The 57,671-nt window shown below is 62.9% G+C and carries 46 protein-coding genes and 1 tRNA gene (1 of these 47 running past the window's edge); 31 read left to right on the forward strand and 16 right to left on the reverse strand.

The genetic code is table 11. The features are described 5' to 3' along the window. The first annotated feature begins 467 nt into the window (after positions 1 to 467). From ATE62_RS04245 to ATE62_RS04250, 3 genes are all read left to right on the forward strand, one after another. A tRNA-Leu gene (locus ATE62_RS04245) sits at positions 468 to 554 on the forward strand. A 193-nt stretch (positions 555 to 747) separates the two neighbouring features. Beyond that, positions 748 to 915, forward strand: a complete 168-nt coding sequence (locus ATE62_RS23535; protein ID WP_156420458.1) for a hypothetical protein — start codon at positions 748 to 750, stop codon at positions 913 to 915. Positions 916 to 1,037: 122 nt separating this feature from the next. After that, positions 1,038 to 2,714, forward strand: coding sequence for an alpha/beta hydrolase (locus ATE62_RS04250; RefSeq protein ID WP_058807162.1), 1,677 nt, complete (start codon positions 1,038 to 1,040; stop codon positions 2,712 to 2,714). Between the two features lie 2 nt (positions 2,715 to 2,716). Here the strand turns inward: ATE62_RS04250 and ATE62_RS04255 are convergent, their stop codons facing one another. Beyond that, positions 2,717 to 5,956 (reverse strand): CHAT domain-containing protein, encoded by a 3,240-nt coding sequence (locus ATE62_RS04255; RefSeq protein WP_058807160.1) that lies wholly within the window; start codon positions 5,954 to 5,956, stop codon positions 2,717 to 2,719. An 820-nt stretch (positions 5,957 to 6,776) separates the two neighbouring features. On the opposite strand from ATE62_RS04255, the gene ATE62_RS04260 reads away from it, so the two are divergent. From ATE62_RS04260 to ATE62_RS23140, 4 genes are read left to right on the forward strand one after another with little or no spacing between them, the layout of a single operon-like run. Beyond that, positions 6,777 to 8,114 (forward strand): metallophosphoesterase family protein, encoded by a 1,338-nt coding sequence (locus ATE62_RS04260; RefSeq protein ID WP_058818433.1) that lies wholly within the window; start codon positions 6,777 to 6,779, stop codon positions 8,112 to 8,114. Next, positions 8,111 to 10,177 carry an ORC-CDC6 family AAA ATPase gene (locus tag ATE62_RS04265; protein WP_058807156.1) on the forward strand — a complete coding sequence of 689 codons (2,067 nt, stop codon included), beginning with the start codon at positions 8,111 to 8,113 and terminating at the stop codon, positions 10,175 to 10,177. Before ATE62_RS04260 ends, ATE62_RS04265 begins: the two co-directional genes overlap by 4 nt. Beyond that, a complete protein-coding gene (locus ATE62_RS04270; protein WP_058807155.1) occupies positions 10,174 to 11,229 on the forward strand; it encodes a hypothetical protein in 1,056 nt (351 codons plus the stop codon). The genes ATE62_RS04265 and ATE62_RS04270 overlap by 4 nt, the downstream gene beginning before the upstream one ends. Positions 11,230 to 11,279: 50 nt before the next feature. Beyond that, entirely contained in the window at positions 11,280 to 11,681 is a 402-nt protein-coding gene (locus tag ATE62_RS23140; RefSeq protein WP_156420457.1) for a hypothetical protein, read from the forward strand. A gap of 37 nt (positions 11,682 to 11,718) precedes the next feature. Here the strand turns inward: ATE62_RS23140 and ATE62_RS23145 are convergent, their stop codons facing one another. Together ATE62_RS23145 and ATE62_RS04280 are read right to left on the reverse strand one after the other, a co-directional pair. Beyond that, a complete protein-coding gene (locus ATE62_RS23145; RefSeq protein ID WP_156420456.1) occupies positions 11,719 to 12,072 on the reverse strand; it encodes a hypothetical protein in 354 nt (117 codons plus the stop codon). A gap of 10 nt (positions 12,073 to 12,082) precedes the next feature. Next, positions 12,083 to 14,584, reverse strand: a complete 2,502-nt coding sequence (locus ATE62_RS04280; protein ID WP_156420455.1) for a hypothetical protein — start codon at positions 14,582 to 14,584, stop codon at positions 12,083 to 12,085. An 834-nt stretch (positions 14,585 to 15,418) separates the two neighbouring features. On the opposite strand from ATE62_RS04280, the gene ATE62_RS22755 reads away from it, so the two are divergent. From ATE62_RS22755 to ATE62_RS04395, 23 genes are read left to right on the forward strand one after another with little or no spacing between them, the layout of a single operon-like run. After that, positions 15,419 to 16,132, forward strand: a complete 714-nt coding sequence (locus tag ATE62_RS22755; RefSeq protein ID WP_156420454.1) for a flagellar hook basal-body protein — start codon at positions 15,419 to 15,421, stop codon at positions 16,130 to 16,132. Next, positions 16,129 to 16,902: a flagellar hook-basal body protein gene (locus tag ATE62_RS04290; RefSeq protein WP_058807148.1), complete on the forward strand. Its 774-nt coding sequence runs from the start codon at positions 16,129 to 16,131 to the stop codon at positions 16,900 to 16,902. The genes ATE62_RS22755 and ATE62_RS04290 overlap by 4 nt, the downstream gene beginning before the upstream one ends. A gap of 6 nt (positions 16,903 to 16,908) precedes the next feature. Further along, complete coding sequence (locus ATE62_RS04295) at positions 16,909 to 17,583, forward strand: hypothetical protein (RefSeq protein ID WP_058807146.1); 675 nt, start codon at positions 16,909 to 16,911, stop codon at positions 17,581 to 17,583. Further along, positions 17,580 to 18,161: a flagellar basal body L-ring protein FlgH gene (locus ATE62_RS04300; protein WP_082662595.1), complete on the forward strand. Its 582-nt coding sequence runs from the start codon at positions 17,580 to 17,582 to the stop codon at positions 18,159 to 18,161. Before ATE62_RS04295 ends, ATE62_RS04300 begins: the two co-directional genes overlap by 4 nt. Position 18,162: 1 nt before the next feature. Further along, on the forward strand, positions 18,163 to 19,284 hold the full coding sequence (locus ATE62_RS04305) for a flagellar basal body P-ring protein FlgI (protein WP_058807144.1): 1,122 nt from the start codon (positions 18,163 to 18,165) through the stop codon (positions 19,282 to 19,284). Between the two features lie 8 nt (positions 19,285 to 19,292). Further along, complete coding sequence (locus ATE62_RS04310) at positions 19,293 to 19,637, forward strand: flagellar basal body rod protein FlgB (protein ID WP_058818434.1); 345 nt, start codon at positions 19,293 to 19,295, stop codon at positions 19,635 to 19,637. Beyond that, positions 19,637 to 20,065 (forward strand): flagellar basal body rod protein FlgC, encoded by a 429-nt coding sequence (flgC, locus tag ATE62_RS04315; RefSeq protein ID WP_058807142.1) that lies wholly within the window; start codon positions 19,637 to 19,639, stop codon positions 20,063 to 20,065. The genes ATE62_RS04310 and flgC overlap by 1 nt, the downstream gene beginning before the upstream one ends. Next, positions 20,062 to 20,367: a flagellar hook-basal body complex protein FliE gene (locus ATE62_RS04320; protein WP_082662596.1), complete on the forward strand. Its 306-nt coding sequence runs from the start codon at positions 20,062 to 20,064 to the stop codon at positions 20,365 to 20,367. The genes flgC and ATE62_RS04320 overlap by 4 nt, the downstream gene beginning before the upstream one ends. A gap of 8 nt (positions 20,368 to 20,375) precedes the next feature. After that, complete coding sequence (gene fliF, locus ATE62_RS04325; RefSeq protein ID WP_058807140.1) at positions 20,376 to 21,620, forward strand: flagellar basal-body MS-ring/collar protein FliF; 1,245 nt, start codon at positions 20,376 to 20,378, stop codon at positions 21,618 to 21,620. Continuing rightward, positions 21,613 to 21,990 carry a hypothetical protein gene (locus ATE62_RS04330; protein WP_058807139.1) on the forward strand — a complete coding sequence of 126 codons (378 nt, stop codon included), beginning with the start codon at positions 21,613 to 21,615 and terminating at the stop codon, positions 21,988 to 21,990. The genes fliF and ATE62_RS04330 overlap by 8 nt, the downstream gene beginning before the upstream one ends. After that, a complete protein-coding gene (locus ATE62_RS04335) occupies positions 21,987 to 22,667 on the forward strand; it encodes a hypothetical protein (RefSeq protein WP_058807138.1) in 681 nt (226 codons plus the stop codon). The genes ATE62_RS04330 and ATE62_RS04335 overlap by 4 nt, the downstream gene beginning before the upstream one ends. Further along, entirely contained in the window at positions 22,664 to 23,986 is a 1,323-nt protein-coding gene (locus ATE62_RS04340; protein WP_058807137.1) for a FliI/YscN family ATPase, read from the forward strand. Before ATE62_RS04335 ends, ATE62_RS04340 begins: the two co-directional genes overlap by 4 nt. Then, positions 23,979 to 24,428 (forward strand): hypothetical protein, encoded by a 450-nt coding sequence (locus tag ATE62_RS04345; protein WP_058807136.1) that lies wholly within the window; start codon positions 23,979 to 23,981, stop codon positions 24,426 to 24,428. Before ATE62_RS04340 ends, ATE62_RS04345 begins: the two co-directional genes overlap by 8 nt. Then, complete coding sequence (locus ATE62_RS04350; RefSeq protein WP_058807135.1) at positions 24,425 to 25,225, forward strand: hypothetical protein; 801 nt, start codon at positions 24,425 to 24,427, stop codon at positions 25,223 to 25,225. Before ATE62_RS04345 ends, ATE62_RS04350 begins: the two co-directional genes overlap by 4 nt. After that, the gene (locus ATE62_RS04355) at positions 25,222 to 25,671 is read left to right on the forward strand and encodes a flagellar hook assembly protein FlgD (protein ID WP_231736102.1); all 450 of its coding nucleotides are present in this window, start codon (positions 25,222 to 25,224) and stop codon (positions 25,669 to 25,671) included. The genes ATE62_RS04350 and ATE62_RS04355 overlap by 4 nt, the downstream gene beginning before the upstream one ends. A gap of 1 nt (position 25,672) precedes the next feature. Then, positions 25,673 to 26,848 carry a flagellar hook-basal body complex protein gene (locus tag ATE62_RS04360; RefSeq protein WP_058807134.1) on the forward strand — a complete coding sequence of 392 codons (1,176 nt, stop codon included), beginning with the start codon at positions 25,673 to 25,675 and terminating at the stop codon, positions 26,846 to 26,848. Beyond that, positions 26,845 to 27,603 carry a hypothetical protein gene (locus ATE62_RS23150; protein WP_156420452.1) on the forward strand — a complete coding sequence of 253 codons (759 nt, stop codon included), beginning with the start codon at positions 26,845 to 26,847 and terminating at the stop codon, positions 27,601 to 27,603. Before ATE62_RS04360 ends, ATE62_RS23150 begins: the two co-directional genes overlap by 4 nt. A gap of 22 nt (positions 27,604 to 27,625) precedes the next feature. Continuing rightward, on the forward strand, positions 27,626 to 27,892 hold the full coding sequence (locus tag ATE62_RS04370) for a FliM/FliN family flagellar motor switch protein (protein WP_082662597.1): 267 nt from the start codon (positions 27,626 to 27,628) through the stop codon (positions 27,890 to 27,892). Positions 27,893 to 27,914: 22 nt separating this feature from the next. Next, positions 27,915 to 28,292, forward strand: coding sequence for a flagellar biosynthetic protein FliO (locus ATE62_RS04375; RefSeq protein WP_058807131.1), 378 nt, complete (start codon positions 27,915 to 27,917; stop codon positions 28,290 to 28,292). Beyond that, the gene (fliP, locus tag ATE62_RS04380; RefSeq protein ID WP_082662598.1) at positions 28,289 to 29,023 is read left to right on the forward strand and encodes a flagellar type III secretion system pore protein FliP; all 735 of its coding nucleotides are present in this window, start codon (positions 28,289 to 28,291) and stop codon (positions 29,021 to 29,023) included. Before ATE62_RS04375 ends, fliP begins: the two co-directional genes overlap by 4 nt. Then, positions 29,020 to 29,763 (forward strand): sigma-70 family RNA polymerase sigma factor, encoded by a 744-nt coding sequence (locus tag ATE62_RS04385; RefSeq protein ID WP_082662599.1) that lies wholly within the window; start codon positions 29,020 to 29,022, stop codon positions 29,761 to 29,763. Before fliP ends, ATE62_RS04385 begins: the two co-directional genes overlap by 4 nt. Before the next feature lie 16 nt (positions 29,764 to 29,779). Then, positions 29,780 to 30,340, forward strand: a complete 561-nt coding sequence (locus ATE62_RS04390; protein ID WP_058807129.1) for a tetratricopeptide repeat protein — start codon at positions 29,780 to 29,782, stop codon at positions 30,338 to 30,340. A 5-nt stretch (positions 30,341 to 30,345) separates the two neighbouring features. Then, a complete protein-coding gene (locus tag ATE62_RS04395) occupies positions 30,346 to 30,690 on the forward strand; it encodes a hypothetical protein (RefSeq protein WP_058818435.1) in 345 nt (114 codons plus the stop codon). A gap of 27 nt (positions 30,691 to 30,717) precedes the next feature. On the opposite strand, the gene ATE62_RS04400 is transcribed toward ATE62_RS04395, so the two are convergent. The 13 genes from ATE62_RS04400 to ATE62_RS04450 form a co-directional block, all read right to left on the reverse strand. Then, positions 30,718 to 31,833 carry a tetratricopeptide repeat protein gene (locus tag ATE62_RS04400; protein ID WP_058807127.1) on the reverse strand — a complete coding sequence of 372 codons (1,116 nt, stop codon included), beginning with the start codon at positions 31,831 to 31,833 and terminating at the stop codon, positions 30,718 to 30,720. 52 nt (positions 31,834 to 31,885) lie between these two features. Continuing rightward, a complete protein-coding gene (locus ATE62_RS04405; RefSeq protein ID WP_058807126.1) occupies positions 31,886 to 33,919 on the reverse strand; it encodes a flagellar biosynthesis protein FlhA in 2,034 nt (677 codons plus the stop codon). Continuing rightward, a complete protein-coding gene (locus tag ATE62_RS04410) occupies positions 33,916 to 35,004 on the reverse strand; it encodes an EscU/YscU/HrcU family type III secretion system export apparatus switch protein (protein ID WP_058807125.1) in 1,089 nt (362 codons plus the stop codon). Before ATE62_RS04410 ends, ATE62_RS04405 begins: the two co-directional genes overlap by 4 nt. A 3-nt stretch (positions 35,005 to 35,007) precedes the next feature. Continuing rightward, entirely contained in the window at positions 35,008 to 35,769 is a 762-nt protein-coding gene (locus tag ATE62_RS04415; protein WP_058818436.1) for a flagellar biosynthetic protein FliR, read from the reverse strand. Positions 35,770 to 35,786: 17 nt separating this feature from the next. Next, a complete protein-coding gene (gene fliQ / locus ATE62_RS04420) occupies positions 35,787 to 36,056 on the reverse strand; it encodes a flagellar biosynthesis protein FliQ (protein WP_058807123.1) in 270 nt (89 codons plus the stop codon). 601 nt (positions 36,057 to 36,657) lie between these two features. Then, positions 36,658 to 37,071 (reverse strand): Imm70 family immunity protein, encoded by a 414-nt coding sequence (locus tag ATE62_RS04425; protein ID WP_058807122.1) that lies wholly within the window; start codon positions 37,069 to 37,071, stop codon positions 36,658 to 36,660. A gap of 288 nt (positions 37,072 to 37,359) precedes the next feature. Then, a complete protein-coding gene (locus ATE62_RS23155; RefSeq protein ID WP_156420451.1) occupies positions 37,360 to 38,004 on the reverse strand; it encodes a hypothetical protein in 645 nt (214 codons plus the stop codon). 26 nt (positions 38,005 to 38,030) lie between these two features. Next, positions 38,031 to 38,708 (reverse strand): transposase, encoded by a 678-nt coding sequence (locus ATE62_RS04430; RefSeq protein WP_058807121.1) that lies wholly within the window; start codon positions 38,706 to 38,708, stop codon positions 38,031 to 38,033. A 206-nt stretch (positions 38,709 to 38,914) separates the two neighbouring features. Then, the gene (locus tag ATE62_RS04435) at positions 38,915 to 39,313 is read right to left on the reverse strand and encodes a DUF6896 domain-containing protein (RefSeq protein ID WP_156420450.1); all 399 of its coding nucleotides are present in this window, start codon (positions 39,311 to 39,313) and stop codon (positions 38,915 to 38,917) included. Positions 39,314 to 39,321: 8 nt separating this feature from the next. Then, positions 39,322 to 42,366 (reverse strand): LysM peptidoglycan-binding domain-containing protein, encoded by a 3,045-nt coding sequence (locus ATE62_RS04440; RefSeq protein ID WP_156420449.1) that lies wholly within the window; start codon positions 42,364 to 42,366, stop codon positions 39,322 to 39,324. A gap of 680 nt (positions 42,367 to 43,046) precedes the next feature. Next, positions 43,047 to 43,628 carry a hypothetical protein gene (locus ATE62_RS23160; RefSeq protein ID WP_156420448.1) on the reverse strand — a complete coding sequence of 194 codons (582 nt, stop codon included), beginning with the start codon at positions 43,626 to 43,628 and terminating at the stop codon, positions 43,047 to 43,049. 68 nt (positions 43,629 to 43,696) lie between these two features. Further along, positions 43,697 to 44,362 (reverse strand): transposase, encoded by a 666-nt coding sequence (locus tag ATE62_RS04445; RefSeq protein ID WP_058807118.1) that lies wholly within the window; start codon positions 44,360 to 44,362, stop codon positions 43,697 to 43,699. 846 nt (positions 44,363 to 45,208) lie between these two features. Beyond that, a complete protein-coding gene (locus tag ATE62_RS04450; RefSeq protein ID WP_058807117.1) occupies positions 45,209 to 56,446 on the reverse strand; it encodes a DUF6531 domain-containing protein in 11,238 nt (3,745 codons plus the stop codon). A gap of 655 nt (positions 56,447 to 57,101) precedes the next feature. On the opposite strand from ATE62_RS04450, the gene ATE62_RS04455 reads away from it, so the two are divergent. Then, a protein-coding gene (locus ATE62_RS04455; RefSeq protein ID WP_058807116.1) for an NADH:flavin oxidoreductase/NADH oxidase crosses the window boundary here: on the forward strand, positions 57,102 to 57,671 show its 5' portion. It continues 525 nt past the right edge of the window; the window shows 570 of its 1,095 coding nt (coding positions 1-570); it begins with the start codon at positions 57,102 to 57,104; the stop codon falls past the right edge of the window.

Consider the following 57,671-nt stretch of genomic DNA (forward strand, 5'->3'; position numbering starts at 1 on the left):
GTCGGGGTCGGCGTGGGGGTCGGGGTCGGCGCCGGGATCACGATCACGCCTTCGCCGGGCGAGGCGACGCCGTCGGCGCCGCAAGCGGCCAGAATGGAACAGGCCACGCCGCTGAGCATGACCAAACGAACGCGCGCGAAAGCCGCCATGAAATTCTCCGTTATCCGCTGTGCGCGCCCAAAGCCCGGGCGGCGCCCCTGCTGAAAGTCACCGGCCGGAACGGCGAAACTATTCCGCCGCCCCCCGATGGGGCCGCCACTAGGGTGATTCGGTGACGGTCTGACGCCAGAGCGATGACATTTGGGTGACTCTTTGGAGTCGCTTCGATGACAGCCGCGGCTCTGCGCCGCGCGGCTTCTTCGCAGCTGCAAAAATAAATGCGGCGTTGGTCGCTTGCATCGCCCGGAAAGCTTTGCTAGGCGCCCGCTCCTACCTGGTGCCGGACCCGTTCCGGACCATCATGATGTGCGGTCGTGGCGGAACTGGTAGACGCGCAACGTTGAGGTCGTTGTGGCCGAAAGGCCGTGGAAGTTCGAGTCTTCTCGACCGCACCATGAACGCCATATTATGGCACAAACTCAGATAGTTAGAGAACCCCTCTACTTTATTGGACCACCTTTTAGTCCACCTTTGTGCAGGATCAGGCGGACGTATAAACGTCTCTTCCTGACCTAGATCATTTAAATTTCTGGATTTTTCTGCTCGGGAAGAATTGCGGATTACACAGCAATCAGCTGCTACTGGCCGATGTCGGTCGTAACCCCGGCCCGCCAGCTTTCCGGACAGCGGCCGTTTGCTCGGCTCACCGGCTATCGCGCCGAGACGGCCACCCCGGCTGTCATTGAACCTGACGGGCTCATAAACGCTGATGCGTTTGAATCTATTTTCGAGGATGATGGTCGGGGATCCTGCTGAACGCACCGGAAACCATCGGTGCTCTGAGAGATAATCCGCGAGCTCTCGTCGGATGGGCAATGTCCGCGTTGCAATCAACCATTCGACATGAGACAGAGCGGCGTCAGTTCGGAGAAATCCCAATGGAAAACTGGCTGTTGGCCATGGCGAAGGCGGAAACGCCTCGAGTCGTTGCAAGCCTCGCTGGCGCGCCGCGCCCACCCGTCGAGGCCTTTACCGATCTCGACGAATTCGGCTGGCGTCTCGTCGTCAGCCGGGCCGAGGTCCTCCTCGATGCCGATGACTTGCCGAACGCAGAGCGAATTTCCGGCGACCTAGCACCGGTGGCCCTCGGATCTCTTCATCTCAGCACCAGTATGGCCAGCGAAATCCTCGGATTGGCGGCCGAGGTGGCAACACGGGGCGGCGACCTGCCCCGTGCGGCTCGCCTGCTCTTAGAACTTTCAGGTCTGCTCGAAATCCGACTTGGCCCGAGTAGCGGCGAGCAGCAAGGTATCCTCCGTCGCCTCGACGTCATCTCCTCGGCCCTTAACGATGTCAAACTTCGCGAAGAGATTGCAGCGATTAGAGCCCGGCTCGGTGCCGGCGACCGTCAGACGCTAGGCAGTGGCTCCTCACGTTACGCTCAGGAGGATGTCGCGTACGCGACACAAGCGGTTGACGTCTTCTACGCCACGCACCGGAGCCGCACCGGCCGAGAAGATGCGTGCCGCTACTTTGGCGGACGACGTGGGATACTACAGTTTGGCGTGGCCGAGGTCATCGTCACCCCAAATCCCGACCTCCAGAAGTTGCCCGCGGTCCACATCTGGCGCTTGCAGTTTCGGCGCAAGTGGACGGACCGCGCCTACTTGAAGACGGTGGCAGCGCTTGGACACGAAGCCTTTCTCGAGCGGCTTAAAGGCGCACTTAAGGATTTCGGTCGCCGCGAGATCCTGCTGTTTGTCCACGGCTTCAATGTATCGTTCCGAGGTGCAGCTGAGGTGGCCGCCACGTTGGCGGTTGACCTCGATCTTGACGGAGTTCCGGTTCTCTACAGTTGGCCTTCTCAAGGAAACTTCGTGTCTTATTTTGTCGACCGCAACAATGTGATCCGCGAGCATGTCGATGCTCTTGCGGATCTCTTCGTGGCCCTGTCAGCGATCCCCGACGTCGGATCGATCACCGTTGTCGCTCACTCCATGGGCAACCAGTTTCTTTTGTCGGCGCTAGAGCGCGCACAACAAAAAAACGCCGCTGCAACGGCCCAGACGATTGTCTTTGCGTCTCCCGATGTTGACCGCGCTGACTTTACAGCCCGCGCGAGTGAACTCACCGCGCGCGCGGCTCGTTTAACGGTCTACGCCTCTCGCCGAGATCGGGCGTTGTGGTTATCGGCGATGTTGCAGGCCTACGACCGCGCTGGGGATGCGGCGGAACCGGTCATTGTTCCTGGTGTCGAGACCATAGACACCTCACAGGTAAGTTCCGGCGCAATCGGCCACGGCGATTTTGCAGGCCCTGCTCTGGACGATCTGCGCTCGCAGGCATGGTTCGGATTGCCCGCGGAAGCCCGCGACGCGATCCTGGAGGAAGCGACGTTTGGTGGCGGCCGCTATTGGCGAATCGTCGAGACCGAGGACGCCGATGCCTTTGGCATGGCGTTGGTTCTGTGCCGCAGGCTCGGGCGCACCGCGCTTCCCCACATCGATCAACTCATCGCGGCGGCTCCGGGTCGCACAACGCGCCTAAGTACGGCCGGCCAGAAGCTACGCAATTACGTTGAGCGCATCCTCGCCGACCAGAGTGGCGACCCGTAGCGTCAGAACAGCGGCTCTCCGCCATCGCCGAGGAGCACAAATGCCGCCCAAAACCCGGGTTGCGAGAACCGGCCCTGTTCGTCATCGCGCAGGTCTATCATGGCGTTACGCAATGCTTCGGCGCGCGGGACGCCATGGTTTCTTGGATCAAACAGCCGACGCACGAGGGCCTCAGTGGCCGCAGCACTTGCCGACCAATGGGAGACAAGAACGGCTCTCGCCCCCGCTCGGATAAGCGCGGTCGCCAGACCCGAGAATGCTGAGGCACCATACTCGCCGTCGCCTGCGGCGGTATTGCAAGCCGTGAGTAGGGCCAAGTCGGCCTCGATTCTGAGGCCGCTTAGATCCTCCGCGGTGAGCAGCGCTTCACGAGCCCGGTTCCAATTTCCGGCTTGGACGACCTTGGGCCATGTGGCGCACGACAGCAGCAAGGCGGGCTGTCGCACACCCGCCACCTGTAACTCTTGGGCGGTGAGGCCGTGGGTAGAAAAGCAGATGTAGCGATAACGGGCCAACTCGCCGCTTGCATTCAAAGCCAGCAACCGCGCCTTGGTGGCTTCGCTTCTCGACAGGACAAAGCTGTCGCGCCGCCCGAAGGTCGCGGCGAGCCGATCCAGTATCGCGCCGGTTTCTGGGACTTCACGCAATCCCGCCAGCGACGGTTCTCCACCTAACCGTCGGTTAAGGAGCGCCGCGAGGGGATCAGCGTCCAGTGTCTCGCACCGGGTGGCACCCAAGACGGGGTCACCGATGCCAAAGAAGGCTCGCGAAGCCTGGCTCGGCGACCGCCGCTCCCTACCGTCCACGAAGGACGCTACCGACGGCATCATGCTTATCGCAAAGCGGTCCACCACGAAGGGCGCGGCCAGATCGTTTTCGTTCTGATCCACATCTGGCACCCAGCGCAAGAGTGAGAGAGGCATCTCAGCCAGAGGTCCACCCACTACGAATATGACGTGCGAAGCGTTGGCGAGATGCGGGGCTAGGGCCGGGATCATACGGCGCGAGATGCTGCGCATGCTAAACGGGTCAGACTGCTGCAAAGCGTCGTCTGAAAGCCGGTTGGTTATACGGTTACGTAACTGAAGCGACATTTCCGTGAGGGTCAGCGAAACCAACGCGGCATCCGTTTGCGTCACGACCACGGCTGAGACGATTTCGGCCGGCGGGATCACCACCATCACTTCACCAGCGCGAAGCGCGCCTTGTGCCGCTGGGAGAGAAACAGCCGCCGCATTTAACGCATCGTCGGCGTGGCTCCGCGCGGCGAAACCGCTCTCGAACGCACTAGCGGCGGACGACACAAGACAACGCTGGGCGATCCGGAATGCTTCCTCGATATTAGCCGCTTCAGGGGCGGCTTGGTGTGCGACCGAGAGCGCGATGAAGTGGTGGCGGAACGCCGTCGCGAAGGTCCGCGCCTCGTGTCGTTCACGGTCTACAAAGGCGGCCGCGCCCGCGGCCGCAAGCGTAGCCATCCGGGCCTCAATGATCCCCGACGCCCGTCGATATACCTCAAGTGCTGGCGCAAAGCCGCACCCCTCAGCGAGGGATAGCAGATGGTTGATGCGCTCCTTCGAGTGCGATCCGAAGGCCGCTACCACGTCAGCGTCCGAAGGCGATTGGCTTCTAACTTCGTCCGCCTTTTGAGGCAAAGTGTGTTTGCGTTGCATGATTTGATACTCATGCCGCATCGCCATCAGGAGTCGTTCGACCTGCGGATCGCGGGGCAGGGCCTCGACGATTTCGAAGCACCTAGCGAACGCAGAGTCAGCGGCCTCCACCTGCCCAGCCATGCTGAGCCGCACGCCCCGAGAGCCGTAGAAGTGGCCCATCTCAAGGTGACCGGCCGGGAAGGCATCGCGGAAGGCCGCTTCCGTGCGCGCGTCGAGTTCGTTCTCCGTGAAGGAGCCAATCGGTGCGCCATCGTCCGTTGATAGCAACGAGGCTGCCTCAATGTTTCGACGGATGTTGAATAGACCCAGAGCGTTGTCGAGCGTAATTGCCAGATTCCGGCGGGACTCTTCGTCGGATCTGCCCTCCAGCGCGTCGATAACCTGACTGTAGAGCCGGGCCGCTTCCTCTAAACGTCCAGCCTCCTTCAAGATCCTCGCCTCGGACACAATCGCGCCGAGGTCAGTGTCGCGTGCGCCATCGCGGCCTTGGAGCGCGTCGCCAAGCTCGCGCGCCAGTTCGCCAAAACCGATGCGAGTGAGATCTACGCTAAGAGCTTCGGCAAGCCTACCGAGATAAGCGGCTTCCGCGGCGTCGGCCGCCGGTGTTGCCTTTAGGCGCGCGACGAGACTGACCAGGAGCGGCTCGGCTTCCCCCGTTCTACCAGCCAGTACGAGTGCCCGTCCATAGTTGACGTCGAGGGCGAGCTGCTTGGTTGGTTGGCAGGCCCCCGCGACCTGCAGAAGTGCGCGCGCCCGATCGAGACGCCCCAGCGCGGCTCGTGTATCACCACGATCGAGTGCAATGACACCGGCAATCCCGGCCAGCTGCGCTTCCGCTGCAGCGGCGTGGGCGCCGCTGTCGCGCCCAATATCGGCAGCCAGTGCTTGGGCGATGTGTCGCTCTGCAGTGTCAAAATCCTTGATCGTCCAAAGGGCCTCTGCCAGCCCGCAGCGCGCAACCGTGGTGCCGACGTGCCCTTCGCCGAGGCGACGCGCCCGCTCCCGCAAGATCGTTTCTCGGACTAGCACGACGTCGTGCTCGCGTCCTGCTGCGCTCAACTGCGAAGCCATCGATTCAAGACCGATGGTCTGGTCGCCGCGGTAGTCTGACGCCTCGAAAATCTGAAGGAGAAAGCGCAAGCACTCGGTTGCATCCTCGAATGCCCCGTCCTCGACGAGTATTGAGAGCGCGCCGCTCAGTGTCTGCACCATTTCTAGCGTGGCCGGGCTCGCGCGGAGATTGACCTGGATCGCAAATATCAGCGCAGCGGCTGCGCGGCGCGGGGCCGCTTCGAGGGTTCGCTGAAAGCTGTTCTCATCGCGCAGGATCTCTGCGGCTTCTTCGGGCGTGACGATAGTGGCCAAGGCTAGAAGGTCCTGATTGGCACGATCGATCGACGCATCGTCGACAATGGTGCTATCGTCCGAAGTTGTACTGACCGAACTTTGGAATGGCAACCAGCGCTTGATCTTTGGAAATATTCCAATGCGGCTGTCCGGTCCCCCGAACTGAAAGACTAGTTCGGAAAATTCGCTATACAGTTTGGCACTTTTCGCAATGAACACAAAGTTGTGATCACAATAGTCTTCGAGACGGCAGCTCCCAGGCTGATTTCGTGAGGCACCGAACGTCGAGAGCGAGGCGCCTTGCCGATTGTTCGGTTTGGCTAGTGCGGTCGACCGCGTTCAGCGAGATTGGGCGTCGACCAGCGCGAATGGGAACGACTAGCTCCGGGTTTATAGCCTATCGACGGCTTTCGACTATTCGCTGTCGTGAACCGGATAGTCGGCATCCGGCCATTCGCGAGGCCGCTACGAGTGAGCCTATGCCACCCGCCTGAGAGGAGGCGATACAGTATGGCGTCGCCGGATCAGACCCGCGCGGCAACTTGGCGTCGAATCGCTGGCGGGCTGTTGCTCCGGGCAACGCCGACTTGATGCCAAGTTTGAGCTCAAAGAAGCACCACGCCACTGACTAGTTGGCGATGGAGACGCTCCGCTCGCCGCCGCGGCGCATTGGGAGCGCGATAGGGCAACGCAGGCAAGATCGTCATCCGGCGCGGGTCCGGAGCGCCAAAAGCGGTTAGCAACTCGGGATGAATCCGCGTTTGCCGCGCCAAGGATCGAAGCGATGCCGTGAAAAAGAACACAAGACAGCAACCAACCGATCGCCACGATGCGTACGGCGAGCAGGAAAAAACTCCTTCGGCTACCCTTACACGACCAAAAAATTGCATCCGCAATATAGCACCGGTCCTTTGATATCGGTCCAAGCTGTCTGAACAGGCAACCGATTTTGTGCTATTGGCTTCGCGGTACCTTCATGCAGACATCTTGACCAATCCCAGAACTAATCGCAAGCTCGGGGTGTGGGGGATGATTCTGCGTGCCGCTTAGCAAACTGACAATCCTTCAGATCGGAGACGTTCATTTCCCTGAATGGTCGGACGAGGCCGCTGTGGTTGACCTAAAACTCTCGTCCTTCTCCCCAACGATAATCTCCAACCTCCGCACGAGCCCACTTGGTTCAGTGCTTTCGGAGCTGCGGCGCGTTTGCCAGAGGGAGCATATCGATGCGGTGATGACGATGGGGGACTACACTAGCATCGGCGCCACCGACCGGATCGAAGACGCCGTCATGGTGATGGACGGCATTATCAACGATACCATTGGCGGACGCGATATTCCAATCTTCGGTGTTCCCGGAAACCATGACGTCTCCAAGGCCGACGCCGTCGAGTTCGGAGACGTCGGCAAGTTCAAGCATCTGGTCGATGCCTTCGGAAAATATCGTTGGCGGCCCACGCCAACCCAGTCTTTTGTGAGGTATGAGGTCGCTGGCGCGGACGGCGCAAGCTTGACGGCGTATCTACTTAACTCAAGTGTCGGTTCCTGGTCGAAGTCTCTTTATCCAGAAGGCATGCGCTCGAGCATCTTCGAATCCGACGCCTCTTCGGAGCCTCTCAAGCTTGTCGATGAACATCTCTTCGGCGACAGCCTGCCTAAGGCGAATTCGGTCGATACATTGCTGACTCAGGTCTATGAACAACTCGATACCCCTTATTTTCGCGCAGTCGACCTCAATGACATTGCGACACAACTGAGCGAGGCGCGAAAGGCCACCTTGGTAGTGTCGCATCATAATTTGCTCCCTCAATATACTCCGCGGGTCAGCTATTTTGGCGAGGTTCTCAATGCTGGATATGCTCGTCAAGCTTTCCTTCAGTCCGGGGCAGATGTAATCTATCTTCACGGGCACATTCACGACGATCCAATTGAGATCGTTACTTCTCCGGAACCCGGTACCGGGAAGATCTTTATGATCGCTGCCCCGGCGCTTCCGTCGGGATTCAACAAAATCACGACCTTCTTTACGGCCGACAAGCGGCCGTTCCTGATCAAGGTGACATTTTTCCGAGTTGATCGGTCGGGCCGTGTGATTTCCGGCAACACCGCCATGTCGAGACTTATCCCACTTATTGTCCGTCCTGAGGATTTGCTTCGCAAGGACGTTCATCGCCTATGGAAGTACATCACCCAAGAATTGCCAGAGTCTGACCGTGGAATATTCAGCTGGGACGAACTGGTCGAGCACGGACGACACGTAAACGTCAGCGAAGCGGAAGTAGAAGCGGTAGTACTCGCGCTTCACTGTGCGGGTTTCATCGAAATTCACAATTTCTCAGAGTCCTTTGAATCATGGCGGGTGGAGATTCGGAAATGAATGAGCTCCCCCAAAATCCTTTCGAACCAACGAAGATCGAGCATGAACGCGATCCGGTCTTCTGGCTCTCCAGTCGCGCCAAGGAATTGGCCAGCGGCATGAAGCACGCCCACGTCGCCGGATCTCGAGGAAGCGGCAAGACCACTCTGCTCAGATCGCTGCGCACGGCCGACATCAAGTCCAATCCCTCCCTGCGTAATCAGTATCGCCGATCCGTATTCGACTGGTTCGGTACCTATATCCAATTCAATCGGACCCTGCAGACAGTCGTCGACAACACCACTAAAGCTGTGATCGGATATCTCCGCTCGCTCGGGACGGCACATCTGATTGACGAGGATCAGATCGCCTACCGAGTGTTCGATTTCTATCTCGAACTAACGCTGCTTCAGGCATTCGTCGCCGACATCGTCGCGATTTCCGATCGAAGGGAATTGTCAGTTTCGGCGCGCCTTGAGCAGGAGGTCTGTGCCCGCGTTCTGCTAAAGCTCGGTTACGACCAGAAATATGGGCGAGCCGATGTCTATTCTCTCTCGACCGAGTTACAACGCACCCGCGCGCTCTTCACCGCCTTGCCGACCGAAACCACCATGGTGGCTTTGATTGAAGCACTTAATGCTTTCACGCCGAACGATCTGCTCGACGAGGTCGTCGCCCTGATCGGCGGGTTGCGGGGGCAGATGATCCAGAAAAGCCGGCATATCCGTCCGATCGTTCTGATAGACGACTGCGAAAGCCTACTGCCGCAACAGCAGATCATCCTTAACACAATTCTCAAATCTTTCGAAGGGCGGATCAAGTTCATACTCGCCTTCATTGCCGGGCAGTATGATAGTAGCTCGACAACCCTTCCGAATACCGTCCTCAAGGATGATGACTATCTGCCCATCAAGCTCGATGAGGAGCCTAGGGAGAAGTTTGTCGAATTCTGTGAGCACGTCACGCGCACGCGTCTCGAATATTATTACAACAACGGTGGTGGATTACTGAAACGCCCCCTGCCTACCTTCAAGCTGAATCAGGTTTTAGGAAACCCGGCACCGAACACCCTGATCGCAACGATGGTCTCTGCTTCGATGTCACAGCGCGTTAGTTCTTGGGCGGGAGAAGTCAGCGATACTAAGCGCCATCTGCGCACTATCATCGACCGCAAGAACTGGTCAAAGCTGTCAATCGAGGATCCGCAACAGCCTTACATCGAGCATACCTTGCTGCGCTTGCTCAGCACCCCACTCGATTCGTTAAAATCTATTCGGCAGCAGGACACATTCGCAAAGGTTGTGGATCGTAAACAGGTCGCGGCGCTTGTCTATATTGTGAAATCACATTTCCGGGGTCAGCCCGTGCCGTATGCTGGCGCACAAACGGTGATGAACCTCTCGACTGGCTGCATTCGCGACTATCTCGATATTATGGGTGCGATCTATGAAGAAGCAATAGGGGCCATCGACCGCGAATGGAGCGCAAATCGCATCCCAAAGCTGAGCCATCTCATATATTTCGCGGAGCCGAAGAACCCGATCCGATGGGATATACAGCGCTCCGGCATTCTGGCGTCATCTGAGCGGAAATGGAAAACGCTGCGTGACTTCTCGATCAAATCCGCATTCGATATCGTATCCCTAGTACACGGCCTCAGCTCGCTTCTTGTCAACCTTCAGCGGCCTTCCAACCCGAAAAAGGCAGTCTCGGCCCCGGAGCGCGGGATATTCACGTTTGACTCTGTCCAGCTCGACAAAGTGCTTGAGGTGCGCCGCCTTCAGGTGCGCTCTCGCGAAATTATGCGTACGTTGCAGCGAGACGGTTTCATCCGCTTGCTGGGCGTGCCCGACGAATATTCAGCCGCCGCGCGCAGGCCAGCATTAATCGAATTTCAGCTACACAACCGTCTCTACCCAGAACTCGAAATATCGCATCGGGGGCCCTATGGAACGGTACGCCTCGAGGAGGCACATTTTGCTCTGCTGATTGCCGGGGGAGGCGAGATCGATCCCGGTAAATGGGCAGAAGCGGCACTTCCGAAGGGTAAAAGCGGGCTGAAACAAGGGGAGTTCGGCCTTTGACCGCTATCGCCTTGGTCGACCGCGCGACTTATAACGGTCTGCTCCTAGAGGAAGCCTCCGGAAATCTCGCTGCGCCGATCTCGGTTGATCTCGCAATCTTTACCTCGGGCTGGGAATCTCGTTCGAAATCCTTCGTCGGCAGGAAGCTTGTAACCGCCAAGAACTCGCTGATCTTGCGCTATGCGGACGACGAGATCATCGATGACTATTACGACCAGGTCGATCTGTCGTCGTGCGGAAACCATCGCCGAGTAGAACTGCCTTCCCACTTCGACATGCAGGGCTCGGTCGGCCGGCTCGTGGAACTCGTCAAGGAGCAGGCGGTGGCAGACAGGCCACGATCCATTTTTATCGATCTGACCTCGATGCCAAAGGTGATGATGCAGTGGGCAATCCTCGAACTGCTCCGTTCGAAGGTCATGGCCGAGCTGTTCCTAGGCTATATCCCGGGCTTCTACGATCTTGATGGCGGGGCCGGGCCATTCGACCAAGGCGTCCGAAAATACATGAGCATTCCCCATTCGCTGGGCGACGGCGGTTCCTCGGTGCGGCGCGGCTGCATTGCTGCACTGGGCGCTGATGAGAGGTTGATAAGTCATTACTTCGAGAGCGAAGCCGGTTTTGATCGCTATCATCTCTTAGCCTCAGAGGCGGAGTTGGACGGAAAAATGACCGAGAAGGTTGAACGCCAGATTTTCGCGATCCAGGTTCGCTACGGGCTTGACGAGGATAGTGTCGAGCGTTCGCCGCCTTATTCGATACTTCGTAGCCTGCGCGGACTGGAGCGTATCGTTCGTAGCGCGACCCACATCGATTCTTGGGAGTTGTTCTGCACAGGCCCGAAGCCATTCGCGGCCGCTGGTTGTCTGCTTTCCTTACGACATCGCAACGTTCGTTTGATCGGAAGGATTCCAGTAGAATATCGGCGCTCTGACGTGCGCGATGCCGGAATAGCGTCGATAATCCGCATTGTGGACCTGACCAACCCGTCGGTCTCAAGCCTTTGCAATTTAAGGATTCCGCTCGGAACGGAGGCCTATCGGAAATTCTAGGACGCACTCCTCGGCAACTTTTCGTCATTGTACCGGAAGCTTTGTGCGCAGTGGCCGACAAGCCTGCGTCGCTGCCGCCGGTGCCAGGCGCACTCGACCCGATCGTCCAGCATTTTTTGTCCGAACGCCATCGCGGAGGTCACGTGCCGGTCGCGCCGGATCGTGCAGATCGGCGGCGAGGAGGGTGCCATGCGCTTCGCCGTGCAGAACCGGCCGGTATTGCCAACTTCGGCCAGACCCATGCCTTCATGAACGACGAGAAGCGCATCCTCATCTTCTCGAAAGAATCCGGCTGCTGCCGGTTTGTTGTATGCCGTCACCGAAATGGCAATTTCGAGCAATTGGGCATTGACGTGGCATTCGCGGGCGCCGAGCCGCGGCGCGACCCTAGGTACACATGGGCGACAATCATCCGCCGTGTCGCCGAACGAGAAATCCGGTTTGGGTCCTAAGCGCCCAGGCCGTCTTGCATGTCCGGACCGCAATTTCTCAGAATTCGTATCGATCGATGGCGGTACGCAGCCTGCGCAGTCGCTTCTGCCGCTGCTCGCCGGCCTCGTTGCCGGCGACCTGAAGCTCGCGCATCACGGTCTCGAGCAACTGCAATTTGCGATCGTCGGACAACGTTGCTTCGTCGGCAAGGCGCAGTGTGTAGCGCGCCACCATTGCCGCTGGTTGGACGTTCGTGGCGACGCCATTGGTATCAGGGCCGGTGAAGCTCACCCTGGCACCATTCCGTATTCTGGGAAAGAGGCGGTGATCGAAGCGGGCAACCGGGTTGCCCGCGTCGTCTCGGATCGACCACCACGGAGTGCCGAGATCTTTCGCTGTACCTTCGGGCAAGGATCGTCTCCTATTCGCGAGTAATTCTGATCGTCTGGGCAGTGCCGACACTCTTCTTCTTGACAAAGAACTCAAGCTTGACTGTGCCTTGCTCGATCCCTTCGCTAGTGTGGCGGCTAAACTCCACCGTGAGGAGCTTGCCGTCGGCCGACACCTTCGCCGTCGTCGCGCGGCGGCCATCGAGCCTGATTTCGTCGATCTTGCCAAGATTTTTACCCGTTACGTCTATCTCTACGAGAGACGGTACCACGAAGGTTGTGGGTTCGGCCTTGGTAACGGTCACGTCGTCGGCATCCGACGCGGCGGCGGGTTTCGGCTTGCAGTTTTCACCCGACAAGGACGCATCATATTCGAATTTCTTGCTAGCCGGCCCAAGCGGTGTCAGTATGTGAACTTGATCATCGAGCTGATATGCGCGCTCGCCTGGGATCGCCGACACCGCCGGCACCGTGACGATGATCCCCGCCATGTCGGGCGCGATGACGAAGGCGTCGCGCCCTAGCGACAGGCCGAGAAGCATCACTCTCTCGGCGCGCCAAAGGTTGGGACCTTTGAGGAGAAGCGTCGTCGCCGCGCAGCCGGTGACCGGGCCGCCGATTACGTCTTCCAACGCGACGGCGCGCTTGCTGTCCCGGACCAGGAACTGGGTGAACGATTGAAAATCCGCGGCTGATGTAAGCGGCACCGTCAAATCGGTCTCGCTCCCCGGTGCGCCGAGCGTACCGCTTACAAGCTTTTGCGGGGACGGGGCCCAGACGGTCATAGCCTTCAGTTTCAGACTGGTCCACCAGGCCGGAACAGAAAGATCGACCGAAAGGTCGTAGGACTTAGCGACCTGCCGCACTTCGGCCTGCCCCTTTGCATTGGTCGTCGCATGCGGGCCGATGACCCAGCCGAATTTCTTCTTTCCGCCAACCGAATAGCCGACCACCTGGGGTACGCGGTCGAGAGCCGACGCCCGGTTCATGATGTCGCGGCGGAACCCGGCGCCGAGATTGCCGGCGACGCCGGCGCTGGGCGCCGAAGCCGCGAGAGATACCGCCAGCGCGAGGCTGTTCGCCGAGCGCGCCACCGTCGAGACCTGCTGCGCCTGCTCACGCGGGCCAACCTCGTAAATGCGGACCTGTTCGGCGCCGCCAAGATCGGGGCGCTGCAAAACTCGCCAAGTCGTCTTATCGGGTGCGTATCGTGCCACTAGCGCCGCGCAGTCGGGGCGATTTCGGATCAGGCCGAATACCTGCTTCTGATAATCGCCCGCGCGTTGATATTTGGCGCCGGAGGCCATGCCGGGCGATTGCACACCTAGATCGCCCGCGGAGAGATTGGCCGATCTGATCAGGTCATAGGACTTGGTCCGGGCGTCGGCTATGTCGAGCGCGAACGAATGAAGCGAGCCTGGCTGGCAGACCTTGGCGACGGCGGCATCCATCTCGGCCGGGGGCAAGGAGAGTTCCGCGAGCAATGAGCCGAAGAACTTATTGTCCGCTACATCATCCTTCGTCCATTCGGCGCGATCGAAGAGATCTTGCGGCGCGAGTTCGACGCCGCTTTCGTTCACCAGCACCGGCATCACCGTTAGGAACGAGCCGATGCGTGTGCGGGCAAAATCGCCACTGTCCTCAAGCGTGTCGAGGGTATTGTTCGGCTTGAACGTCGCTGTGTCGACCCGCCAGTCGCCGCGCGCGTTCGCTGCGCGCAGCCAGCTGCCAAGATAGGCTGCCGTCCCGCCGCTTGTGGAAGCCGCAATCTCGACCTGGATCGCGCCGAGCGCACGCGCATTGTCTGGATCGGGGACGACCGTTGCCTGCAGGTTGAGCCGGATCAGTCTGTTGTTCCCGGCATCGTGCAATTCGTCGAGCCCCGCGGCGTTGCGCGCGGCCTTCAACATATCCCGATAGGCGAGCCTGTCTCTAAAATCATCCGCCGGATTGCTTTTCGCGTCCGTTTTCGCGATCGGGCTGGCTGCGGCATCGAGCCTTGCGGTCACGCTGGAGATGAGTGCGTTGACCGTCGCTGCGACCTGCGCCGCGTCGGGCGGCGTCATTGCCGCACCCGTGGTCAGGGCGCCACCGGTTCCGAGTGTGCCGAGACCTGTGTTCACGGGCACGGTCTGGGTAGGAAAACCGGCTTCTATGATCTCGATGTCACGGCGCACCTGCGAAAGCGCGACCTTCGCCTTGAGGACATCGATTTCCTGCAATATCTCGCCAGTCTCGTTCGACCGCCGATAGCTTACGCCCGCGGCAGGATCGAACCGCGCGCCGAGCGCGGCCGCAAAGGCAGATATCTGTTCCATCTCCCGGATGAGCGTGGGCTGGAATACGGTCTTGGTAGGATCCTCGCTCGCTGTGATCAGCCTGTCAATCCAAGCGATGTCGGCGGCGCGCTCGTTGATCAGCATCTCGCGCGAATAGACCTTGGTGTCTCCGAGCGTGATCGTGCCTGGCGCATTGCGGACAGACGAGTCGAAGTCGAGCGAACCCGATCCGACGCCCATGCAGCCGGACAGCATGCCCGCGACGCCCAAGGCTGTAACGGTAACGAATGGCCGCCGCCGTGGGACTCGGCCAAAGCGAGCGCCGGCGGCTCCCGTCGGCGCCGTGCCGCCATCGACGTTAGAGCTTTCTGCCGGGTCGCGCGATAAGTCTGGCGGCCAGTTCCGGAAGATGTCCCGTTTTTTCGATTGGCTTTTGCAATCTCTAACGCTCACATGCCCCCGCCCCCCAGCGTAATGCAGACTACCAGATCATTATCTGCATATCCGCCCGTACTTCCAATTCCAAGCGGTTTTCGACCATTATATTGATATAATATTATCCAATGCAGAGCATCGTCGCATATCGTAACAGTGTTTTGTAAAGATCAATTCGGTCCAGTTCGTCGGCGGCGTCGAATGAGGCCGCGCCACCACCTTCGGCGCCTTCAAAAATCTATCTTGCGCTGCGCGCGCCTCCGGTCGGGCTACGACCGCCCGCCGCCGTACGCCGCGCAAGGCCAATCTCAAAAAACCGACGTCACATCCAAAAAAACGGGGTCCCTTTTGAACGCCGTTTGACAACAGGGGCCGTCGAACCCGTTACCGCCCCACTCCAACGGTCGGAGCTCGACCTCGTTTTCTATTGCCCTCAGCACCCCTACGAACGAATTGAGCAACCCGCTCCGTCTTACCCGAGCCATTGAGCGGACCGGCCTCAGGCAGACGACATCCAATAAGGCGCCGTCATGCAGGAGAACAAATCTTTGTCGTGATGGCCGGCCAACTCAACTCATCCCATTGATGCATCCGCACCCTTGACTCAAGGGGTCGGCGGCGGCGATTTGTTAACCATAAATCGGGGGATATGAGTTGGGTGATTTAATTGATGCAGCTTCATCAATATTGATGAACTCGGAAAGAAAAACTGAAAAGTTATCAAACAACATTTCTAATATATCTACGCCGGGCTTCAAGCGTAGCATTGAAATTTCGCATATATCTCAAAAGGCGAATCGCGCAGACTCGTCGCAGATATCGCAGAACTTCATTCAAGATTCGTCACCCGGCACCTTGAAGCAGACCGGAAATCCGCTCGATATAGCGATTGTTGGTTCGGGCCACTTTCTTGTTCGCCAGGATAATCAATTTTTCCTTACCCGTTCTGGCCAGTTTTCCCGGGGCGCAGACGGGACGCTCCGCGATGCAAATGACATGGTGCTCCAACTCGCCGCCGGCGGCGATGCAACTGTCGAAGGCGATGGAATCGAGATACTCGCCGATGGAACGATGCTTGAGCGCGACATTCCCGTCGGCGCGATCGGAGTTTTTGCGGCACCGGAAGGCGCAAACCTGCACTTATCCGGCGGCGGCCTCATACCGGCGACAGGCGGAGCTGCCGCGGTCGGCGATACCGAATTCGAGATCCGGCAAGGCATGCTCGAATCTTCGAACGTCGTGCTGAGCGACGAGATGGTCGCGCTGATGGCCAATGTTCGCCAAGCCGAAGGCGCCGCTCAACTGGTTCGGGCCTATGACCAGCTGATCGGCCAGGCGATCACCACCTTCGCGAGGGCGGGACGATGAACGGAGCCTTCGATATCGGTGCGGTCGCCCTGCGCGCGCAGCAGCGCGCGCTCGACACGATTGCGAACAATGTCGCCAATGTGAACACGCCCACCTACAAACGGGTCGACAGCAATTTCACCGAGGTGATGGCGCGGCAGGCGCAGCCGGTCAGCCAGACGGCATTGCTGGCTTCGCAGGATTATCTTCCCACCGGCGGGGTCCGCTTTGCGCCCCGCGAGATGGTCTTTCATCAGGGCGATATCCGGGTCACAGGGAATCGCCTCGACCTCGCCATCGAGGGCGCGGGCTTCATCGAGCTGATGGGTCCCGACGGCCAGCTTTTCCTGTGGCGCGGCGGAACGCTCAAGGTTCGCGACGACGGCCTGCTGGCCAGCGACAGCGGCCATGCGCTGCAGGCGAACATCGCCGTCCCCGACGACGCGACCAATCTGGAAATCATGTCCGACGGCACCGTCAAGGCCGATCTGCCCGAAAGCCAGGGCGTCGAACTGGGCCGGCTTTCGCTGGTGCGCGTCACCGACGGCAACGATCTCGATCGCCTCGACCGCAGCCTCTATCGCCCCGCCGAAGGCGCACGGCTGATCGATGCGGCCCCCGGCGAGGACGGCGCAGGCCTGTTCGCCCAAGGCCGGATCGAGAATTCGAATGTCGAGCTCAGCGAAGAGATGGTCGATCTGCTGACGGTCCAGCGCGCCTTTGCGGCGAGCGCGCAGATCATTCAGGCGGCCGACCAGCTGGCCGGCATTACCAACAGTCTGAAACGATAGACGATCATGCTTTGGCTTCTATGGTTTCAGGCGGCCACGCTGCCGACCGGAGACGCCCTGCCCGAGCGGGCCTCGCTCGCGGTGCAGGGCGACTATCTCCTGCTGCGCCACCTGGTGGCGGTGGACCGGATTCCGGCGGGAACGCCGGGCGACCTCCGGCTGCTTCGGGCCCCGGACAACACGACGCGCATCGAGCTGACCGAGGCCGAGCAGGTGGAACTGCTGCACCGCCGCCTGCCGACGGCCAGGCTCGCGCCGCAGAGGCGCGGTGCGCTGCGTGTCGAATTTACCCGTAGCGATCGTGCCGCCTCGCCGCAGCGCTGCCTGGCCCTGAATCAGCCCGTCGCGGCCGGCGACGCGATCGACGCGGCGCGCGTCGTTTCGGCGCCCTGCGAGGCGGACAGGCCTCGCGCGCGGCTGTCCTATGATCATGCGGCGCGGGCGCCCATGGCGATCACGGCGCTGGCGGCGGGAAGCTATCTCGGCCCCGTCGCGGTCCCCGCGGCGCTGCCGCAGCCCGCGGGCGGCACGATGACACTGCGCACGCGCGTCGGGCCGGTCACGATCGATCGCGCGGCGACATTGATCCAGCCGGGCCGCGCCGGGCGGCGCGCCTTCGTGCGGCTGTCCGACGGGGAGATCGTCGCGGCCAGGCTGGCGGATGACGGAGGGGCGCAATGACGAGGAATGGAATGGCGGCGCTCGCGGGCCTGGCGCTGTGCGCCATCGCGGGGCCCGTGGCCGCCGAAGATCTGTACAGGGGCGGGTCCTTTCCGTCGATCGCGTCCGACATCAAGGCCGGCGGCATCGGCGATGCCGTCACCATCGTCATCTTCGAGAATGCGAGTGCGTCGAACCGCGTGACCAACCGGACGAGCAAGCAGACCCAGCTGCAAGGCGGGCTGAGCGCGGGATCGATCGACGAGCGCGGCAGCCTGGGCTTCGGCGGAACCTTCAGCGGCACCGGCGAGGTGTCGCGCTCGGAGCAACTGGTTGCGCGCATGACCGCGCAGGTGACGGGACTGGCGCCGAACGGCGATTTCCTGATCGAGGGCCAGCATAATATGCTGGTCAACGGCGAGCACCGCAACATCCGCATTCGCGGGCGGATCCGGCCGGTCGACATCACCGCCGACAACAGCGTCGCCTCGTCGCGGATCGCCGACGCGCAGATCGACTTCGACGGCAAGGGCTTCGTCAGCCGCAGCGCCAAGCCCGGGCTGATCAACCGCATCTTCAGCTTTCTGGGGATCGGCTGACATGCGGCGCCTTCTCTCCCTCTTCGTGGCCGCGGCGGTGGTCGCCGCGGGAATGCCCGCGCCGGCGATGGCCAGCGACGTCCAGTTGACGGCGCTCGGGCGCTTCGCCGGGTGGCGCCAGAATGCGCTGATCGGCTATGGTCTGGTGACCGGCCTCGCCGGATCGGGCGACACGCGGCGCAGCGAAGTGACGCGCCAGGCGCTGCGCAATGTGCTCGCACGGCTCGGCACGGTGGTGACCGAAGAGCAGATCAACAGCCGCAACGTCGCGGTGGTGATCGTGACCGCGACGCTTCCCGCCTCCGCCAATCCCGGCGACCGGATCGACATCAGCATCTCGTCGATCGGCGATGCGCGCTCGCTCGCCGGCGGCACGTTGCTGATGACGCCGCTGCTCGGCCCCGACCAGCGTCCCTACGCGCTCGCGCAAGGGTCGCTCACGGTCGGCGGCTTCGATTTCGAGGCCAATGCCAATCGCCAGCAGCGCAATTATCCGACATCGGGCATCGTGCCCGGCGGCGCGACGGTCGAGGCGGCGGTCGACGCGTCGGTGCTGAACGAGCGCGGCGAAATCTCCTTCCTGCTGAGCGAGCCGAGCTTCACCACCGCCCAGCGTATCGCGGGCCGGATCAACGGCGCGATGGGCGCCGGAACGGCCGAGGTCCGCAACGCCGACGAAGTGGTCATCCGCTTCGCCGGCAACCGCACCCAGCTGGCGTCGTTCGTCGCCACGATCGAGGGGCTCGCCGTATCACCCGACCGGCCGCAGCGCATCGTGATCAACGAACGCACCGGCACGATCGTCGCGGGCGGCGACGTCCGGGTGTCGAGCGTCGTCGTCTCGCAGGGCGACATCAAGGTCGCGGTCACCACCGAAAATTACGCCTCGCAGCCGAGCTTCATCGGCGGCTTCGCCTCCGACGTGCAAAGCCTGATCGTCAGCAACACCAAGCTGGAAGTCGACCAGGGCGGCAACGACCATGCGATGACCTTCCCCGACAGCAGCGTCGCCGCGCTGGTCGAGGGGCTCGCCCGCGCGCGCGTCGATACGCGGCGCACGATCAGCATCCTCCAGGCGATGAAGACCGCCGGAGCGCTCCACGCCGAAATCATCGTTCAATAGGACAAATCATGGATCCGATATCCGCAGCATTGATCAGCAAGGCACTCGACGGCCTGCATTTGCGCGCCACCGTCATCGCCGAGAATATCGCCAATGTGAACTCGCGCGACTTCGCCCCGCGCAAGGTGTCGTTCGAACAGGAACTGCGTGCGGCGGCCACGCAGGGGCTGGGTGCGATCGAGGGCAGCCGCGCGCGCATCCTGAGCCTCGATCCGGGCACCACCGACACCGCGGTGCGGCTCGACATGGAAATGGCCGACGCGGCGCAGACGTCGACGCGCTATGCGGCGCTGGTCGATATCCTGGGGCGGCAGATGCAGATCCACCGCGCCGCGATCCGGGGAGGCCAGTGATGGACGCCTTCGCTATCAGCCGCAGCGGCATGGATGTCGAATGGCAGCGGCTCCAGATCATCGCGCAGAATATCGCCAATGTGAACACCAGCCGGACCGGCGCCGGCGGCTACCTGCCGCGCAAGCTGGTATCCGGGCCCGCCGCGAGCTTCGATCGGCTGGTCACGCAGGGGTTGCAGTCGGGCCAGGCGCCGCGCGGCGTCGCAGTCTATGATGTCGCGGTCGCCGCGAACGGCGCGCGGCAGGTCTATGATCCGCGCCACCCCGATGCCGACGAAGCGGGCTATGTGAGCTATCCCGCGATCAGCCAAGCCGAAGAAATGACGCTGATGGTCAAGACCAGCCGCGCCTATGAGGCCAATCTGGTGGCGATGTCGGCGGCGCTGCAGATGTACAACAGCGCCCTGCAGATCGGCCGGCAGTCATGATGGAAATCGCCCCGATCGCCGCCGCGTCGCCGGTCGCCGCCTCCGTCGAGCAGCCCCAGATCTCGTCGGCCCCGGCCGTTCCGGCAAGTTTCGAATCCCTGCTGACCGGAGGCTTTGCCGCGACCGACGCCAAGATCGCTCGCGCCGACATGCTCGTCCGCCAGTTCGCGGTCGATGAAACGGTGCCGGTGCACCAGGTGACGATCGCGCTCGAGGAAGCGCGCATGGCGGTCGAGCTGGCGATGCAGGTCCGCACCCGGCTGGTCGAAGGCTATCGTGAACTGATGAACATGCAGCTTTGAATTCCCCCATGGTCGCGCAAAAAACTTCCCCGTCGCAGCGCTATGTCCGCTTTGGCCTGGTGGCCTTTGCCGCCGTGTCGACGCTGCTCGTCCTCCTCTATTTCTTCGTCTTCGCGAAGGATTATGCGGTGCTGTTCGAAAATCTCCGCGAGTCCGACACGTCGGCGGTAACCGCGGAACTGGGCAAGCAGGGCATCGCCTATCGGCTGAAGGACGACGGCCACACGGTGCTCGTCGACAAGGACGAGATCGCCGCGGCGCGCGTCGCGGTCGCCGCCGCCAATGTGCTCGGCGGCGGCGACGTCGGCTTCGAGCTGTTCAACGATTCCGACATCGGCCTGTCCGAATTCTCGCAGAAGATGAATTATCTGCGCGCGCTGCAGGGCGAGTTGACCCGCACGATCATGGCGATGGAGAATATCCGCTTCGCCCGTGTTCACCTCGCGCTTCCCGAGCGCAGCATCTTCCGGAACGAGCAGGCGCGCCCTTCCGCCGCGATCACGGTGCAGACCGCCGACGGCCGGCCGCTTGCGCAAAACCGTGTCCTGGGCCTGCAGCAACTCGTCGCGGCGGCCGTTACCGACCTGTCAGCCGAGCAGGTGGTGATCCTCGACGACGCGGGTATGCCGCTGAGCGCCCCGCCCGCCACCCCCATGGTGCATGGGGCGATCACCGAGCGCGGCGCCTTTGAACAATATAGCCGGATCAAGGCGACCAACGCGCTTCGCGACCTGATGGGCGACCGGCCGTTCGAAATCCGGCTCTCGGCGCGGCAGGCCTCATCGCCTGCGATCGCCACGGGCGCGAACGAATCGACCGGCGGCGCGGCGACCGGCGATACGGCGCAACGCCTGCAGATTCTTGTCCGGTCCGAGGCGGCGCTTTCCGCCGCAGAGCAGGCGGCGGCGATCGAGCGTCTCGTGAGCGAACTGGGGCTCGACCTCGGGATGGGCGACGCCATCGGTTTCGAAACCGGCGCTATCCGCCCCGACCCGCCCCTGGGCGCTGCGCCCCAAAACGCGGCGTGGAGCACTCCCGCTGCCCCCACGCCGGCCGCCGCGCCGGCATCGAGCACGGGTTTTCCCACCGAATTCCTCACGAATCGCTGGCTGTGGATGCTCTTTGGCCTGATCGCGGTCGTGCTGTGGCTGGTCTGGCGGCAGCGCGGCTCGCTCAGCGACCCCGAACGCCAGCATTTCGCCGACGTCCTGGCCGAGGAAATCGAAATCTACCGGAACGAGCGTCGTGGCTGAGCCGTCGCCCCTTTTCCAACGCTGGCACCGCCTGTCGCGCGCCGATCGCAAAGCGATCCTCGCGCGCATGTCGGACGATCAGCGCGGCGACCTGATGGCGATGATCGCGGCCGATGCCGAGAAGGACGGCGCCGGCGACCCGGCGCGCGCCGATAGCTGGACTCTTTTCTCGCCGCGCATGGCGACAGCGCTCGGCGCGATCGAAGCCCAGGCCGAATCGCCACCGGTCGCCTTGGCGATGACATCGGCGGGCGCAAAGCTGCTGCTCGACAGCGCGCGCGAGATCCGTGCAGCGCAGCCCGCGCGGGAAAGCTGGATCGCCACGGCGCAGCGGCGCTGGCGGCAATGGCTCAAGGAACTCGACCTGTGAGCGCGCTGATCAAGCACGGCGACGATCATGGCCTGCAGCGCGTGCGGCCGGTCGCCATGCCGGGCCATACCCCGCCCAAGGCCGCGGTGGTCGATGGCCCGTCGCCGGGTGATATCAGGATAGCCGAACTCGAGGCCGCGCTGCGCGATGCGCAAAGCCGGCATGACGCCGCGCAGCGGCAGCATGCGATCGACCTGGAAAAGGCGCACCAATCCGCCCATGCCGAGGGCCTCGCCGCGGGCCGGAGCGAGAGCGAGGCGCTGCTCGCGGCGATCGGCGATGCGGCGAGCGCGGCCCGCGTGTCGGCGCGCGAGGCGCTGGCCGGAGCCTCGACCACGGCGCTGATGCTGGCGCGTTCAGCGCTCGGCAAGATCCTGGGCGACACCGACCAATGGCCGGCGATGATCGCCGGCATCATTGCGCAGCGCAGCGCCGACATCGATGCAGCTTTGCTGCTCCATATCCGCGTCAGCGCCGCCGACTTCCCCGATCCGGACACGCTGAGCCAGGTGGCCGGATCGGATGAGGCGATCAAGATTTCCGCGGATTCGAAGCTCGAAAGCGGCCGCTGCGTCTTTGCACTGCGGCTCGGCGACATGGAGGTGGGTCCGGCGCTGCAAGGCCCGAAATTGCTCGCCTTCTTCGACGATCTCGCCGCGCGCGGAGACGGGCAATGATGCCGGCGCATGTCATACGCCTGATCGAGGCCGAGGATTTTGCCGAATATAGCGGACGCGTCAGCCGCATCGCGGGGACGCGGATCGAAGCCCGGGGCCCGCTCGCCCGGCTCGGCGACTATTGCGAGATCGAGCAGCGCGGCACCCCTGCCCTGCTCGCCGAGGTCGTCGCGGTCGAACCCGACCGGCTGCTGCTGATGCCGCTCGGTGCGAGTTCGGGGGTCGAGCTTGGCGCGCGGGTCGTCACCTCGCGCCGTTTTTCGGGCTTCATGGTCGGCGATGGCCTGGCGAACCGGGCGATCGACGCGCTGGGGCGGCCGATCGACCGCGGCAGCCCGCCCGCCGATACGCATCGCGTCGAGCGGCAAGCGATCATGGCGGCGACGCTGGACCGCGTCACGCCCGACCGGGCGATCGCGACCGGCGTGCGGGCGATCGACACGATCCTGCCGATCGGCGAGGGGCAGCGTATCGGGATCTTCGCGGCGAGCGGCGTTGGCAAGACGAGCCTGATCGAGCAGCTTTCGCAGCAGATCAGCTGCGACCATGTGATCCTCTGCCTCGTCGGCGAACGCGGGCGCGAAGTCGAAGCGCTGTGGGCCGCGCACAAGGCGAAGAAGGACGGTGCGCCGGTGACGATCGTCGCGGCAACCTCCGACGAGAGCGCGACGATGCGCGTACGTGCGGTCGAGCAGGCGCTGGCGATGGCCGAATATTGGCGCGGCCAAGGCAAGCATGTCGTGCTGTTCATCGACAGCATCACGCGGCTGGCGCTCGCGCTTCGCGAACTCGGGCTCGCGGCGGGCGAGCCCCCGACGCTCCGCGCGCTGACCCCCAATGTCTTCGCCTTCATGCCGCGGATCGTCGAGCGTTGCGGCGCGGTGCGCGGCGGCGGCGCGATCAGCGCGATCTTCACCGTGCTCAGCGAAACCGACGATGTCGACGACCCGATCGTCGAGCTGATGAAATCGCTGCTCGACGGCCATGTCATCCTGTCGCGGCGGCTCGCCGAGAAGGGCCATTTCCCGGCGATCGACGTCGGCGCCAGCGTCAGCCGCCTCGCCTCGCGGCTACTCGATCGCGACGGATTGGCGCGCGCGCGGCGGACGCAGGCACTGCTCGCCGAATATGAAGAGGCGCGCACGATGATCGAAAGCGGCGTCTATCGCGCCGGCAGTAGCCCCGCAATCGACGAGGCGATCGCCAAGCTGCCGGGACTGAACCGCTATCTGCGCCAGACATCGGACGATTGCGCTGACCCGGCGCGCGCGGGCGAACAGCTCGGCCTTCTGCTCGGAAGCGAGGCCGGGCATGGATAGGAAGCGGCATTTCGCGGCACTGACCGGCCTCGGCGCAGTCCAGCGGCTGCAGGTCGCCGCCGCGCGGGCCGAACTCGCGGACGCAATGGATGCGCTGGCCACCAAAGAGGAAGCGGCCGAAGCGAGCCGGCGGCAGTTGCAGACGAGCGAAAGATATTACGAGGATGTGCTCGCCGCCGCGTCGTTCGATCCCGATGCGATGCGACGCGCGGGCCTGGCGATCCTGGTCGCCGAGGACCGGCTCGCGGAAACGCGTGACGCCAGGCATCAGGCCGAGGCGGCCGAGGGCGCCGCGCGCGCCGAATGGCACGGGCATCGCCTCCGCGCGCGCGCGATCGGCGAGCATCGCCGCCGGATGCATCGCAAACTCGTCCAAACGGCCGAGGACAAGGCCGCAGTCGATCTCATCGCTCTTGCAGCGAGCAAGGAAGCTGCCCGATGATCGTGACGAACGCCCTCCCCGCGCTGCCGACGACAGATTTCGCGGGCGCGAACATGCCCATGGCCGACGTATCGGGCGGGTTGGATTTTGCGGCTCTTCTCACCGGTCCGCCGCTCCTGCCCGTTTCGATGGCGAGCGATGCTCGCGCGATCGATCCCAGCCGTCATCCCCTGCACCCGACGAGTTTCGAAGCGCTGGCGCTGATCGAACGGGTCGCCCTTGACCTGTCGGATGCGGCTGCCGGCGATCTGGTCGAAGAGGTTCAAGAGGAACAAGACACGGGGGCGGCTATTGGCGCTATGGCTATCGGTGCCGTGCCCATTGACGCCGCGGCTATCGGCGGCTTCTTCCTTCCGATCAGCGCGGTCGTCGCGAGGCCGGCCGGAAGTTCGCCGAATAGCGTCTCGCCCCCTCCGCAGGTCGCTCCACAGGCCCTCCCGCGGGCCGCTCCGCAACAGGCCGCGCCGTTGAACGGCAGCCACGGCGAAACGCCGGCGGCGTCGCCGTTGCAGGTCGCTTCGGCGCAAGGCCGCGAGACGCAAAGCGCCGAGGCGCCCCGCGCAACCGCAAGCGCCGCCCGTCCTCAAGCCGCCGTCGATGCCGTCGCCTTTGCATTGGGCGCCGGGATCACCATTCATCTTGGCGCCGACGAAGCCCGTCCGCGCGTCGCGGTACGCGGCCTGCGTCTGGATGCGGCCGATCGCGGCGAGGCGGCCGGCCGGATCGTCAAGCTGATGCGCGCCTATGGCTATGACATTTCCGAACACATGATCGATTTCGAAGGGGTTGGACAATGATGCTGCAAGCCGCGGACCCGTTGGGAGGCAGCGCGCCTCTATCTTCGGGAACAAATGGGGGTTCGGCCAACGCGACCGACGCATTCGGACTGAGTTTCGAATCGCTGCTCCAGATCGTGCTGACACAGCTGACCTATCAGGATCCGCTCAAGCCGATGGACAATTTCCAGTTCGTCTCGCAGCTCGCGCAATTTTCGCAGATTCAGCAGACTCAGTCGATGAGCGACAGCCTCAAGACGCTCGTCTCGGCGCAATCGACCGCGCAGGCCGCAAGCCTGCTCGGCAAGCGGGTCGATATCCCGGCCGGCGCTTCGGTCATCAGCGGCGAGGTGACGGCGATCGCCTTTGCCGATGGCGTGCCGACGCTCACGCTCGAGCTCGCCAATAATCAGACGATCAGCAACATACCTTTGAGTTCGGTCACGCAAATCAGGGAGGCGAATTGATATGTTCGGTGCCATCTATATCGGGCTCAGCGGCCTGACCGCTTATTCGAACGGCCTCCGCGCCGTGAGCAACAACGTCAGCAATCTCAACACGACGGGCTTCAAATCAGCGGACGTGTCCTTTTCCGATATTACCGGAAGCGGGAGCAATGGCGGCCTCGAATATGGCTATGGTTTCGGCGGCGGCGGGCACGGCGTCGCGCTGAACAGTGCCAGCATCAATTTCGCCCAAGGCGAGCTTCGCCAGACGGACCGCGACCTCGATCTCGCGATGGACGGCAACGGCTTCTTCGTCCTGCAGGACGGCGACCAGGTCTATTATGCCCGGACCGGTAGTTTCTCGGTCAACGACGAGGGCTTCATCGTCCTCAGCGGGACCGATTATCGGCTCGCTGTTCTCGACAATAATGGGCGGCCGGTATCGCTGAACATCGACGATGTGCGGACGAATCCTCCGGTGGCGACCGACAGGATCCGCTTTGCCGACAACCTGTCGCCGACCGCGACGACCTTCACGCTCTCCGACATCAAGGTCTACAACGCGAACGGCGCGGAGCATGTCTGGAAAATCGAATTCACGCGCCCAGCAGCCGGAAGCGACCGATGGACGGTCAAGGTCACCAATGCCGCGGGCGTCGACATCGGCACAAAAGAGCTGCGATTTGTCAACGACATTGTCGACCCCACAACGGCCAATCTGCTGTTTACCGACGCCGCCAACGGCCTCAGCGTGACTTTCGACTTTTCTTCCGGCGTTACCTCCTATTCGGGGCCGGGATCGACGCTGCGCGCGGCGTCGATTTCCGGGCGTCCGACGGGTACCATCACGAAGCTCGCGGTGAACCAGGACGGCGAACTCGAGATCAGCTATTCGAACAATGAAAAAACGGAACTCGGCGCGATCGCGGTCGCGGATTTTCGTGATCCGCAACGCCTCGAGCAACGCGGCAACGGCCTCTTCGTATCGGACGACTATGGCCAGCAGCAGTTTCTCGCCGCGTCCGACACCCGCGTCGGCACCATATTGTCGCGCCGGCTCGAGGCCTCGAACGTCGATCTATCGGGGCAGTTCGGCGACCTTATCCTGATCCAGCGCGGCTTTCAGGCGTCGTCGCAGATCATCAGCGCCTCCAATGACATGATTCAGCAGCTCTTCGGCATCAGGGGCCAGGGATGATCGAAGCCCGGCCCTGGCTGCCCGATTCCTGCCTGACTTCGAAGCGCGCGGTCGCGCCGTTCAGGGACGTCTTCGCCGATTGGTCGGCGCATTGGTTCGTGAGCCCGCCGTTCAAAGCGAGCGATCAGTGGAAGCGCCGCAAAAAGGGACTGTCTCACGATACCGCGCGTCTCGGGCTCGTAAAGGCTGTCGTGCCTGGCTTGGCGCTTCAGTGTCGGCCCGAGGCCGATTTGGCCGTCGCAAACGCCCTGTTGACGCTGCCGGCTTCGCAATCGCCGCAAAATGCCCACGACCAGCAGCTGCTTCGTGTGGCCGGAGCGACGATCTTGTCCGACCTTAAGCATCGCCTCACTGGGCTCTTGGGCAAGTCACATGTCCCCGGCGGCCCACTGGTCACCGAAGAGCAGGATGATCTGTTCGAAATGTGGCTCAACGATAGCGTCGGCAATCCCGTTGTACATTTCTTTGCTTCTTCGGAATTGCTGATGGAGATCATACGGGGCGGAATTCGCACGCAACGACCATTGCCAGACCCCATTGCTCGCGCCGAAGCCATATCTGCCCACCAAGTCGAGTATGCAGCAAGGATCGGATTCGCACGCCTGCCCCATTCCGACCTTGCCGATCTCGCAGCTGGCGACGTGCTGGTCTTGGAAACACGTCGAGAGGCAGCCGCTTTTGATCTGACAATTGAAGGGCAGGTCGCCTTTACCAATGCCGTCGTGCCTACAGTGATCGGCGCCATACATCCCTGAATAACGCAAGGTTAAGTTTCCAATGACGAAATCAAAAGAGGCTGGTTCCCAAAAACGCGAAACCTCATTGCTGCTTGATCATGTCCAAGTCGAAATCGAAGCGGTGCTGGGCAGCCGGCGGACGACCATCGGCGAGCTCAAAGCGCTGGTGGAGAATGATCTGGTGCCCCTGACGACGTCGCTCAGCGATCCGGTCGAACTGCGCGTCAACGGCCGTACCATCGGCTTCGGCGAAATCGTCGCGGTCGCCGATAATTTCGCCGTTCGCGTCACCAGCATCAGCCAGTGACGCCCAGGGCGGAACTTCAGCGATGACGATCTGGAACAGCATGGTGCTGAGGGCGGCAACCGCGCCCGACGACGGAACGCTGGGCGCCGGTCTCTCTCTTTGGCGCATCTTCGGCGCCTGGTTGCTGTGCATCGGGATCGCCGTCGCGTTGATCCTTCTGTTGCGCCGAATCCGCGCGGGCCGGATACCGGCCGGGGCGGCCTCCTTCCTGCCGCGCGCGCTAAACCCCTCGACGCGGCAGATCGCGATCATCGAAACCCGCCGCATCAACCCGTCGGCGGACCTGTGCATCTTCGAATATGCCGGCGAGCGCTATCTGATCGCCGTCGGGCCGGGCGGAACGACGCTGCTCGACCGATCGGCCGCACCGCCCGCCGACCCGGAGGATTTGCCGGCATGACCCGCGCGATCCTTTGGGCCGCCTTCCTGGCCGCCGCGACGGCCTTGCTCGTGCCGAACGACGCTTGGGCGGCCACTGCGATCATGCCCGACATCCCGCAATCGGGCAGCAGCGGCGTCGTGCGCACCGCGCTGGTGCTGACGCTGATGGCGTTCCTGCCGACGCTGCTCATCTGCACGACGAGCTTTCTGCGCATCATCGTGGTGCTGGCAATGATCCGTCACGCCTTCGGCATGCCGCAGACGCCGCCCAATGCGGTGCTGACCAGCCTCGCGCTTTTCATGACGATCTTCACCATGGGCCCCGTGCTGACCGAGGTCAGCAGCGCTGGCCTGCAGCCGCTGCTCGACGGCAGGGCCAATGTGACGCAGGCGATGGAGGCGGGCTCGGCGCCGCTCAAGACCTTCATGCTGCGCCAGACGCGCGAGAAGGATATCGCGACCATCTACAGCCTGTCCGGGTCGGCGCTTCCCGCCACAGCCGCGGATGTCGAGATGCAGAAGCTGATTCCGGCCTTCATGCTCAACGAGCTCAGGGTCGCGTTCAGCATCGGCTTCGTCATCCTGCTTCCCTTTCTGCTGATCGATCTGGTGGTGTCGAGCATCCTCCTCGCGCTCGGCATGATGATGGTCCCGCCCACGACGATTTCACTGCCGATCAAGATATTGATGTTTCTGCTGATCGACGGCTGGAGCCTGGTGATACAGGGGCTGGCCGGCAGCTTCAGATGAAGCGTCGGCGCCCCCGGCATGGTCTGGACCTGGTGGTGCGGCCCGAGAGAGTGGAGGCGGCCCTGTGGCGTCATGCGCTGGCCGACCTTGCACGGACGCGCGGGAAGATTTTCTCGCACTATGCGCGCTTCGCACGGGCGATCGCCCGCGATCGCTACCTTTCGCGCCGGCCCGACAATTACGAATTGGGCGACGTCGAACAATTCGCTTACGAAGGCCTGCTGCAGGCCATCGACCGGTTCGAGCCGCTGCGCGCCATGCCTTTTCGTGCTTTCGCGCGGCCCCGCATTGCCGGCAGCATCGCCAACGGCCTTGGCAAGTACAGCGAAGCAGGCGCCAATGCCGCATATCGAAGACGGGCCGAACGCGACCGGTTGAAATCATTGATGGCGGAAATGCCCGAAGATGGCGGAAGCGCGCTGCAACAACTGTCCAAGCTGGCGGCGACGCTGGCGATCGGGCTGATCATCGAGGAATGGCGGCAGGAAGAAGTCGAGCAGGTTCGTGCAAGCGAACCGACGGCCTATGACACACTGGCGTGGAAACAGACTGAATTGGCGCTGCGCGACAGCATAGCCATGCTGCCCGCCAACGAGGCATTTATCGTGCAGCAGCATTATTTGAACGGTGTCGCATTCCGGCAGATCGCCCTGATCCTGGGATTGTCCAACGGCCGCGTGTCGCAGCTCCATTCGCGCGCGCTCGGAAAGCTGCATAAACAAATGGCGAAAAGCCGATGAAGAAAGAGGGTTTGAGATGAGCAAATTGTGCAGCGATCAGCAGATGGCCGAACTGATCGAAACGATCGGCGGCGACGATGTTCATGACATCGAAAAGATCGACCGGCTGCTGAGCGCCTTTCCCGAGGACCCGCGCTTGCATTTCATGAAGGGATCGACGCTCGTCGGAAAGCAGCGGATGATCGAGGCCCATCTGTCGCTGCAGAAGGCCGTCGAGCTGGCGCCGGACTTCGCAGTCGCGCGCTATCAACTCGGCTTCTTCGAGCTGACGTCCGGCGAAGCCGACAAGGCGCTCGCAACCTGGGGTCCGCTGCTCATGCTCCCCACGGACAATTATCTGCGCCGTTTCGTCGAGGGGCTGACCCATTTGATCCGCGACGAATTCGAAGCGGCTATCGGCGAATTCGAGGCGGGCATGGCTATAAATCAGGACAATCCGCCGATGAACCACGACATCGGCCTGCTGATCGCGGAGTGCCGCAAGATGCTGGGCGGCGGCGGCACGCCCGCCGGTGACAGCAGCGAGTCGGCGACATCCTTCCTGCTTGGACAATTTTCGTCCGGCACCACGCACTGACGCCGATGACCCGCATATCCTCCTCCGACCATATCATGATCCTGCTTCGCCAGAAGCTGGAGCGTGCCGCCGAGCTCAAGAAGGGCCAGAAGGCCAAGGCGGTCGGCGGCACGGCGCGCGACGATCCATCGAATATCCAGCGCATAAGAGCGCTCGCGCAGATCGACACGCTCAGCGACGAGGATGTGGAACGGTCGATGATCCAGGGCCTGCTGGTCGAGGAACTGGGTGAAGCGCTGGTCAACGACCCGAAATTCCAGCAGCTGGTATCGAGGATTACCGACATGCTCACGCATGACGAAGCGGGCAAGGCCCTGCTCGCCGCCGCGCGAGACGAGCTGAAGGACTGACCGCCGCCGCGCCCCGGTCGGTGCCCCCTATCGCGCGATACGGCTCAGCAACGTCCGCAGCGTCCGGCCCTGTTCGTCGAGCGGCTCGTCGAGCGCGCGCTCCAATATCTGTCCGGCCTGATCGGCGTCGCCCTGCGACGATGCGAGCATCATCGCCGCAAAGGCGGCCGAGAAGCATTGCCGGTCGAGCCGCAGCGCGACCGCGATGCTGCGTTCGGCCGCTTCGCCTTCGCCCTTCAGCGCCTGGATCGTCGCGAGCGAGCCATGGCATTCGGCAAAATTCTCGTCGAGCGCCATCGCGGTTGCGAAGCGCGCCTCGGCGGTGTCGCGGTCGCCGGCGATCAGATAGGCCCAGCCCGCGGCGATCCAGCTGCCGAGATTGTCCTCGAAGAGCGCGGCGCCATGGTCGATCTGCTGCAGCGCTTCTTCGCTCGCACCCAGGCTGAGGTTGGCGAGCCCCAGCCCCATCCAGGCGCGGGGCGACCGGTCGTTCTGCGCCAAGGCACGTTCGAGCATCACGCGCGCTTCTTCGGCATCGCCGTCGCCGAGCGTGAGCGTCCCCAACGTGGTCAACGCATCGGGATGATCGCCCGCGGCGATCGCCGCCTCGCGCGCCAGGTTCTCGTCATCGAGGTCCATGGCGAGCACCGACACGGCGGCCTGCAGCGGGGCGTAACCGGCATGCGCAGCAAGATAGGGCGCGATCTTCGCGGCCGCGCCGTCGAAATCGCCGCGTTCGTGCGCCAGTTGCAGATCGAGCATCGCGGCCTGCGGCAGCGCCGCCACGGTCGCATCGTCGAGCAGGTCGCCGGCGCGCTCGAACTGCCGGTCGAGCGCCAGGCTCCAGGCGAGATTGAAGCGCAGCGCGGGATCGCCCGGATGCTTGCCGCTCAGATCCGCGAACAAGGCGGCGGCATGCGCCGGCCGGCCGTTGCGCATCGCGGCCAGGCCGGCTCCCGCGGCATCGCCGTCGGAAAGGCCGTCGGCTGCTTCGAGGCGCGCATAGCAGTCGTCCGCCGTCGCGGCGTCGCCCGCCGCCAGCGCGGCTTCGGCGCAGTCGCGCAGCAGCGCCGGATTGGCGGGATCGCTCGCGAGATAGGCGAGCAAGCGCGCCAGGGTCTGCTGTTGTTCGGTGGCGCTCATGGCAAGGCCCTATTCGCTGCTGTTGGGTGAAAAGACGATCCGCGAAGCTGCATCAATTGTCGAGCTTCACGACCTGGAACGACTGGAGCGCGGTGCGCAGCGGGATTTCCTCGATGGCGAGGATCGACAGCTGCGGAATGGCACGCTGGGTCAGCCGCAGCAGATTGCGCCGGATCTGCGCGGCGCAGAGCAGCACCGGCGAGCGCCCCTGCCGCAGCATCGTCTCCGCCGCGGGCGCCAGGTTGCGCAGCAGCTGATCCGCGAGCTTGGGTTCGAGGCCGATCGCCGCTTGCGCGCCGCCCGCCGTGCTGCTGGCGACGATCTGGTTCTCGACGCGCGGGTCGAGGCTGATCACCGCGAGATGGCTGTGGCTACCGCGCAGCCCGTTGCAGATGCTGGTGCTGAGATGGCGGCGCACGAGGTCGGTGAGCATGACATGGTCGCGCTCGGTGCGCGCGACGTCGACCAGAACTTCGAGGATCAGCTCGATATTGGCGATCGATACCCGCTCGGCCAGCAGATGCTGCAGCACGCGCTGGATATCGGAAATCGTCATGATGTTCGGCACCAGTTCCTCGACCAGGCTCGGCTGGCGCTCGCGCGCGGCATCGATCAGGCGCGCGGTCGCGGCGCGGGTCAGCATCGTCGAGACTTCGGCCTTCATGACTTCGGCGAAATGCGTCATCAGCACGGTCTCGGCGTCGATGATCGTGAGCCCTTTCGCGCGGGCTTCCGCTTCGCGCGCGGCGTCGACCCAGCGTCCGGGCAAGCCGAAGGCGGGATCGGTCGCGTCGATGCCGTCGACCTGTTCGCCCTCGCCGCCGGGCCTTACCGTGAAGATATTGCCGGGAACGATCCGGCCCGCCCCGTAAGCCGTTCCGTGCAACAGGATGCGATAGTCCTGCGACCCCAGATCGGAAGCGTCGGTGAGCCGTACGTTGGGAAAGGCGATACCGAAGGATTTTTCGTGCGCGATGCGCGTCGCCGCGATCCGGTCGAGGAGCAATGCGCGGCGGTCGGACCAATAGGTCGCGAGTTCGCTGCCCAGCAATATCTCGATCGGCGCCGTCTCGCCGAGCGACGCCGCCTCGACGATGTCGCCTGCGCTGTCCTCGTTCTCGGCCAAAGCGGCCTCGGCCCGAACGCGCCGGCGAATCCGAACCCAGGCGACAAAGGCGAGAATGCCGATCAGCAGGATCGGCCATTTGGGCATGCCGGGCAGCAGCGTCAGCGCGAGCAGGATGCCGCAGACGATGAGCGGGATGCGCGGCACCGACGAGAGCTGGGTGAAGATTTCGGTGCTGAGCTCGCGGTCCGAGGCCGAGCGCGTGACGATGATCCCGGTCGCGATCGAGATGATCAGCGCGGGCAATTGCGTCGCGATGCCGTCGCCGATGGTCAGCAGCGCGAAATGCTCGAGCGACTGGCCCCAGCTCATGCCCATCTGCACGACCCCGACGATCAGCCCGGCGATGATGTTGATCAGCACGATGATGATGCCCGCGACCGCGTCGCCCTTCACGAACTTCGACGCGCCGTCCATCGCGCCGTAGAAAGACGCTTCCTTCTCGAGATTCTTGCGCCGCGCCGCGGCCTCATTCTGGTCGATCAGCCCCATGTTGAGATCGGCGTCGATGCTCATCTGCTGGCCGGGCAGCGAGTCGAGCGTGAAGCGCGCCGCGACCTCCGACACGCGCTGTGCGCCCGAGGTGATGACGATGAACTGCACGACGACGAGGATCGAGAAGACGACGAGGCCGATGACGAAATTGCCCTGCACCGCAAAGGCACCGATCGAATCGATCACCTCGCCGGCGTCGGCGCCGGTCAGGATCAGCCGCGTTGCCGCGACGTTGAGCGACAGGCGATAGAGCGTCGCGACGAGGAGCAGCGACGGGAAGGTCGAAAAATCGACCGGCTTCGCGACGTAGAAGGTCAGCAGCATGATCGTCAGCGCGAGGCCGAAGTTCATGATGATCGCGAGGTCGAGAAAGGCCGGCGGAATCGGCGCGAACAGGATGACGAGGATCAGCACGAAGCCCGCGACGAGCAGCAGATCCTTGTTGCGGCCGAACAGACGCGTCATGCGGGGTCTTCCTGATGGGGCGATGCGGTGGCGCCTTGCCGGCGCAGGCCGATGTAGAGCGCGGCGACCGCGCGATAATGATCGGCGCCCACGGGTTGATCGACCTGATGGCCGTGGAACAGCGCCCGCGCGAGCGGCGGGTTGGCGAAGATCGGAACGTTCGAGAGGCGCGCCTTGCGCTTCATCAGCTGCGCGAAGCGGTTGCGGCCCCGCGCGCGGACGACCGGAGCGTTCATCGTCTCGGCATCATAATGGAGCGCGACCGCATAATGCTCGGGATTGGTCACCAGCAGGTCGGCGCCGGCGACGCGCCCGAGACCCTTCGCCTGCTCGACCATCCTGGCGTGCAGCTGCTTGCGCTTCTGCTTGATCCGCGGCTCGCCCTCGCGGTCCTTGACCTCGCGCGTCAGCTCGCGGCGGCTCATCCGCATCTGGCGGCGGAATTCGCGGCGCACGATCAGTTGGTCGACGATGGTAAAGAAGATGGCGAGGCCCAGAAAGGCCATGATCAGCTGGCCCGCACTGCCGGTCAGCGCACGCACGACGCCGTTGGTGCTGGCCAGCCCGCCCCCGAAACTCGCGATCGCGCCGGTGATCACCAACCAGGTCGCCGCGGCGTAGCAGGCCATCTTGACGATATTCTTCATCGTCTCCTTGAGCATGCGGAGCGAGAAGAGGCGCTTGAGGCCCTGCGCCGGATTGAGCTTGGTGAAATCGGGCTTGAGCGGCTGCAGCGTGAAGATGAAGCCGCGCAGCTGGATCAGCTCGAGCACGATCAGCACGACGATGAGCGCCACCCCGAGCAGCATCAGCGGATAGAGCGCTTCGCGCAGCGCTGTCCCGGTGATCGCCAGCAGGTCGAGCGTATCGCCGGCGCGGTCGATGCCGACGGTGAGCGAGCGGCGCATGATCTGCGCCAGCGTCACCGCAAACCCCGCCCCCGCGGCCAGCGCGAAGAAGATCAGCGCGACGAGGCTGCCGACGAAGCCCAGGTCCATGCCGCGCGCGACCTGCCCCTTTTCGCGCGCGCGCTGGAGCTTGAAGGGCGTCGCTTCCTCGGTGCGGTTCTGTTCCTGGCCCTCCATCGCTCAGGGCACCGCGACGAGGGTGAGCGCATCGCCGAGCGCGAGGCGGATCAGGCGGAGGAACAGCGCCGCCGACACGCCGATCGCGATCGGCAGGCAGAGCAGCATCGCGATCGCCTTGACCTGGAAGCCGAGCAGCAGCACGTTCATCTGCGGCAGGGTGCGCGACATGAAGGCGATCGCGAGGTCGAGCAGGAACAGCGCCATCATCACCATGCCGACGAGCCCGATGGCGATGCCGAACAGCGCCCCCATCAATTGCGCCATCGCGCCGAGATCGGGGCGCAGCGCGGCGCCCATCGGCACGACGTCGAGCGAGGCGGCCCACACGGCGAGCAGGTCGAACGGTCCCGATCCCGCGAAGAAGACCGCCGCGGTCGCATAGGCGAGGATCGTGCCCGCCAGCGGCATCTGCGCCTGCGTCGTCGGGTCGGCGACCATCGCCAGCCCGAAGCCCGCCTGGATGTCGAGCGTCTGCCCCGCCCAGAGCACCGCGGCAAAGGCGAGCTGCAGCGCCAGCGCAATGGCGATGCCGATCACCAGCTCGCCCATCGCCAGCGCCATCAGCGACGGCGCTTCCTCGACCAGCGCCGCGGTGCGATCGGGCCAGGTGCCGGCCATCCACACCGCGAGCCCGAAAGCCATCAGCACGCGCACCGTCACCGGCACGCGCACCAGCGTGAAGGGCGGCGCGAAGGCGAGCGCGGGCGCGATGCGCAGCGACACGCACAGGATCGCCAATATCTGCCGGGTGAAATCGTCCACGAAGCGTGTCGGCCCGCCTATTGCGCCAGCGTCGGGATCGAGAGGTAGAGCTCGCGCGCCCAGTCGGTGAGCCGGCCGAGCATCCACGGCCCGAGCGCGATCAGCAGGAACGCCGCGGTCAGGATCTTGGGCACATAGGAGAGCGTCATCTCCTGGATCTGCGTCGCGACCTGGAAGATCGAGATGATCAGCCCGACCACCAGCGTCGCGAGCAGCACCGGCAGCGCCAGCAGCACCGCGTTCCACAGCATCTGGTCGAGCAAATCGAGCGCCTGCCCCTGTTCCACCTGTCCCCCGTCATCGCCCCGAAAGCCGCGATTCGCGCGGCGTTAACCATGAATCGAGACAGACGAAGGCGGCCGCGGAGTCAATGGCGGTGCGGTGGGTGGAGCGCATAAATAGCGTCTACTTCGGCGTGGCTCGGGATCGTTGGCGGCTGGCGCCGCGTTCCAAAGTTCAGGGAAGGTCAGCCCTGTGGCGATCCCGTGCCGGACTGGCGCGCGCGACGACGGCGCGGGAGGGATCGGGCACCGCCTTTCGGCCGGAGCCGCCATGCGGAACAATGCTATCTTCACGCATAACGACGACGCGGAGGCCGTGAAGATCGCCCCGCATGCACGTATCGAAAATGTCGCCTTTGTCGCTTTGGGCTTGCCCTGCGCATCCCCAACGGACCGCCATGCGGCGTTGGCGGCCGTAGCAGGCAGTGTCGACTCGGCGAGGCGATGCTGATGGATCATCCATCAGCTTGGAGCATAGCGGAATATTTTAGGAAAGAGGTTTTTGACGATGGTCGGAATTTAGGAGTTTAGTAAACTGTCACCGTAATTCGTGTCACCGTAATTCGTCACCGTAATTCGTAATTCGTAATTCTGTCACCGTAATTCCTCATTGGAACAAAATCGGAAGATTCCGCTGCATACTCAGTTGAGCCAATCCCATTAAACGATCCACGAGAGGCTCGCCGTCTACATCAAAAAAACAGTCATAAAGGCTATTCAGCCGAAGCCCGAACATCTGGGCAACCTCAGGTTTCCAACCATGATCAAGAAGCTCAGTGGGTAGCTCCAAGAAGCTTTCGGCGATCACCGATAGCTCCGCTTGCAATAAGCCAGCCTCTTCAGGCGACCACTGCCCGTCGCAGTCGGAATGCAGCATGAGCGTCGGACACCTCGACCCCTCAACGCCCCCTTCTATGTGCGTTGCGACGGCAGAGCGAAACGTTCCGAAGTCAGCATATGAACCGACCTCAACGCCATCCAGCTCCTCTTCGCCATCAAAGACCGCCAGATAAAGTCCCATCAGTTCCTCGTAATTTCAAAATGGCGACGATGCTCTTTTGCCAAAGCCTTCAAATTATCACTCAACCTACAGTCTTTCGGAAGATCTAAAACCAGTTTCATGCCCTCTTGCATCGCTCGATAAAGAAGAATCCTAACCTGATAAGTCGCCCTCATTTCAGACACATTCTTAATTAGATACATTCTATTATTTACTTCCGCATCGGCGCGCGCGCCCCTCGCGACGTGCCGCTTCGTCATCATAAATTCCACAGCCCATTCCTTCTGAGGTTAGCGTTCGTACCACTTATCATTTCGGTCTCGCTACCGAAACACCCCATCGATCCAACCAGCTTTTGAAAGCCGGATTGATGGGGCGGGTGGTTTCGATTGTAAAGGGCGTGTTCGTTTTCAAAGAACGGTAGGTTTGAAGCCTAAGCTGATAGCTCGAATCCAACATACTAGCGCCACCTTTGATCTCCAAATTTCCGCCCGTCGCGCCATCAAAGATCGTACCTTTTGGCAACCCACTGCTTGTAAATTTCGGCTTTCCTACAATAACTTTAAACGCTGCGCTATCGAAGTCGGCTTGCGTCGGCCGCCAAACGACATTGTTCTTGGGAATCCCTAATTGAGCTAATCGCGCGGCTTCATGATCGACCCCATCCCGAAGCGGGGCGGCTGCTGCACTTGCATTTTCTACGACCCTACCCGAACGCAGGGCAGAATATGCGCCCATCCCGCCCCGCACAAGGCCATATCCGCCGGTCGCAATTTCGGTCCAGACTACAGTTGTATCGCCGCCTGGAACGACGTGCCCCAATGGCGATACCGTATCATATTGCACCCCCGCGGAAATCACCGCCTGGGCCGTGCGATTGGTCTGGAGGCCTGCGCCTCCCCATCCCAATAGCCCGCCGGCGCCAGCACTCATCGCGATCAGCGGCGAGAACATAAGCGACAAGGAATTACGGTGACAGTTTACTTAATCCCCAAATGAAAGCCGCCCTTTGGGCCACGCCTCTTCGGTTTGAGAGGAATCCCAGTGCGCACCTCCATATCGTCGAGCCATTCGGGCGAGCCCACCGGACGGCCGATAGTCTCTGCCTTTCGTAGCGCAGCATAGGTGAAAGCCTCATCGAAGTCTTCGTCGAGAAAGGCCGCAAAATCGCCAACGCGCTCCAACGCGGGTTCGACTTTGACCAAAGCGTCGCCTTCCCTCTCGCACAGGGCGCGCGTGCTCGACCAGCGCCAGTCGATCGCGCGCTTGACCAGCCCCGCGCGAACCGGATTGAGCGCGACATAGCGAAGCGCCGCGACCAGATGCACCTCATCCATCGCGACCGAACCGAACCGCCCCTGCCACAGATGCCCGGTCGTCCGCATTCGGGCGTTGATATAGCCGGTGTAACGGCGGTGCAGGTCGCCGAACGTCCGGCGCAGCCCATCCTCGTCGTGCGGTACCAGGACGATGTGCACATGGTTCGGCATCAGGCAGTAGGACCAGATGTCGGCATGCGCCCGAAGCGCCGCGTCGGCGAGAAGGTCCAGGTAGAGCGCATAGTCTCCATCCTCGAAGAACGTCCGCTCGCGCCGATTACCCCGCTGCGTCACATGATGCGGAATGCCGGGAAGGACGATGCGGGGAAGCCGGGCCATAGGCGCATTGTTCGCGGCGGCATCAGATCGTCAATCCATGGCCACCACAGATGGCTCCGGTCCGGAGCAATTGGGGATTGAGTAAACTGTCACCGTAACCCCGTAACCCTAAACTGTCACCGTAACCCACACCGTAACCCAGTAAACTGTCACCGTAATTGAGGGGTTTATGCACCTGTCAACGTAATTCCCGTAATTCCCTTGCTTTACGCCGACTTCATTTCTGTTAGTCGCAGTAAGCGCGGATAGTTCTCAAAAGGTTCAATCACACCTGCTGCCGACGCATCGGCCAATGCGCGCTCGATGTCTGCTTGATTCTGATAATCCGGATAGCGATTCTGAGAGTGCTTCGCGTACGACCACAGGCGCCAAGTATCGAAACCGACATGATTGCTGTAAGCAAAATCGAAATCGACCTCGCCCTCGGGAAGATTCACCCAACAGCCTATCCCGTGCATCTGATACTCTACTCCTCCCGATAGTTCCCCAGTCTGCGGTATCGTGCCTTCACGCCAAGCCTTAATCAGGTCTCGCCTGCCAAATGTCTTTTCAAACATCGTGAGAGCCTTCTCCACGGCCTCCATGTAGTCATTTATCAGTTCCACAAGCATAGTCACCGCCGTCGTCCAGGAGCATTCAATCGATTAGGTCCAACCGTTTGCGAGCCCAAAATGACTTCGTCAACGGACTGCCAACCACCAGACCCCATGGGGAAACTATCCGGCCCAACAACGCGCACATTCACGGGAGTGTTGGTGCGCATCGCAGCGGCTGCCCTGTGGTGTCCATCAACGATGATCATTCCCCCATCGTGTTCGATAACATCAATTGGGTCGAAAGCGTATCCATCCTTGCGCATGATATCGGAAATTTCGTTGACGTTCCTAATGGAACGGGCTCCCCCAATCGAGTGCGAACGATCGAGGATGCTCGCATCAATCCCTTCTATGATGCGCGGCCCTATTGCTTCTGCGGCGCCGACAGGCGCCAAGCTGCGCGTTCTGGTGAGAGGGAAGGCTATCGAACCCGCTTCGATCGTTCCCGTCACGGCATAGGCCGCGTATTCCGAGGCCGAGCCTCGTCCGGTGATCGCAACGTCGGCCAAGCCGCCAAATCCGATCAGGAGATTTCCCGGAACGCGTTTCAAGCCATCTACCATCGCTCCTCCGCGGGCGATCATACGATCATTCACACCCGTCTGCGATGCAAGCACGGGGTTGTACCGCATCATGGCGAAGTCGGTGGCCAAGGAATACAGACCTTGGGCGACGCCAGTCCAGCCGTCAGCGGTGGCGGTACTGGCACGGTGGAAGTCGCGCAATGTCTGTGCGTCTCCTCCGCCGAAGCGGATTTTCTGGTGAAGATAACCAGCCTCAAGCGTGTTGCTAACAAGCGGAAACAGATCGGCCATCGTTCCCCAAAAGCCGCGCGAAGGGCGAGGCGTCGTCGTGACATGCCCCCGTGAACTGGCGGAAGACGTTCTATTCTGGAACTTATGCGCCAAATAATGCGAGTTCGTGCCGCCAGTTAACCGCTCGTATTCCAGAAATCCTGCGTCGCCCATCTGCTGCCGGCTCAGCAGCGCCTTCATATGCCGACCGGCTTCGACGACGATGATTTCTCCATCATATTGGCCGTCATCGCCTCCCGGAGCTATTCCGTGGCTTGTCACGCTTGCTGGCGCCCTGCTCCCGAACCCGAGCAGGCTCGACTGAATAAGCTCGTTGTTGAACCCATCAGCATCGAACGCGCCGCCATAAGCGACGGCGTCCTCGGCATGCGCTCCTGTCGAGGTCCCGCCTCCCTCCGACGGCCGTGCGGTCGCGCTGGCCGATACGGATCGCGCCAGCGCGGCGGCGCCCCGGGCACCGGCATTGCCGAGCACCTGCCCGATGATGTCGGGGATGGCGGCGCGGAGGCTGTCGCCGAAGCTGTTGCCGGTGATCGCACTGCGCGTTGCTGCACTGGCGAGGCCGGCAGCGGTGCTCGACACGACGTCACGCTCGAAGTTCCCCAGCGACCCGGTGCGGGCGTCGACGAAGCTCGAGACGCCCGCATTCACACCTGCCGCCGCGACGCCCGCGAAATCGAACTTGCTCTGCAGGCCGGTGACACGGCCAATGCCCTGCGTCAGTGCGCTGGTGGCGATGCCGCGGCCGATCGCCGCGCCGGTCCCGCTGCCGAACAGGTTGGCGGCGCCGGCACCGGCGCCGATACCACCGCCCAGCGCCGACAGCCCGACACCCTTCCAGCTGAACCCGTTCTGCGCGCCGATCGCGATGCCGACGCCCTGCGATACCGCCGATGCGATCACGCCGGTGATCGCGCCGCCGACCACCGCACCGGCGATCGTTGCCGTGCTGATCCCGGCGGTGACAAGGCCTGCGCCGGCGCCCAAGCCGGCAATACCCGCCCCGATACCAGCCCCGCCTACAACCGCGCCACCGGCGACCGCGCCGCCGGCGACGGCTCCACCTGCAGTAGCGCCCCCAGCGAACAAGCCTTGCGCCGCGCCGATCATCTGCGGCCCGAGCCACGCCGCAACCCCGATCGCGACCACCGCGACCAGGATCATCTTCAGCATCGCGCATTTCGGCTTCTTCGGCGGCTTGGGCGTGGTGGGGCTGAGGTCGCCGATGGCGTCCATCGGGTCGTAGGGCTTGAACGTCTCCGCATTGTGGGTGTTCTTGGTCACCCCGGCGGGGAGCGTCAGCGCCATGCCCTCGACCAGCGCGCTGCCGCTGCTCAGGCCGTTGGCCTCGGCGATCTTGTACCACAGGTTCGCGTCGCCGTAGAGCATCTGCGCGATCGTCGCGAGCGTGTCGCCCGCGCGCACCGTGTAGCTGCCACCGCTCGAGCCCTGCGCATTGCTGTTGGCCGGCGTCAGGCTCTGCGCAAAGTCGGCGTAGAAGGACGCGCCGGTCTTCTTCCCGTTGCGGAACAGACCCGCGTTGCTCGACGTCGGCGGCTCGTCATAGGCGCTGCGCTCGACCACGCTCTCGCTATAGCCCGTGTCCGACGTGCCGTTGTTGCCGATCATCCCCATCTGCTTGCCCGCGAAGCGGTAGAAGATCTCGTGCGGCGACGCCTGGCTCGGCGTCGACTCGCGCGTCTCGTCGCGGCGGATGATCTGGCCGTTCTCGTCGAGCTTGTAGGTCACGTCGCGCGCGACCCCGTCGTCGACCTCGGCCGCGACCAGCTGGCCCAGCCCGTTCAGCTGAAGGTCGGTGTTGTAGATCGGGTTGCTGCCCGACCCCGTGTCGCTGTCGTGCGTGATATAGGTCTGGACCGCCCCGTCCCACCATTCGTAGCTCGTCGTCGTCGACGTGTCCGGCGCCCCCGAGGCGCCCGTGTCGAAGCCGTTGCGATACGCCTGCACCGTCGCCGTCAGCACCGAACCCAGCGCATAGCTCGATCCAGACCCATAGCCATAGGTCGTGATGTTGCGCCACTCGTCGCTGACCACCGTCGCGCCGGGCGTGTAGACCTCGTTGCGGTCGCGCCGCGTCATCACATTGTCCGACGCCACCTGCCCCTTGGCATTGTAGGTCACCGCCCGCGAATAGCTCAGACCGCCCGGACCCCGCTCGATCCCGCCAAAGTCCTGCTGCAGCGTCACCCGGCCCATCTTGTCATAGGCGAAGTCGCTCCGGATCACCCCCGCCTCATGCACCTGGTACAGCCGGCCCGATGCGTCGTAGGTGAAGGTTTCGAAGGGCGATGCGGAAGCCGCGGAAAACTGCGCAACTTCATTCGCGATTCAGGTCAGGAGCCTCCTTTCCGGATGAAGCTTCGCTGCGTTTTCGGGAGAAGGGCAATCGCGGAGACCAGCCGCGGCGGGAGCTGTGCCGCGGGCGCGCGACCGGGCCTGTCCTCAGCTTGTCGAAGGGCGCGCGGGAGGGTCTTTGACGGCGGGCGCCGCGTTCCAAAGTTCAGGGAAGTTCAGCCCCGTGGCGATCCCGTGCCGGACTGGCGCGCGCGACGACCGCGCGGGAGGGATTGGGCACCACCTTTCGGCCGGAGCCGCCATGCGGAACAATGCTATCTTCACGCATAACGACGACGCGGAGGCCGTGAAGATTGCCCCGCATGCACGTATCGAAAATGTCGCCTCTGTCGCTTTGGGCTTGCCGTGCGCATCCCTGCAGGACCGCCGTGTGGCCTCGGCGGCCGCAGTAGGCGGTATCGACTCGGCGAGGCGATGCTGATGGGTCATCCATCAGTTTGGAGCATAGCGGGATATTTTAGGAAAGAGGTTTTTGACGATGGTCGGAATTTAGGAGTTCAGTAAACTGTCACCGCAATTCTCAGTAAACTGTCACCGTAATTCCTAATTCATTAAACCGCCTGTCCGCTTTCCCAATCCCAACCGGTAGCAGAAATTTCGATATACTCGTCTTGTCCCACAATTATGTAGTGATGGAGACGTCCGTTGGACGACCCCGATTCATCCAGCCACGATGAATTATGCACCTCATAAAAACCCGGATCAGGCGATGTACTCGAAACAACCCAATATTCAGTAGTCCTCTTCATGTTTGCAAGAACGTCTTCGCCGGGACGTAGTGCGCCAGGTACACCGCTCCAGTCGAACTCGTCTTCAGGAATGACCTCATGATCGGACGCCGCCGCCTGCCGACGCATGGCTTGGGCGTTGTCAAACTTAATGCGGACCAGCCGATAAGGCGCTTCAATCGCCTTTGGACTTGCCCTGAAGGGGCCAGGTGGGTGGACAACCGTGATCGACGGTGAACCATCGGCGTCACCCCGATCCGCAAGCTTGAAATAAGCAATGAAAGAGACCCAGTCCAGCCTGCCGTCGCTGGTAAGTCCTACGTCCAAATATGGAGCCGAGGTGGCCACGGACCACGGCACTACCGCAGAAATTAGCTTCGGCTTAAGCATGTTCATATCAGTCATTTCGCGAGCTCGATAATTCGTAGGACATCCAGATTGCTCTGGAATTACGGTGACAGGTGCAATAACCCCTAAATACTCTGCGGCCGAGGCCCGCGCTTCTGTGGTTTGAGCGTGCGGCCCGTCTTCGCTTCCATATCCTCGAGCCACTGCAACGAACCGACCGGTCGGCCGATACGCTCCGCCTTGCGGAGGGCGGCGTAAGTGAAGGCTTCGTCGAAGGCCTCGTCCAGAAAGGCCGTAAAATCCCCTACCCGTTCCAGCACCGGTGCGACGATGACGATGCCGTCGTCCTCTGCGCCGCAAAGCGCCCGGCTGCTCGACCATTGCCAGTCGCTTGCCGTCTTCACAAGCTTCGCCCGAACGGGATTGAGCGCGACATAGCGCAGGGCCGCGACCAGGTGCGCCTCGTCCATCGCGACCGAGCTGAACCGCCCCTGCCACAAATGCCCCGTCGTGCGCAGGCGCGCGTTGATATAGCCGGTGTAGTGGCGGTGAACATGGCGGAAGACCCGCCGCAGCCCATCCTCATCGGACGGCACCGCGATGATATGCACATGATTGGGCATCAGGCAGTAGGACCAGATCTCGACCCCCGCGCTTCGCGACGCGTCGGCGAGCAGATCGAGATAGAGGGCATAGTCCCCATCCTCGAAAAAGGTCCGCTCGCGCCGGTTGCCGCGCTGGGTGACATGATGCGCGATCCCGGGAAGAACGATGCGGGGCAGTCTGGCCATGCGCCCGTCTCGGGCAAGGCAAGCGAAGGATCAATCCGGCGAGAGGGCAGTCGGCGCCGGAATGGATCGGTTTAGGGGTTTATGCACCTGTCACCGTAATTTCCAGCAGGCGGTATCGACTCGGCGAGGCGATGCTGATGGGTCATCCATCAGTTTGGAGCATAGCGGAATATTTTAGGAAAGCGTGTTCTGACGATGGTCGGAATTTAGGAGTTTAGTAAACTGTCACCGTAATTTTAGCACCGTAATTTTAGTAAACTGTCACCGTAATTTCGTAATTTCCTTCTGCGGCAATAGGATCGCGATCCTAGGCAGCTAGGAGGCTCATAGCGTCCTCGAAGGAAGTGCTGCCCTCAGCACGAGTCATCATGCGGATAGTCGCACGCGCCAGAGAGCTAAACACCGCTGGGGCTGATCCAATTTCCCCATGAGCCATACAAGTGAACGTCATACGCCCTAACGGGAGGGTTCGCGGATCAAGTTCCGCAATGCTAGAAATAACAGCATTCGCGAACTCATCACCGCCACCGACCAGCACTCGATCCAATCCTCCGGCAAGCGAATCTGGTATCAATATTTCTGGGCTTGGGTCCGCAACAGGGATCACAAAGTCGAAGTTTGACGAACTACCTTCTTGAAAGACACCTCCTAAAAGGCCGTAGTGAAACGATGCACCGAAAGCTCTGAACACCTCGATCGCAGCTGATTTCCTTCGCGCCGTAGCCCTCGCGTTTGCAACCACGCGATGCTCAGCCTCTAAGCTTTGTGGCAACATAGCGTGGTTCGGAAGCTCATCTATCCAGACTCGCACTCTGGTCGCGCCCTGTCCCTGAAGAAGTAGGCAGGTCATTTCGAAATCCCCCAAAAGGCGTACCAGTTCTTGTTAGACAGAGCCGGATTCGCTCGGATCACATCAGGATGATAAACGCTATACGGAGAGACGTTATATTTGTCCAAGGTTGCGGCATGGGCGAGATCATAGTTCGGTTGGGTGTATCCTCCCAAGCGCGCCATCTTCGTGGCCTCGGCCGCTTCATGCGTATAAAAGATGGCGTCTGCGCCGGATACTTTTTGCCCTGACTGCATCGCGGTCTCCAGCCTTTGAAGCATCGCAACGTTGCGGGGATCGGCTTCAAACAGCGGATTTGAAAGATGCGTGCGCACCAAATCCAGACCCTTAGGGCTAATCGTCAACTCGCGCTCGGCAAAGATGCCAAGACCCTTGCCACCCGCCACAATCGCCGGGTTGAACGCGCCTGTAGCCCTCTGTGCGACCGCCGCCTCGCCCGCCCCAACGAGGTTCCACGGCGAGAGTGTTCCACCGATTGCGAGGCCGCCTGCGATGTGGGGCTTGCTGGTCCATTTATCCGGTAGCAACATGGCCAAAGGACCCAATGCCGCGCCTCCGACCGCGGCGCCATTGGCCTCGATCTGGCCAAAGGCGAGGAGACCGACACCGCCGGATTCGGTCTGCCGAACTATCCGTTGCTGGGCCATGGACTGCGCGATCGGGGGCGCGCCCTCCCGCATTTCCTGAGATATGAGGCTGCCCGGCAGGTGGGCGGCGATCAGATCGGTCGGCAATGACGGCGTAATGTTGTTAATCCACGACTTGTATCGCGATATCAATCCGGGTCGCGGAGACGATGGTGCCCTGACGACCTGCCGGAACTGTTGGCTCGGCAGCGGCTGCGGGTTGGTGAGCCTCAAGCCCAAAGTGGTTTCGGGCCACCGGAAAATCCATAAGTTGTTCTTGAACCCGAACATGTCGAGCACGCTGCCCGCATGTCCCAGCATCGTTCTGACCACCTTATTGGCAAAGACGTCGATTGGATTATCCGCGTCAAAATCTCCATAGCCTGACATGGCGAGCCCGCCGTCCTGCCCGTAGAAGTGATCGTTCGCGCCGAACCGCATCGTCGAGTTGCCGCGCAGCCCGCCACCCGCAACGATAGGCTCGCCGCCTCCGCCACCGCTAACCGGATCCTCGAGCTGCCGTGCCAGCACCGAGCGCCCGGCCATGACCAGCGCATTGCCGATCGCGTCGGGCAGCACGCGCAGGATATTGTCGCCGAAATTCTCGCCCGTGATCGCGCTGCGCGTTGCCGCGCCCGCGAGGGCCCCCGCCGCGCTGGAGGCGATGGCGTTGCCGGTGGACGCAGGCGTCTTGAGGAAGCCCGCCATCTTGCCGCTGGTGTGGTATTCCGCGGCGCCGGAGATGTTGTTGCCGACGAACTGCCCGAACCCGGACACCGCGCCTGCCGCCGCGACGCCCGCGAAGTCGAACTTCGACTGCAGCCCGGTGATGCGGCCGATACCCTGCGTCAGCGCGTTGCTGCCCGCGCCGCGCAGCACCGCCATGCCGATCCCGTTGCCGTTCAGCGCCATCGCGAACTTGTCGATGCCGCTCAGCGCTCTGCCGGCGTCCGCCGTTGCCTGCGCCGCTTCGCCCAGCCCGGTTATGCCGCCGCTGATCGCGCCGCCGATCGCCGCGAGCCCGACGCTCTTCCAGCTGAACCCGTCCTGGACCCCGAGCGCGATGCCCGCGCCCTGGCTGACCACGCTGCCGAGCGCCGCCCCCGCCGCGCCGCTGAGCACCGGGCCAAGCGCCGCGAACACCTGATATTGCTGCGTTATCGCCACCACCGCGATCGCGACCACCGCGACCAATATCTGCTTGAGCAGCGCACATTTCGGCTTCTTCGGCGGCTTGGGCGTGGTGGGGCTGAGGTCGCCGATGGCGTCCATCGGGTCGTAGGGCTTGAACGTCTCCGCATTGTGGGTGTTCTTGGTCACCCCGGCGGGGAGCGTCAGCGCCATGCCTTCGACCAGCGCGCTGCCGCTGCTCAGGCCGTTCGCCTCGGCGATCTTGTACCACAGGTTCGCGTCGCCGTAGAGCATCTGCGCGATCGTCGCCAGCGTGTCGCCCGCGCGCACCGTGTAGGTCCCGCCGCTGCTGCCCTGCGCATTGCTGTTGGCCGGCGTCAGGCTCTGCGCAAAGTCGGCGTAGAAGGACGCGCCGGTCTTCTTCCCGTTGCGGAACAGACCCGCGTTGCTCGACGTCGGCGGCTCGTCATAGGCGCTGCGCTCGACCACGCTCTCGCTATAGCCCGTGTCCGACGTGCCGTTGTTGCCGATCATCCCCATCTGCTTGCCCGCGAAGCGGTAGAAGATCTCGTGCGGCGACGCCTGGCTCGGCGTCGACTCGCGCGTCTCGTCGCGGCGGATGATCTGGCCGTTCTCGTCGAGCTTGTAGGTCACGTCGCGCGCGACCCCGTCGTCGACCTCGGCCGCGACCAGCTGGCCCAGCCCGTTCAGCTGAAGGTCGGTGTTGTAGATCGGGTTGCTGCCCGACCCCGTGTCGCTGTCGTGCGTGATATAGGTCTGGACCGCCCCGTCCCACCATTCGTAGCTCGTCGTCGTCGACGTGTCCGGCGCCCCCGAGGCGCCCGTGTCGAAGCCGTTGCGATACGCCTGCACCGTCGCCGTCAGCACCGAACCCAGCGCATAGCTCGATCCCGACCCATAGCCATAGGTCGTGATGTTGCGCCACTCGTCGCTGACCACCGTCGCGCCGGGCGTGTAGACCTCGTTGCGGTCGCGCCGCGTCATCACATTGTCCGACGCCACCTGCCCCTTGGCATTGTAGGTCACCGCCCGCGAATAGCTCAGACCGCCCGGACCCCGCTCGATCCCGCCGAAGTCCTGCTGCAGCGTCACCCGGCCCATCTTGTCATAGGCGAAGTCGCTCCGGATCACCCCCGCCTCATGCACCTGGTACAGCCGGCCCGATGCGTCGTAGGTGAAGGTTTCCTGCGAGACGCCGTCCACCTGTTCCCAGGTGTAAAAGCCAGCGTCGGGCTCGCCGGGCTGGGGGTGCGAATGCCAGACCGTCTCCCACACCGGCCGCGTCGAGATCGAGCTCACCCGGTCGCCCGAGTCATTGTAGAGATAGTCGGTGCCGTCGGTGCCGCGGACGATCGTGGTACCGACCGCGCCCGCGGTGCCACTGAGCGTGCCGCGGTCGCGAACCACGCGGTTCATCGTGTCGTAGAGGAACCAGTAGTTCTTCGACGTGTCGGTCGTGGCGGCGGTGCCATAGGCGTCGATCTCGCGATACAGGCTGAGCGTCGCGCGGATGTTGCCGTTGGCGTCGTATCTGGTCGTCGTGCTGGCCGCCGGCGTGGTAGTCGTACCCGTCGCGGACCAGGCGATCATCCGCCCCATCGCGTCGTAGTTGGCAGCCATCGCCTTGACGGTGCCGCTGCCGTTGACGAGCGTCTCGCTGGCCCGGTTGCCCGCGACGTCATAGCCATAGGTCGCGGTGCCCGCGAGCCCGCTGTTGGTCGCGAGCTGGCCGGTGTTATAGTAGGTGAAGCTGGTGACGATGTTGCTGGGGCTGGCGACCAGCGTCGCCGATATCTGCCGACCCGCCGCGTCATAGGCATAGTTGGTGACATGGCTGCCCATGTCGGTCTTCTGGACGACGCGGCCGAAGATATCGCTCTTGTCGCTCGACTGCTTGTAGATCGACGCTGCGAGATTCGCCGCGCTGTCCGACAGCCGTACGGTCTCGGTCCAGCCGCCGGTGACGGTGCCCGCGATCGCCGCGATGCTCGCGTCCCAGGCATAGGTCGTCGAACTGACGTCGCCGCCGAAGCTGCGCGTCGCGATCACCCGGCCCTGGATGTCGTAATCGGTCGTCTCCACGTCCGGAACCGAGGGAGACGTCTCCAGGAAATTGTTCCAGTGCTTCAGCCGCTGGCCGAGGATGTCGTAGCTGTAGCTGTCGATCAGCCGCTGCCCGGTCGCGCCGGGATGCGTCACCTGCACCAGCCGGCCCAACCGGTCGAAGACCTGCTCGGTCGTGCGGAGCTCCGGCGCCGGCGCGATCAGCGTGCGGGCGTCGCCGTGGATGTCATATTTGGTCTGCTTGACGCCGTCGTCGGCCTGGCGCTCCGTGGTGACGAGCGCCTGGGTGCCGTTGTAGCCGGTACCCGCGAGCAGGGTGAGCCGGGTGAGGTTGCCCGTATTCGCCGTCTTGCTCGTCGCATTGCCGGCATCGGTGCCGGTCTCGGCATAGCTGCCGTTCGCGTCGTGCTGCGCGACGAGGCGTCCGGCCTTGTCATAGTGGAAATCCTGCGACGGCTTGACCCAGATCTCCTTGCCGTTCTCGAGCGTCATCGCGACCGCGGGCCCTTCGGACCGGACCATGCGGCCGGCGCGATTGTAGCCGTAGGTGGTCACACCGCCGAGCGCGTTGGTTTCGGTCAGCGTCTCGCCGAACGCGTTGTAGGCGCGGCTGGTGGTGATCGTCTTGACGGCGTCGGGGTCGGTCCCCGCTTTCACCCGGCGCCCCTCCTCGACGACGCTCGTCGCCATGTTGCGCGCGTCGTAAACCGTGTAGGTCGCGTTGACATTTTCCTGCAGAACCTTGTTCAGCGCGTCGTCGAGGCTGAACGTGGCGAAATTTTCGCCCGTGCCGCCGAGCGTGATCGCGACGGTCTGGTTGCCGTTCTTGTCGTGGCCGAAGATCTTCCACACGCCGTCGCCGGCGTTGGTCCGCCACAGGCGGCCCGCGGCGTCATATTCGTTCACCGTCTGCCACAGGCCGTTGATGCCGCTGCGCTTGACCTCGCCGAAGGCATTATATTCGGTGGCCGCGATGTCGCCCTTGGCCCAGGCCGTGCCGGTCCAGGCCGCGACCGACTGTTCGATCGTGCGGCCGAGCGCGTCGACCTTGGTCAGCACGGCGTTGAGCCTGTACTGATCCTGCGAGTCCGAGCGGCTATATTCGTCGCGGATCAGCGTGCCGTTCCGGTCGTAGGAATAGGTATGGACGTAATTCTCGGCGTCGGTCATCGACGCGAGCAGGCCGCCCGCGCCATAGCTGTAGGTGGTGACGCGCTGCTGGGCATCGCCTGCGCCCGCCGCGACCGTGCGGACGAGGTCGCCGAGCGCGTTGTAGCTGTAATCCACGGTGGGGGTGACGACGGTCGATTGATGGCTGGTGAACGCCGCGCGCTCTTCCCGGGTCAGCCGTCCGCCGACATCATAGCTATAATAGGTGCTTTCGTCGCCGACCTCGCCCTTCAGCTTGGTGTAGTCGTCGGTCGCTTCATTCCGCTGGGTGACCTGGCCTAGCCCGTTATATTCCCAGCGGATCGTGACATCGACATCCTCGGTGGTCGGCGTGGTCCCATCCTTGAAGATGGTGACCGACTTGCGCGTCTCGCTGAGCCGGTTTCCGTTTTCATCGTAAGTGAAGACCGTCTCGCGCATCGCGGTGTCGGCGCCGGGCGCCGCGGGCGGGGTCCTGCTGTTGTTGGGGGTCGCTCCCGGCACGGAGTAGCGCTTTTCGGTCAGGACATTGCCTTCGGCGTCGTAGGTCCATGCCGTCAGATAGTTGAGCGCATCGACCTGCTGCGTCTTGCGGCCGAGCTCGTCGTAGAAATTCCACGTCGCGCGGCCATTGCCGTCGATCGTCTTCACGACATTGCCGAACGCATCATATTCGTAGAGCAGGTCGATCGCCGTCGTGTTGCCCGACCAGACCACATTGTAGGAGCCCGACTTGAAGGGAAGGCCCGAACCGGCCACGACCGAGCTCTTCGTCAGGCGGTTCAGACTGTCATATTCGAACAGGGTCTCGCGGTAGGCGCTCGATGGTGCCGTCGTCGCCGTGTCCGGTCCGCCGTTGTCCGGCACGATGACCAGCGGGTCGTAGACCCGGGTGCTGGTGATATTGCCGTTGGCGTCATAAACGTAGCGGGTGTAGGTGCCGCGATCCTGGAGCGGCGAGCCTGTCCTTTCGACCTGGACGATTTCGGCGACCTTGCGGCCGAGATCGTCGTAGAAATAGACGGTGCGCTGGTTCGCGGCGTTGGTCACGCTGGTGACGTTGCCGACCGCGTCGTAGACATAGGTCTGGGTCGGCGTGAAGCCGGTCGTCTCGGTGACGTGGTCGCTCTGGTCGAGCACCGTGCGCGCCTGACCGATCGTCTTTTTCAGGCGGCCCAGCCTGTCATATTCGTAGGTCGTCGTGCGCGCTTCGTTCAGCCCCACGCCCTCGATCATCTGGGTGCGATTGCCGAGCGCGTCATAGGCATAGCTGTTGACGATCACGTCCTGCACCGAGCCGTTGGCATTGTATGACGAGATCGGCAGCGTTTCCGAGATCAGAAGACCGCGCTTGTCGTAAGCGTAGATGGTGACGCCGCCCAGCTTGTTCTCGACCGATATACGGTTGCCGAAACCGTCATATTGATATTTTTCTTCATACGCCATCGCGTCCTTCGACGTCAGGACGCGGCCGCCATTGTCATAGGTGAAGCTGGTGACCGCCGCCGAGCCCGGAATCGGAGCGGCTTCTTCGCCAAAATGGTCGTTCAGGTTCGTCAGTGTCGTAGCCGCCGTCGTGGCGAAAGTTGTCGCATAGCGAACGACCTTCTCCACCTCGCCGAACCGATTGTAGAAGGACCGCGTGACGTAGCTTTCGCCATCGACCGTGTAGGTCAGACGGCCGAGGTCGTCGTAGATATTGAAGGCGACGATATCCTTCGAATTATCCGCGGCGACCGAAGGCGGCGCGGTTACGGGGCCCGTCCCCTTATTATAATAGCCCTTGGTGAATTTCACCTCGCCAAAGGCATTGTAGCCGATTTCCGTGACATAGTCCCCGGCGTCGCGCGTCTTTACCAGCCGGCCCGCGGCATCGTAATAATTGTAGCTCGCGCGGCTGAGCGGATCGGTGACCTTCTCGACCAGGCCGAGCGCGTTATAGTCATAGCGGGTAATGCCGTTCTCGGCGTCGGTCACCGTGTGCAGCCGGCCGGTCTGATCATAGGCCGAGAGGGTGGTGATCCCCGCGCCCGCCGCCATCGCGTCGAGCTGATCGATCGTCGTGCTGTCGGTGACGGTCACCGGATTGGCCGACCGCGTCACCGAGACGAGATTGCGATTGGCGTCGAAGATATTCTCGGTGCGATAGCCCTCGGCGTCGACCGTGAACCGGGCGAGCCCGTCGGCCGAATAATAGGTGCGGCTGATCCGGTTCGACGTGTTGCTCGCCTGGCCCGCGGCCCAGCTGGCCATCGTCGCGAGCGTCGGGAGCGTCGAGGTCGCGCGCAGCGTCGCGAACTGCACGACCTTGATGACGCGGCCGCTGACGTCGTAGGTGAAGGCACTCACCAGCCCGCCGGCGTCGATCGCATAGGCGACCTGGCCTCGATTGTTGTAGACCGAGTAGCTTGCGCGATCGGTCGCATCATTGACGATCAGGGCGACCGCGGCCTTGACGGTCGCATAGTTGACATCGTCAGGAGCGATCGTGATCGCGGTCTTGTGGCTGATCGTCGATGTCAGTTGCTGCGCGAGATCGTAAGTGAAGCTCGTGACATAGCCGAGGCTGTCGACCTGATAGCGGAGCAGCCCCTGCCCGTCGTAGACATGATGCGTCCGGCGGTTGGTCGTGGCGGTGGTGTTCGCACTGGCGAGAAGCTGGTCGAAGCTGAGCGTCTTCAAAGCACCGGTGAGTTCGGTCGAATAGGCGATCTCGGAGACCTTCTGACCGGCATGGTCATATTTGATCTCGCTGAGATAGCCTTCATATCGGTACGTGCCGGGACCGGTGAGATAAGTGTCGATATCGAGCGTGCCGACCAGCCGCCCATCGCGGTCGTAGAAATTGCGCGAAACGCGATCGTCTTCTCCGGCCGTGACGGTCTGCCGTGCCGTCGGGAGCGTGGTCTTGAATCCCCCGACCGAGACCGTCGCGGCATAGCCGACCGTCCGGATCAGGCGGTTGGAGTTGTCGTAGACATAGTCGACGACCCCGCCATTGCCGTCGATCGACTGGATCAGCCGGCCGCCGTCGTCGTAGATGTTCCAGTTCCAGACGTCGCTCGTGGACGCGGCCGGCCAGCCGGTACCGATCGACGACGCTCCCAGCAGAACGTCGCCGCCAGCGGTCGCAAGATTGGCCATCTGCGTCGGAGTCAGCTTCGTCGCACGGGCGATGGTCGCCGCCAGCCGTCCTGCCGCGTCGTAGCGATATTCGGTCACCCCGCCATCGGCGGCGATATCGGCGGTCTTGCGGCCGGCGTTGTCGTACAGGATGAAGCTGTTGTAGTCCGTGGCGTCGCCGGTCGAATTGACGCCCAGCGGCGCGGTGATCATCCGCACCCGGCCCAGCGCATCGTAGCGAAAGGCCGTCGTCGAGGCGATCGCTTCCTCGCCATCGGTGATCGTCCGCACGAGGTTGGTCGCGCCCAAGGTAACGGCCGTGCCCGCAGGCACACTGGTCCCCACCCCGACGTAGAAATAGGCGTAAACCCCCTCGGCCTGCGTAAAGGTCCGCCGCAGCTCGATGATCGTTTCCTGGGTTTCCGACAGGCCGGTCAAGGTCAGCAGGCTCGGCTGCCCACCCGCCTTTGTGATCGAGCCCGGCCCGCTGATGATCACCGCGGACGCGTCCGTGCCGGCCAGCGTTCCCCAGCCGGTCACCGAGCCGTTGATCCCGATACGATGCTGGTCGCTCGGATTCCCTTTTACGGCGATACGCCAGGTCACGGTTTCGCCCGCGGCGACCGACATGCCCTTCGCAATGACGCCGACGTTACCGGTGGCGTCCAGCGTATAGGTATAGGTGGGCTTGCCGTCGATGGCCGTGGCGCTGGTGCGCGTCACGCGGGTCGTGCCCCAATCGGTCAGATCCGACAGCAGTTCGGCCGGCTGGTAACCGGGGGTCGACGTCGTATCGCTGAGGAGGTCGCCGGCCTTGTTGTAGACCTGGGTCTGGGTCAGCCCGCTGCTGTAATGGATGAGGGTCGTCGTGTTGGCGTCGTCGAACCGGTACGTCGTGACCCCGCTCGCCGGATTGGACGACGCGACCACGCGGCCCATCCCGTCATAGACGTAGGTCTGCGCGAGAACGCCGTTGTCGTAGGTCGACAGCAGCCGGCCGGCCTGATCGTAGACATAGCTGGTTTCGGAATAGCCTTCGGCGAACGAGCCGTTGCCCCAAGTGGCAATGCCGCTGCCGTAGCGCGTGCGCTTGGTCAGATTGCCGCGCGCGTCGAACTGATCGACCACGATCTTGTCACGCGTATTGTTGAACGTGGTTCGCCACGTCGTCATCTGCGCTTCGGTGATCGCGACATTGTCCGCGAGTGCGGTGACGTTATAGGTCTGCTGCGGATATTCGGTCGTCCAATATTGATTGGCCCCCGACCATTCATATTCGGTGACATGGCCCTCGGCGCTGACGATGTATCGAAGCTGCGACAGCGAGTTATAGACGTAGCGCGTCGTGTGGTTGACCGTTTCGCCCGTCTTGTCGGAACCGGTGCGCGTCTCGGTCAGCAGCTCGTTCTTCGCGCTGTAGGTGCGCGTGACGACGTTGAGGTTGGCGTCGGTGGCGGTCAGCACATTGCCGCTGGCGTCGTATGTGTAGGTGGTGAGCTTGCCCGCCGGATCCTCGACGCTGGCGACATTGCCGCTGGCGTCATAGGTGAATTTGACGGTCTGCGACACGCCCCCGACCGGCGGCGCGGTGATCTGCGTCAGCCGCTGGGTCCGCGCATATTCCGCGCCCAGGGTGACCGACGCATCGGACATGATCAGCTGTTGCCCGTCGCGCGCGCCGCCGACATAATCGACGTGGACATTCGCCTTGACCTCTTCGGCCTGCGCGAAGGTTCGCGTGATCTCGATCCGCGTCGCCTCGGTCGTCGACAGGCCGCTGATGTGCCACAGGCCGTTGGCCGTGGTGGACAGCGTCCCCGGACCCGAGATGATCCGCGCGGTGACGACGTCGGTGCCATTGCCGCTCGTCCCGCCGAGCAGCGACACGCTCTGCTGCGTCGCCGATCCGGTCACCGCCTGCAGCGTCACCGCGAACTTCACGGTCGTTCCGGCCGCGACGTTGCCGACCGTCGGCGCGACGTGGGAAGCGCTGGCGCCGACCGACGAGGTCAGCCTGGTCGCCGCCTCGCCGTTGATCGCGGATGCCGCTTCCTTCGTGACCCCGGCTCCGCCCCAATTGGCGGCCGCGGTATCGATCCGGTTGCCGCCGTCATATTTGAGCTCGGTCACCTGCCCGTCGGGACCGGTGATCGTCGTACTGCTGGCCCCATAGGCCAGGTTGGTTTCGCGCTCGACGCCGCTCGCGACCGTTTCCCTGAGCCGCGTCACGCGGCCCGACGCATCATATTCGATCGTCAGGCCCGACCCGTCGGTCTGGGTGATCGACGAGATGCGGTTCGAATTCAGGACATAGGCATATGTCGTGACATAGGTCGCGCCATCGGTGATGAGGCTGTCGCCCGGGCTGAGGTCCACCTTGACCTTTTCCAGCCGGTTCGATCCGTCGTAGGTATAGTGGGTGCGCGTGAGCGTCCGGGCGACGGGGGTCGGCGTCGTCCGGTCGGTATATCCCGTCAGGATACTGAGGATTTTGTTGCCCGTGGTCGACCAGATATATTGGGTCCAGTCGCCGTCGGCGGTCGTCACCTTGTCGAGCTTGTCGTCGACATAGCTGTAGGTCAGCCCGAAATACTCCTTTTCGGTCGCGCTGGTGATGCGCCAATTATCGGTGCCGGCAGCGCTGTAGGTGTCGGTGAAGCGGGTCGATCCCTCGGTCCAGACCCAGGTCGCGCCGACCTTCTTGAGCTCGTCGTGCGCGCCGTCGCCGTCCGTCGTCACATAGGCCGATCTGGTCGCGTTCCAGGTGTAGGTGATGACGGCGCCATCGGCACCCTGGCGCTTGATCGTGCTCCCGGCGGTATTTTGCGTCCCGGTAAGACCGAATACGCGGCGGGTCGTCGATTGCTGCCAATTGTCGCCATTGTCGCCGTCGTGCGCCTGGCCCAGGCTGTTGTAGGTCCGACCGATCGAGATATCGAGGCCCTTGCCGATCAGGAACTCGTCCTGCTGGCTGATCAAGAGATTGCCCGTCGCGGCATTGACCGAAACGCTGTCGCCGCCACGGCCCAAGCTGCCGGACCCGATCAGCCCGCCGCCACCCAGAAGGTTGCCCGAACCCCGCGTATAACCCGCGCCGACACCCGTGAAAATCGCAACCATCTATCGCTCCGCATGCTCGTTCGCGGAGGGCGCCCCCAAATCAGCCGCCTGGAAAGCCCCGCCCCGTTAAATGCAAATCCGACGCACGCGTGGAATGTTTAGGGGTCGATGTTCTTTTTTGCTGGTGGCGGTCGCTTGTCCCGCAACCGGCATTCTCCAACGCTCCGGAATATCCATGGAGGAAAATGGCTCGAGCAGTTGGGACGTCGTGGCGAATCGCGACTCGATCGCCAAGGACTGCTCCTCGCAATGCCTGCTGGCCGGCGGCCGATCGCCAGGGGTGCTTGCGAAATATTGCTCAAGCGCCTCGTGCACGTCGAGACCGACAATCTTGGCGCTCGGCGGGCTGAAGCTACACCAATATCGTCAAGCCGCAGGGCGATCTGCGCGACCGCAACAACCGCCTGATCGATCCGCTCGAAGGCACGAACTATGAAGCCGGCCTGAAAGCGCCGCTGCTCGACGACCCGTTACTCGCGACGGCGTCGGTCTACTTTGGATGCGGACATTCGACGCCGCCGGCAAACCGGCAGCCGTGGTCTGTCAGTTTTGCGAATAGCGCGACGACCGCTCCTCAGCCTATGAGGCGCTCCTCGCCCTGGCTCGGGAGAACCGATAAGGCGATTGAAATTTCCAGGCATGGCGGGAGAAGGTGGTGGCCAAATTGTTCGAGCCCATCGCGATCGGTGGATTGTCGCTGCCCAACCGCATCGTCATCGCGCCGATGTGCCAATATTCGGCCGAAGACGGGATGATGACCGACTGGCATCTGATGCACCTCGGCCAGCTCGCGATCTCGGGTGCGGGGGTCCTGACTATCGAGGCGGCAGCCGTGTTGCCCGAGGGGCGCATCACCTATGCCGACGTCGGCCTCTACGACGACGCCACCGAAGCCGCGATTGCGCGCGTCCTGGCTGCCGTACGGCAGTGGTCGGACGTCCCGGTGGCGATCCAACTCGCGCATGCCGGACGCAAGGCAAGCACGGCCCGGCCATGGGATGGTGGCGGACAGATCGCTGCGAACGCGCCCGATGGGTGGCAGACCGTCGCACCGTCCGCGCTGCCCTTTCTCGACACGGACGCAGCGCCCCTCGCGCTGGAGCGCGGCGGGCTGGACGGGATCCGCACGGCCTTCGCCGATGCCGCAATGCGCGCCGCGCGGCTCGGGATCGATGCGGTCCAGCTGCACGCCGCGCATGGCTATCTGCTGCACCAGTTTCTGTCG

Source organism: Sphingopyxis sp. HIX (assembly GCF_001468285.1).
Lineage (GTDB): Bacteria > Pseudomonadota > Alphaproteobacteria > Sphingomonadales > Sphingomonadaceae > Sphingopyxis.

Excerpts from the sequence above, each read along its gene's own strand:
- ATE62_RS23535 (WP_156420458.1), top strand. The coding sequence starts at position 748 with ATGTCGGTCGTAACCCCGGCCCGCCAGCTTTCCGGACAGCGGCCGTTT.
- ATE62_RS04250 (WP_058807162.1), top strand. The coding sequence starts at position 1,038 with ATGGAAAACTGGCTGTTGGCCATGGCGAAGGCGGAAACGCCTCGAGTC.
- ATE62_RS04265 (WP_058807156.1), top strand. The coding sequence starts at position 8,111 with ATGAATGAGCTCCCCCAAAATCCTTTCGAACCAACGAAGATCGAGCAT.
- ATE62_RS04280 (WP_156420455.1), bottom strand. The coding sequence starts at position 14,584 with ATGCTGTCCGGCTGCATGGGCGTCGGATCGGGTTCGCTCGACTTCGAC.
- ATE62_RS04290 (WP_058807148.1), top strand. The coding sequence starts at position 16,129 with ATGAACGGAGCCTTCGATATCGGTGCGGTCGCCCTGCGCGCGCAGCAG.
- ATE62_RS04295 (WP_058807146.1), top strand. The coding sequence starts at position 16,909 with ATGCTTTGGCTTCTATGGTTTCAGGCGGCCACGCTGCCGACCGGAGAC.
- ATE62_RS04300 (WP_082662595.1), top strand. The coding sequence starts at position 17,580 with ATGACGAGGAATGGAATGGCGGCGCTCGCGGGCCTGGCGCTGTGCGCC.
- ATE62_RS04305 (WP_058807144.1), top strand. The coding sequence starts at position 18,163 with ATGCGGCGCCTTCTCTCCCTCTTCGTGGCCGCGGCGGTGGTCGCCGCG.
- ATE62_RS04310 (WP_058818434.1), top strand. The coding sequence starts at position 19,293 with ATGGATCCGATATCCGCAGCATTGATCAGCAAGGCACTCGACGGCCTG.
- flgC (WP_058807142.1), top strand. The coding sequence starts at position 19,637 with ATGGACGCCTTCGCTATCAGCCGCAGCGGCATGGATGTCGAATGGCAG.
- ATE62_RS04320 (WP_082662596.1), top strand. The coding sequence starts at position 20,062 with ATGATGGAAATCGCCCCGATCGCCGCCGCGTCGCCGGTCGCCGCCTCC.
- fliF (WP_058807140.1), top strand. The coding sequence starts at position 20,376 with ATGGTCGCGCAAAAAACTTCCCCGTCGCAGCGCTATGTCCGCTTTGGC.
- ATE62_RS04340 (WP_058807137.1), top strand. The coding sequence starts at position 22,664 with ATGATGCCGGCGCATGTCATACGCCTGATCGAGGCCGAGGATTTTGCC.
- ATE62_RS04345 (WP_058807136.1), top strand. The coding sequence starts at position 23,979 with ATGGATAGGAAGCGGCATTTCGCGGCACTGACCGGCCTCGGCGCAGTC.
- ATE62_RS04350 (WP_058807135.1), top strand. The coding sequence starts at position 24,425 with ATGATCGTGACGAACGCCCTCCCCGCGCTGCCGACGACAGATTTCGCG.
- ATE62_RS04355 (WP_231736102.1), top strand. The coding sequence starts at position 25,222 with ATGATGCTGCAAGCCGCGGACCCGTTGGGAGGCAGCGCGCCTCTATCT.
- ATE62_RS04360 (WP_058807134.1), top strand. The coding sequence starts at position 25,673 with ATGTTCGGTGCCATCTATATCGGGCTCAGCGGCCTGACCGCTTATTCG.
- ATE62_RS23150 (WP_156420452.1), top strand. The coding sequence starts at position 26,845 with ATGATCGAAGCCCGGCCCTGGCTGCCCGATTCCTGCCTGACTTCGAAG.
- ATE62_RS04370 (WP_082662597.1), top strand. The coding sequence starts at position 27,626 with ATGACGAAATCAAAAGAGGCTGGTTCCCAAAAACGCGAAACCTCATTG.
- ATE62_RS04375 (WP_058807131.1), top strand. The coding sequence starts at position 27,915 with ATGACGATCTGGAACAGCATGGTGCTGAGGGCGGCAACCGCGCCCGAC.
- fliP (WP_082662598.1), top strand. The coding sequence starts at position 28,289 with ATGACCCGCGCGATCCTTTGGGCCGCCTTCCTGGCCGCCGCGACGGCC.
- ATE62_RS04385 (WP_082662599.1), top strand. The coding sequence starts at position 29,020 with ATGAAGCGTCGGCGCCCCCGGCATGGTCTGGACCTGGTGGTGCGGCCC.
- ATE62_RS04390 (WP_058807129.1), top strand. The coding sequence starts at position 29,780 with ATGAGCAAATTGTGCAGCGATCAGCAGATGGCCGAACTGATCGAAACG.
- ATE62_RS04395 (WP_058818435.1), top strand. The coding sequence starts at position 30,346 with ATGACCCGCATATCCTCCTCCGACCATATCATGATCCTGCTTCGCCAG.
- ATE62_RS04400 (WP_058807127.1), bottom strand. The coding sequence starts at position 31,833 with ATGAGCGCCACCGAACAACAGCAGACCCTGGCGCGCTTGCTCGCCTAT.
- ATE62_RS04405 (WP_058807126.1), bottom strand. The coding sequence starts at position 33,919 with ATGACGCGTCTGTTCGGCCGCAACAAGGATCTGCTGCTCGTCGCGGGC.
- ATE62_RS04410 (WP_058807125.1), bottom strand. The coding sequence starts at position 35,004 with ATGGAGGGCCAGGAACAGAACCGCACCGAGGAAGCGACGCCCTTCAAG.
- ATE62_RS04425 (WP_058807122.1), bottom strand. The coding sequence starts at position 37,071 with ATGGGACTTTATCTGGCGGTCTTTGATGGCGAAGAGGAGCTGGATGGC.
- ATE62_RS23155 (WP_156420451.1), bottom strand. The coding sequence starts at position 38,004 with ATGTTCTCGCCGCTGATCGCGATGAGTGCTGGCGCCGGCGGGCTATTG.
- ATE62_RS04430 (WP_058807121.1), bottom strand. The coding sequence starts at position 38,708 with ATGGCCCGGCTTCCCCGCATCGTCCTTCCCGGCATTCCGCATCATGTG.
- ATE62_RS23160 (WP_156420448.1), bottom strand. The coding sequence starts at position 43,628 with ATGACTGATATGAACATGCTTAAGCCGAAGCTAATTTCTGCGGTAGTG.
- ATE62_RS04445 (WP_058807118.1), bottom strand. The coding sequence starts at position 44,362 with ATGGCCAGACTGCCCCGCATCGTTCTTCCCGGGATCGCGCATCATGTC.
- ATE62_RS04450 (WP_058807117.1), bottom strand. The coding sequence starts at position 56,446 with ATGGTTGCGATTTTCACGGGTGTCGGCGCGGGTTATACGCGGGGTTCG.